Annotated in this window: 53 protein-coding genes, 1 tRNA gene and 2 pseudogenes (1 of these 56 running past the window's edge); 45 read left to right on the top strand and 11 right to left on the bottom strand. The window is 43.0% G+C overall.

Annotated features, from left to right (window positions below; all coding sequences use genetic code 11):
- The 7 genes and pseudogenes from DYP60_RS05650 to DYP60_RS05625 all read left to right on the top strand — a co-directional run.
- On the top strand, nt 1–1,218 hold the 3' portion of the coding sequence (locus tag DYP60_RS05650) for an NADH-dependent [FeFe] hydrogenase, group A6 (protein WP_117329920.1). It extends 564 nt beyond the left edge of the window; only the last 1,218 of its 1,782 coding nucleotides appear in the window; its start codon lies off the left edge, out of view; it ends in the stop codon at nt 1,216–1,218.
- A 97-nt stretch (nt 1,219–1,315) separates the two neighbouring features.
- Entirely contained in the window at nt 1,316–2,533 is a 1,218-nt protein-coding gene (locus DYP60_RS05645) for a DNA repair exonuclease (protein WP_117329919.1), read from the top strand.
- Nucleotides 2,523–5,960 (top strand): ATP-binding protein, encoded by a 3,438-nt coding sequence (locus DYP60_RS05640; protein ID WP_117329918.1) that lies wholly within the window; start codon nt 2,523–2,525, stop codon nt 5,958–5,960. The genes DYP60_RS05645 and DYP60_RS05640 overlap by 11 nt, the downstream gene beginning before the upstream one ends.
- A gap of 163 nt (nt 5,961–6,123) precedes the next feature.
- Nucleotides 6,124–7,581, top strand: a complete 1,458-nt coding sequence (locus tag DYP60_RS05635; RefSeq protein WP_117329917.1) for a hypothetical protein — start codon at nt 6,124–6,126, stop codon at nt 7,579–7,581.
- Nucleotides 7,582–7,675: 94 nt separating this feature from the next.
- Complete coding sequence (gene rhuM / locus DYP60_RS14730) at nt 7,676–7,849, top strand: RhuM family protein (RefSeq protein WP_117329916.1); 174 nt, start codon at nt 7,676–7,678, stop codon at nt 7,847–7,849.
- A gap of 12 nt (nt 7,850–7,861) precedes the next feature.
- Nucleotides 7,862–8,089: pseudogene (locus tag DYP60_RS14540) on the top strand (IS3 family transposase); the annotation flags it as partial.
- A gap of 72 nt (nt 8,090–8,161) precedes the next feature.
- Entirely contained in the window at nt 8,162–9,385 is a 1,224-nt protein-coding gene (locus DYP60_RS05625; RefSeq protein WP_117329915.1) for an MFS transporter, read from the top strand.
- On the opposite strand, the gene DYP60_RS05620 is transcribed toward DYP60_RS05625, so the two are convergent.
- On the bottom strand, nt 9,351–9,863 hold the full coding sequence (locus DYP60_RS05620; protein ID WP_117329914.1) for a cyclic nucleotide-binding domain-containing protein: 513 nt from the start codon (nt 9,861–9,863) through the stop codon (nt 9,351–9,353). The genes DYP60_RS05625 and DYP60_RS05620 overlap by 35 nt on opposite strands.
- A gap of 199 nt (nt 9,864–10,062) precedes the next feature.
- Here DYP60_RS05620 and DYP60_RS05615 point away from each other — a divergent pair, with 199 nt between their 5' ends.
- From DYP60_RS05615 to DYP60_RS05600, 4 genes are read left to right on the top strand one after another with little or no spacing between them, the layout of a single operon-like run.
- Nucleotides 10,063–11,406 carry a TolC family protein gene (locus tag DYP60_RS05615; RefSeq protein ID WP_117329913.1) on the top strand — a complete coding sequence of 448 codons (1,344 nt, stop codon included), beginning with the start codon at nt 10,063–10,065 and terminating at the stop codon, nt 11,404–11,406.
- Nucleotides 11,396–12,331 carry an efflux RND transporter periplasmic adaptor subunit gene (locus DYP60_RS05610; protein WP_117329912.1) on the top strand — a complete coding sequence of 312 codons (936 nt, stop codon included), beginning with the start codon at nt 11,396–11,398 and terminating at the stop codon, nt 12,329–12,331. Before DYP60_RS05615 ends, DYP60_RS05610 begins: the two co-directional genes overlap by 11 nt.
- 12 nt (nt 12,332–12,343) lie before the next feature.
- A complete protein-coding gene (locus DYP60_RS05605) occupies nt 12,344–15,508 on the top strand; it encodes an efflux RND transporter permease subunit (protein WP_117329911.1) in 3,165 nt (1,054 codons plus the stop codon).
- Between the two features lies 1 nt (nt 15,509).
- Nucleotides 15,510–15,782, top strand: coding sequence for a PG0541 family transporter-associated protein (locus DYP60_RS05600; RefSeq protein ID WP_117329910.1), 273 nt, complete (start codon nt 15,510–15,512; stop codon nt 15,780–15,782).
- Here the strand turns inward: DYP60_RS05600 and DYP60_RS05595 are convergent.
- Entirely contained in the window at nt 15,767–16,867 is a 1,101-nt protein-coding gene (locus DYP60_RS05595; RefSeq protein ID WP_117329909.1) for a mechanosensitive ion channel family protein, read from the bottom strand. The genes DYP60_RS05600 and DYP60_RS05595 overlap by 16 nt on opposite strands.
- 109 nt (nt 16,868–16,976) lie before the next feature.
- On the opposite strand from DYP60_RS05595, the gene DYP60_RS05590 reads away from it, so the two are divergent.
- From DYP60_RS05590 to DYP60_RS05580, 3 genes are read left to right on the top strand one after another with little or no spacing between them, the layout of a single operon-like run.
- Complete coding sequence (locus DYP60_RS05590; protein ID WP_117329908.1) at nt 16,977–17,861, top strand: glycoside hydrolase family 43 protein; 885 nt, start codon at nt 16,977–16,979, stop codon at nt 17,859–17,861.
- Entirely contained in the window at nt 17,852–19,891 is a 2,040-nt protein-coding gene (locus DYP60_RS05585; RefSeq protein WP_117329907.1) for a glycoside hydrolase family 65, read from the top strand. Before DYP60_RS05590 ends, DYP60_RS05585 begins: the two co-directional genes overlap by 10 nt.
- A 7-nt stretch (nt 19,892–19,898) precedes the next feature.
- The gene (locus DYP60_RS05580; RefSeq protein WP_117329906.1) at nt 19,899–20,558 is read left to right on the top strand and encodes a YczE/YyaS/YitT family protein; all 660 of its coding nucleotides are present in this window, start codon (nt 19,899–19,901) and stop codon (nt 20,556–20,558) included.
- Here DYP60_RS05580 and DYP60_RS05575 read toward each other — a convergent pair whose 3' ends face one another.
- Nucleotides 20,559–22,019: a pyridoxal phosphate-dependent decarboxylase family protein gene (locus DYP60_RS05575; RefSeq protein ID WP_117329905.1), complete on the bottom strand. Its 1,461-nt coding sequence runs from the start codon at nt 22,017–22,019 to the stop codon at nt 20,559–20,561.
- Nucleotides 22,003–23,355, bottom strand: coding sequence for a diaminobutyrate--2-oxoglutarate transaminase family protein (locus DYP60_RS05570; RefSeq protein ID WP_117329904.1), 1,353 nt, complete (start codon nt 23,353–23,355; stop codon nt 22,003–22,005). The genes DYP60_RS05575 and DYP60_RS05570 overlap by 17 nt, the downstream gene beginning before the upstream one ends.
- Before the next feature lie 325 nt (nt 23,356–23,680).
- On the opposite strand from DYP60_RS05570, the gene DYP60_RS05565 reads away from it, so the two are divergent.
- Genes DYP60_RS05565 through DYP60_RS05555 form a run of 3 tightly spaced genes read left to right on the top strand, consistent with a single transcriptional unit; the run spans nt 23,681 to nt 25,732 of the window.
- A complete protein-coding gene (locus DYP60_RS05565) occupies nt 23,681–24,568 on the top strand; it encodes an ABC transporter ATP-binding protein (RefSeq protein ID WP_240622831.1) in 888 nt (295 codons plus the stop codon).
- Nucleotides 24,565–25,356, top strand: coding sequence for a hypothetical protein (locus DYP60_RS05560; RefSeq protein WP_117329903.1), 792 nt, complete (start codon nt 24,565–24,567; stop codon nt 25,354–25,356). The genes DYP60_RS05565 and DYP60_RS05560 overlap by 4 nt, the downstream gene beginning before the upstream one ends.
- Nucleotides 25,346–25,732: a GntR family transcriptional regulator gene (locus DYP60_RS05555; RefSeq protein WP_117329902.1), complete on the top strand. Its 387-nt coding sequence runs from the start codon at nt 25,346–25,348 to the stop codon at nt 25,730–25,732. The genes DYP60_RS05560 and DYP60_RS05555 overlap by 11 nt, the downstream gene beginning before the upstream one ends.
- Nucleotides 25,733–25,926: 194 nt before the next feature.
- On the opposite strand, the gene DYP60_RS05550 is transcribed toward DYP60_RS05555, so the two are convergent.
- Nucleotides 25,927–26,940 carry a lactonase family protein gene (locus tag DYP60_RS05550; protein WP_117329901.1) on the bottom strand — a complete coding sequence of 338 codons (1,014 nt, stop codon included), beginning with the start codon at nt 26,938–26,940 and terminating at the stop codon, nt 25,927–25,929.
- A gap of 128 nt (nt 26,941–27,068) precedes the next feature.
- Here DYP60_RS05550 and DYP60_RS05545 point away from each other — a divergent pair.
- The 3 genes from DYP60_RS05545 (at nt 27,069) to DYP60_RS05535 (ending at nt 29,292) form a co-directional block, all read left to right on the top strand.
- A tRNA-Val gene (locus DYP60_RS05545) sits at nt 27,069–27,140 on the top strand.
- A gap of 130 nt (nt 27,141–27,270) precedes the next feature.
- On the top strand, nt 27,271–28,566 hold the full coding sequence (locus tag DYP60_RS05540) for a tyrosine-type recombinase/integrase (protein ID WP_117329900.1): 1,296 nt from the start codon (nt 27,271–27,273) through the stop codon (nt 28,564–28,566).
- Nucleotides 28,567–29,091: 525 nt separating this feature from the next.
- Complete coding sequence (locus DYP60_RS05535) at nt 29,092–29,292, top strand: helix-turn-helix domain-containing protein (RefSeq protein WP_165849513.1); 201 nt, start codon at nt 29,092–29,094, stop codon at nt 29,290–29,292.
- A gap of 67 nt (nt 29,293–29,359) precedes the next feature.
- Here the strand turns inward: DYP60_RS05535 and DYP60_RS05530 are convergent, their stop codons facing one another.
- On the bottom strand, nt 29,360–30,460 hold the full coding sequence (locus DYP60_RS05530) for an IS1595 family transposase (protein ID WP_117329898.1): 1,101 nt from the start codon (nt 30,458–30,460) through the stop codon (nt 29,360–29,362).
- 241 nt (nt 30,461–30,701) lie between these two features.
- On the opposite strand from DYP60_RS05530, the gene DYP60_RS05525 reads away from it, so the two are divergent.
- The 8 genes and pseudogenes from DYP60_RS05525 (at nt 30,702) to DYP60_RS05495 (ending at nt 41,744) form a co-directional block, all read left to right on the top strand.
- Nucleotides 30,702–31,559, top strand: coding sequence for a Lin1244/Lin1753 domain-containing protein (locus DYP60_RS05525; protein WP_117329897.1), 858 nt, complete (start codon nt 30,702–30,704; stop codon nt 31,557–31,559).
- Nucleotides 31,556–31,717, top strand: a pseudogene (locus tag DYP60_RS14725) (DnaB-like helicase N-terminal domain-containing protein); the annotation flags it as partial. The gene DYP60_RS05525 and the pseudogene DYP60_RS14725, both read left to right, overlap by 4 nt.
- Before the next feature lie 150 nt (nt 31,718–31,867).
- On the top strand, nt 31,868–32,779 hold the full coding sequence (locus DYP60_RS05520; protein WP_240622830.1) for a DnaB-like helicase C-terminal domain-containing protein: 912 nt from the start codon (nt 31,868–31,870) through the stop codon (nt 32,777–32,779).
- A 117-nt stretch (nt 32,780–32,896) separates the two neighbouring features.
- Entirely contained in the window at nt 32,897–35,431 is a 2,535-nt protein-coding gene (locus DYP60_RS05515) for a DUF262 domain-containing protein (RefSeq protein WP_165849512.1), read from the top strand.
- A gap of 191 nt (nt 35,432–35,622) precedes the next feature.
- A complete protein-coding gene (locus DYP60_RS14535; RefSeq protein ID WP_240622829.1) occupies nt 35,623–35,751 on the top strand; it encodes a type I restriction-modification system subunit M N-terminal domain-containing protein in 129 nt (42 codons plus the stop codon).
- 137 nt (nt 35,752–35,888) lie between these two features.
- Nucleotides 35,889–38,546: a DNA methyltransferase gene (locus tag DYP60_RS05505; RefSeq protein ID WP_117329894.1), complete on the top strand. Its 2,658-nt coding sequence runs from the start codon at nt 35,889–35,891 to the stop codon at nt 38,544–38,546.
- Nucleotides 38,546–40,567, top strand: a complete 2,022-nt coding sequence (locus DYP60_RS05500; protein ID WP_117329893.1) for a DEAD/DEAH box helicase — start codon at nt 38,546–38,548, stop codon at nt 40,565–40,567. Before DYP60_RS05505 ends, DYP60_RS05500 begins: the two co-directional genes overlap by 1 nt.
- The gene (locus DYP60_RS05495) at nt 40,557–41,744 is read left to right on the top strand and encodes a GIY-YIG nuclease family protein (RefSeq protein WP_117329892.1); all 1,188 of its coding nucleotides are present in this window, start codon (nt 40,557–40,559) and stop codon (nt 41,742–41,744) included. The genes DYP60_RS05500 and DYP60_RS05495 overlap by 11 nt, the downstream gene beginning before the upstream one ends.
- A 129-nt stretch (nt 41,745–41,873) precedes the next feature.
- On the opposite strand, the gene DYP60_RS05490 is transcribed toward DYP60_RS05495, so the two are convergent.
- Nucleotides 41,874–42,998 (bottom strand): hypothetical protein, encoded by a 1,125-nt coding sequence (locus DYP60_RS05490; RefSeq protein ID WP_117329891.1) that lies wholly within the window; start codon nt 42,996–42,998, stop codon nt 41,874–41,876.
- 157 nt (nt 42,999–43,155) lie between these two features.
- On the opposite strand from DYP60_RS05490, the gene DYP60_RS05485 reads away from it, so the two are divergent.
- Nucleotides 43,156–43,407: a hypothetical protein gene (locus DYP60_RS05485; RefSeq protein ID WP_117329890.1), complete on the top strand. Its 252-nt coding sequence runs from the start codon at nt 43,156–43,158 to the stop codon at nt 43,405–43,407.
- A 174-nt stretch (nt 43,408–43,581) separates the two neighbouring features.
- Here the strand turns inward: DYP60_RS05485 and DYP60_RS05480 are convergent, their stop codons facing one another.
- Complete coding sequence (locus DYP60_RS05480) at nt 43,582–43,755, bottom strand: terminase small subunit (RefSeq protein WP_165849511.1); 174 nt, start codon at nt 43,753–43,755, stop codon at nt 43,582–43,584.
- A gap of 154 nt (nt 43,756–43,909) precedes the next feature.
- On the opposite strand from DYP60_RS05480, the gene DYP60_RS05475 reads away from it, so the two are divergent.
- Nucleotides 43,910–44,758 (top strand): hypothetical protein, encoded by an 849-nt coding sequence (locus DYP60_RS05475; RefSeq protein WP_133299290.1) that lies wholly within the window; start codon nt 43,910–43,912, stop codon nt 44,756–44,758.
- A gap of 419 nt (nt 44,759–45,177) precedes the next feature.
- On the opposite strand, the gene DYP60_RS05470 is transcribed toward DYP60_RS05475, so the two are convergent.
- Together DYP60_RS05470 and DYP60_RS05465 are read right to left on the bottom strand one after the other, a co-directional pair.
- Nucleotides 45,178–45,375 carry a hypothetical protein gene (locus tag DYP60_RS05470; RefSeq protein ID WP_117329887.1) on the bottom strand — a complete coding sequence of 66 codons (198 nt, stop codon included), beginning with the start codon at nt 45,373–45,375 and terminating at the stop codon, nt 45,178–45,180.
- A 70-nt stretch (nt 45,376–45,445) separates the two neighbouring features.
- Nucleotides 45,446–45,955: a hypothetical protein gene (locus tag DYP60_RS05465; protein ID WP_117329886.1), complete on the bottom strand. Its 510-nt coding sequence runs from the start codon at nt 45,953–45,955 to the stop codon at nt 45,446–45,448.
- A gap of 267 nt (nt 45,956–46,222) precedes the next feature.
- On the opposite strand from DYP60_RS05465, the gene DYP60_RS05460 reads away from it, so the two are divergent.
- Nucleotides 46,223–46,549 (top strand): zinc ribbon domain-containing protein, encoded by a 327-nt coding sequence (locus DYP60_RS05460; protein WP_165849510.1) that lies wholly within the window; start codon nt 46,223–46,225, stop codon nt 46,547–46,549.
- A 473-nt stretch (nt 46,550–47,022) separates the two neighbouring features.
- Here DYP60_RS05460 and DYP60_RS05455 read toward each other — a convergent pair whose 3' ends face one another.
- Nucleotides 47,023–47,229, bottom strand: coding sequence for a hypothetical protein (locus DYP60_RS05455; RefSeq protein ID WP_117329884.1), 207 nt, complete (start codon nt 47,227–47,229; stop codon nt 47,023–47,025).
- Between the two features lie 788 nt (nt 47,230–48,017).
- Between DYP60_RS05455 and DYP60_RS05450 the strand changes: the two genes are divergently transcribed.
- The 14 genes from DYP60_RS05450 to DYP60_RS05385 all read left to right on the top strand — a co-directional run.
- Complete coding sequence (locus DYP60_RS05450) at nt 48,018–48,638, top strand: hypothetical protein (RefSeq protein ID WP_117329883.1); 621 nt, start codon at nt 48,018–48,020, stop codon at nt 48,636–48,638.
- A 101-nt stretch (nt 48,639–48,739) separates the two neighbouring features.
- On the top strand, nt 48,740–48,985 hold the full coding sequence (locus tag DYP60_RS05445; RefSeq protein WP_117329882.1) for a hypothetical protein: 246 nt from the start codon (nt 48,740–48,742) through the stop codon (nt 48,983–48,985).
- On the top strand, nt 48,982–49,227 hold the full coding sequence (locus tag DYP60_RS05440; RefSeq protein ID WP_117329881.1) for a hypothetical protein: 246 nt from the start codon (nt 48,982–48,984) through the stop codon (nt 49,225–49,227). The genes DYP60_RS05445 and DYP60_RS05440 overlap by 4 nt, the downstream gene beginning before the upstream one ends.
- A gap of 11 nt (nt 49,228–49,238) precedes the next feature.
- A complete protein-coding gene (locus tag DYP60_RS05435) occupies nt 49,239–49,469 on the top strand; it encodes a hypothetical protein (protein WP_117329880.1) in 231 nt (76 codons plus the stop codon).
- Nucleotides 49,470–49,646: 177 nt separating this feature from the next.
- Complete coding sequence (locus DYP60_RS05430; RefSeq protein WP_117329879.1) at nt 49,647–50,126, top strand: hypothetical protein; 480 nt, start codon at nt 49,647–49,649, stop codon at nt 50,124–50,126.
- Nucleotides 50,123–50,590: a JAB domain-containing protein gene (locus DYP60_RS05425; protein ID WP_117329878.1), complete on the top strand. Its 468-nt coding sequence runs from the start codon at nt 50,123–50,125 to the stop codon at nt 50,588–50,590. The genes DYP60_RS05430 and DYP60_RS05425 overlap by 4 nt, the downstream gene beginning before the upstream one ends.
- Before the next feature lie 73 nt (nt 50,591–50,663).
- Complete coding sequence (locus DYP60_RS05420; RefSeq protein ID WP_117329877.1) at nt 50,664–50,996, top strand: hypothetical protein; 333 nt, start codon at nt 50,664–50,666, stop codon at nt 50,994–50,996.
- Between the two features lie 74 nt (nt 50,997–51,070).
- Entirely contained in the window at nt 51,071–51,346 is a 276-nt protein-coding gene (locus DYP60_RS05415; protein ID WP_117329876.1) for a hypothetical protein, read from the top strand.
- Complete coding sequence (locus tag DYP60_RS05410) at nt 51,346–52,281, top strand: hypothetical protein (protein WP_117329875.1); 936 nt, start codon at nt 51,346–51,348, stop codon at nt 52,279–52,281. The genes DYP60_RS05415 and DYP60_RS05410 overlap by 1 nt, the downstream gene beginning before the upstream one ends.
- Nucleotides 52,274–52,978: an ERF family protein gene (locus tag DYP60_RS05405; protein WP_117329874.1), complete on the top strand. Its 705-nt coding sequence runs from the start codon at nt 52,274–52,276 to the stop codon at nt 52,976–52,978. Before DYP60_RS05410 ends, DYP60_RS05405 begins: the two co-directional genes overlap by 8 nt.
- A 482-nt stretch (nt 52,979–53,460) precedes the next feature.
- Nucleotides 53,461–54,000, top strand: a complete 540-nt coding sequence (locus DYP60_RS05400; RefSeq protein ID WP_117329873.1) for a helix-turn-helix domain-containing protein — start codon at nt 53,461–53,463, stop codon at nt 53,998–54,000.
- Nucleotides 53,951–54,385 (top strand): transposase, encoded by a 435-nt coding sequence (locus tag DYP60_RS05395; RefSeq protein WP_165849509.1) that lies wholly within the window; start codon nt 53,951–53,953, stop codon nt 54,383–54,385. Before DYP60_RS05400 ends, DYP60_RS05395 begins: the two co-directional genes overlap by 50 nt.
- A 401-nt stretch (nt 54,386–54,786) precedes the next feature.
- Entirely contained in the window at nt 54,787–56,475 is a 1,689-nt protein-coding gene (locus DYP60_RS05390) for a DUF262 domain-containing protein (protein WP_117329871.1), read from the top strand.
- The coding region (locus DYP60_RS05385; RefSeq protein WP_165849508.1) for a DUF262 domain-containing protein at nt 56,468–57,671 on the top strand (1,204 nt) is incomplete at its 3' end. The genes DYP60_RS05390 and DYP60_RS05385, both read left to right, overlap by 8 nt.

Here is a 57,671-nt window from a genome sequence, read left to right as displayed (position 1 = left end):
CTAGCTTCCTCCGTATGCACGAACTGCGGGCAGTGTTCTCTCGTGTGTCCGACCGGTGCCATTACCGAGAAGAGTCATGAGAGCGCAGTCTTTGATGCAATTGCTGACCCAAATCTTGTGGTGCTGGTACAGACAGCCCCTGCAATTAGAGTAGGACTCGGAGAGGCAATGGGTTTGGGTGAGGGATCCCTCGTGACCGGAAAGATGGTCAGCGCGCTCCGGACCCTGGGATTCGACAGAGTATTCGATACCCAGTTCAGTGCAGATCTGACCATCATGGAAGAGTCTCATGAGTTGATTCAACGCTTAACCAACGGTGGGACGCTCCCCATGATCACCAGCTGTTCACCTGGATGGATCAAGTTCATCGAGACCTTCTATCCCGATCAACTGGAACATCTCTCATCTTGCAAGTCTCCACAGCAAATGTTTGGTTCCATTGCCAAGACCTATTATGCGGAGCAGGCAGGAATAGACCCCCGCAACATACGGGTGGTTTCAATCATGCCATGTACAGCAAAGAAGTTTGAAGCAGGAAGAAGTGAGATTGACAGTGCATTCTCCTACTGGAGGGACAAGGGCTCGTTCACCGATGATGAGTACTTCTGTGATGTCGATTATGTGCTGACCACACGGGAACTGGCAAGAATGCTGAAGAGAATCGGGATAGATTTTGCCCATCTGGAAGATGGTAAGTTTGACGATCCTCTAGGGCAGTCCACCGGTTCAGCGGTATTGTTTGGTGCCACTGGAGGAGTTATGGAGGCAGCCCTCAGGACCGCCTATGAGACCATTACCAAAACCAAGCTGGATGCATTGGAGTTTGAACAAATTCGCATAGGAGCAGGTATTAGGGAGGCGACCATCATGATTGGGGAAACCCCGCTGAAGGTTGCCGTAGCCAATACACTGGCGAACGCCCGAGTCCTCTTGGACCAGATTCAGGAAGGCAAGAGTCCCTACGCATTTATAGAAGTAATGACCTGTCCCGACGGATGCCTCGGTGGAGGAGGACAACCTATTCCTACAAACAAGGAAATTAGGAGAAAACGTGCCATGTCGATCTATGAGGAAGACCGTGGTATGCCGATACGCAAATCCCATGAGAATCCGTCCATCCAGGAACTCTATACCTCGTTCCTAAAGCAACCCTTGGGGCATTTGAGCCACCAGCTGTTACATACCACGTATGTAAAGCGTGGTGCCTACCCGGAATGATGTGTAGGTTGTGGCTTCTTTGGAGGTGGGTGTCTGCCCACCTCTTTCTGCGTAAAAACCCTTCAACTATGGTATACTCCACTCAAGGAGAGGCAGAATGAGAATTCTTGCATGTGCAGACATTCATATGGGGCGAAAGCCTGAGCTTGCACAATCCGGTCATGCTGCCTGGGACGCTATCATCCAGAAAGCGATTGAGCTTGCCGTGGATGTAGTGGCACTGTCCGGAGATGTCGTGGAACATGAACGAACGTGGCTTTCCGTCTATGGTCCCCTGCTCTCCGGGCTTGAAAAACTCAAGCGTGCAGGAATCCACGTTGTTGGAGTAGGAGGAAACCATGACTGGTCGGTATTCCCCCGGTTGGCTGAAGACAGTGATGCAATCAAAATTCTCGGTTTGAAAGGAACCTGGGAATCATATAATATACAAGATGTCCGCTTCATTGGTTGGTCCTTTCCCCATTCTCACGTCGATAACTCCCCTTTGGATTCATTTGATTCAAGTCTTGTTGACCCTTCCCACCTCTCTCTGGGGCTTCTGCATGCAGACTTTGGGCAACGCACCTCCTCCTATGCTCCTATCGATGAATATGCTCTTCTGCATACCGGCATTCCCCTCTGGATGCTCGGGCATATCCATAAAGGGGGCAGCGTGAGTGGTTCCACAGCCTACTACTGTGGTTCTCCCTTCGCACTCGATGTGCAGGAAACCGGAGCCCATGGGGTGTATCTCCTGGAAACAGAACAAGGGCGTACTTGGAAAGAACCGCTGTTCATACCAATCTGTCCATATCGCTATGAAATCTGCAAAGTGAATATTACCGGCATACAAGACCTTGAATCATTGCGTAGGGCAGTTACCCAATCCGTACGTGCATACATCGACCAGTTGTCTCCGAGTGGAACAGTTGCAGTAAGCCTGGTCTACACAGGGTATCTACACCCCTCATTGGATCTCCACCAGGTATTTTCTTTCGAGAGTGGTGATAGCGAACTGCTCTTCCAAGAGCAGGACTTGGAAGTATTGCTCCTGAACCGCCAGGAAGATGCGACAGAACTGGAAGTAGACCTTGATCAATTAGCGAAGGGGAACGGGCCTCAAGCGTTGCTTGCCAGGATGCTTGGCGATAGCAAGGCATTGGAGCAACTGGGAGCTACCTATCAAAGATTGGAAGCAGAGAGTTTCAACACTCGTGGGTTCAACCTCCTGCACCGGACTTCTCTTAGTCATGAAGAGGCAGTAAACCGAGGGAAGCGGGCTGCTTTGCAGTTACTCAGGGCAATGGAAATCCAGCGGAGGGAGCATGGAGCATAACACCACCTGTCGATTTACTCGTTTTACCCTTTCCAAGGCTCCTGGATTTGCAGTGCGATCCTTCGGTGAGCTTACCACGCTACATGCAGGGCTCAACATCCTTACCGGGGCAAACGGGGTAGGGAAGACGACCATTATCAAGGCACTTTGGTCACTCCTCTATGCACCAGCCAAGCACCCGTCTCTGGAAGCAGAGGGAGTATTGCAACTGGGAGATGCAGAGTGGTTCCTCTCACTCTCTTCCCGACATTTGGAACAGAAACGGATCTCAGACGGCTTAATTACAGCCCTACCGGGAAGAAACGATGCGTTTGCAGATGCATACTGGTTTCCCTTGCATGAACTCTTGACGAAAGAAGGAGTGGGAGAACCGTTCCTAGAGGCTATACGCAAGGAAATGCAGGGCGGAATTGATCTGGAGCAAGCACTCAGGGATGCAGGAGGTATCGAAACCTTTTCCGGGAAACGCCATGCATTGGCACGAACACTGAAAGAGAAGCAGGGATTGGTCAATGATCAGGAAAAAACAATCCTGGATAATCTTGATCTTCAGAAGAACATAACGAACTTACAGAATGAGCTTGAAAAAAATAAGGACCAAGAAACTGAGAAAGTCCATCTGGAAACCTTGCTTGAGTATCTCTCCACGAAAGAAACAGTAGAAGAGATTTCCTCTCAGCTGAAATCATACCATCCAGTTCTGAATGTCATGACTCCCCATAGCCTTGAGGAAGCTAGGACTCGTGAACATGAGTATAAAGCTGCTGAATCTGCAATGCAGCAAGCAAAAGATGAGCTAAGGGAGACTGAAGAAAACCTTGCTTCATGCAACGTTGAGCAGACAGATATTGATAACCAAAACATGCCAAGACTGATCGAACAGCGTAGCGAAGCACTCAATGCAGCCAAGAGAGCACTTGAGGCAGCGCACAAGGAAGCGTTACGGGCACAAGAGGGAAGAAGAACATGGGAGGAAGCCCACCGTTGGCTTATGGATGGACCACCGGACGAGCAAACCCTGAAGAACATGGTCAAGCGATTACATTCGCTTGCCTATGCTTGTGAACCACTGAGATGCCAGCTTGCAAGCAGTGAGTATGTTGTTCGTGCCTTAGGGGAGGAAGAACCTTTTGATGAAGGGTTGGTTGAACAACTGAGGAGTATAAAACAACAACTCACCTCCTTGGTTTTTGTAGCTGCAAGGAAAGAGTCGTTGCAGCCAACAACCCCGATGAAGCTATCACTCGTGAGTATTCTCTCTCTCATAATCGCATCAACAGGCGCAATCCTAGGGTATACCTTGCATACAGGGTTTTCATTGGCAGCCATCCCTCTCTTGGTACTGCTCTTCATTGTTGCAGGGAGAAAAAGGCCAAATCCACTCTTCAGAGACATTGAAATACAATTGCAGAAGCGCTTTGAACAAGTAAATACACAGCTTGAAAAGAATGGGCAGCCACCGATGGATTCCTCTGATGCAGAGAGTATTACCAACTCACTGGCAGTAGTGACAAGCAAGATCGCCAATCTGGAACATAAGGGTGCTGAGAATGAGAGAAGACGAAGCGCACAGAAAACCTATGATGATGCGTTGAGCCAATGGAATGTTTGGTTGCATCAGTGGGAGGAAGCTGCCGCCGATCTCAATCTTACAGTTGAACCGGCCCTTGAAGGAGCTCAGTTCTTTCACTTTGCTGAACATTTGCAGGAGTGGGTACATCGTAACGCTGCTGAAAAAGAAGCGTTGGCATTACTCAAGGATGCAGAGAAATCGTTCAAGGAAGCCTTGGAAGCACTGCAGAAACTCTGCAATACGACAACCTCTGATGTGGTGGAACTTCTCAGTGCTGCAGCAACCCTCGTCTCCTCGATTAATGACGCCCGCAGGTATACAGAACAACACAAGAAGGATGCTCAACGACTTGAGAGATCCGTCGTTCGATTTGAGAATGCAGAAGCAGCAAGAAGTTCATTGTATACTAGCCTTGGACTCGCAGTCGGCGATATGCATACCTTGGAGAGACTCGATCCCCAGGTAGCGGAGTATCAGGAGATTGTGATGAACCATCAGCTGGCAAAAACCCAATTGGAAAGGTTTTCCCCTCAAATCCGTGAAGAAGCGGAAGCGGGAAGTGCTGGAGTCTTTTCGAACTTGCTGGCAGAGACAAAAACAAAATTGGAAAAGAGCAAGGAACAAGAGAGAACGCTTTGGGAATGGGAGCATACCTATCAGGAGCTTTGTAATGATACCGCCTTGGAGAATGCGGAGCTGGATTACATAAAGGCAGAACACGCTCTGGAGGCTAATCGTCAGGATGAGGTCGACAAACGTATGGTTTACTTCCTCTATGAACAGATCAAGGAGCAGAGCGAACGTACCTACCAACCACAGGTGGTGCAAAAGGCCAGCAAATGGTTGCAGAGGATTACCCAGAATCGCTATCTGCTTACAGTCGGCGATGCTGGTTTTCTTGCGCAGGATAGTGTGACCATGCGTCCCTATGCTTTGGACCAACTCTCCAGTGGCACCCGAATCCAGCTTCTGTTCTCCCTGAGGATGGCATTCCTTGAGATGCTGGAAGGAGCGGGAGCATATCATTTCCCGATCTTTTTTGATGAATTGATGGCAAACAGCGACGATGAACGGTCCCTTGCCATAGCAGAATCAATTGTCGAGATAGCAAAACAGCGGCAGGTATTCTACTGTACTGCCCAGAGAGACGAGGTAAGAAAGCTCGACCAGGTTGCAGAGGGGGAGTACCTTCTCATCGATCTCGAGGATGAGCAGAGAGACTATCGAGTCCTGCAACACCCGTTTGAGGAAGCAGCGCTAAACAAGGAGTCTCTCCCGCCATTTGAAGAGGATTACCTCTCCTATGCAGCAGCATGCAAGGTAGCCAAGGCAGAGCTTTGGGAACCAATTGGGGCTCTGTCCAGCTGGTACCTCTGCACCTCAAGTAAAGAATTGGAAGCTTTGCTTGTTCGTGGATTTGCTTCAGCCGGGCAGGCCAGGGGTGCTTCAGAGGTATATGCAAAACGGTTCTTCTTGCTCTCCTTGGCCCAGAAATTGGCAAGGAGGGGTAGGCCTAAGTTGCTCGTTCCTCAAGATCTGGATGATGAAGGATTAATTTTGAACAAAAAAGCAAATTACTATAAAGCATTGGTTAGGTTCCTGGAGGAACAACCCAAAAGTGGCAATGATGTTCTTGAGGCTATTGCAGGAAAAGTTTTGAAAGGATTTCGGGAACCTACCCTTACAGCGTTTGATGCTTGGCTGCACGAAAAAAAATATGCAAGTGAAGAGACCCCTTACACATATTCTGAAATTCTGGACAGGATTCGCTTGGAAGAGGAAACGCTTACAGTCATCTCAGATGAATATATGATTGTACAACGGTATCTGAAAAGTCTTAGCCTTACACCATAACATCGGGAGAAAACCGGTAGTATACAACTACTTGATAATGATTTCTTGTACAAAAACTAAACAAATTCCTGAAAATGACGGGTGCCACCGTTGAATTGTCATACTAGGTACGCTAAAAAGAAAACAAGTATATCGCTGTAAGTTACGAATCCAAGGAGTCAGTATGAAGAAATCGGTAGTGCTTTTCGTTGTCATACTCATGGTAAGCTTGTTGTTCATGAGTTGTGGTACCGTGTTTACAAAGGGAGGGAGTGATTATCGTAGCGGGGTTTCAGCGTATGAAAAAAAGGAGTACGTTTCTTCCCTCAGGTATCTTAATCAAGCACTTTCCGTCAATCCAGAGTTTGTAGAAGCTGCCCAGCTCTTCCCTGTTGTTTTCAGTGAAGGTACTTCGTACTACAAGGCACAGATTTCCAACAATGCAGCAATGCAGGACCGACAGGCAGCAGATGTGGTGTATCGTTCCTATACTAATCTCCAGGAATTGCATGAAATCGCCAGAATCTCCGGGCGCAGTGGCTTGATGATCGAGGATTTTACCAGCAAGCTTGAAGAAGCACGTCTGAAATCTGGAGATCTCTGGTTCAGCTATGCACAGAGTCTCCAGGCTAAAGGTGACCGTGAAAGCTTGAAGCAGGCAGTTGCAGCCTATGAGACAGCAAGAGATCGAAATCCAAACCTGGAGAATATTGACACAATCATCGCAGCACTTATTGAAGAGGCTACCGTTACCGTAGCGGTTATAGGCCATGGACCTTCGAATGAGAGCTTTTCACAGAAAGTGCTCGCTGATGTAACGAAGATTCTTGGCTCTGATCGTTTCATCGAGGTAATCCAACGCGAAGACTTCAACCCTGGACCAGATTCCATGGTTGGTCCACTTGACATTGCCGTTATGACCGCAATGGGTGAGGGTTGGGATTACGTATTGGAAGTATATGCAAGTACAAGTTTCGAGGAAATAAGTAAGGAGGAACCAGTGTCACTGCCTTCTGGTAATCCTCTCTTTCCTGGAGTAAAACGGTCAATAGGGTATCAGACAAGAACGTACCTCTCCTATCGTTTGTTTAAAATCAAGAACGGCGTATCAGTTGTAGCTGGGGACACCATTAATGAGCTTTCCGGCCCGTATGAATATACGTTCAGCTATGTGCAAGCTGAGGGACTTCGTGAGTTGAATCTTGGAGGGACTGGAAAGAAAAATCTTCGCTACGTCACTAGCAAGGCTGATGATATGACCACAAATAATGCCATCAATGCCCTTCGCATGGATTATGAGTATATTTCCATACCCGCAGAAGTCTCCGACCCTACTGATCAAACGCAATGGATTGCATATTACAAGAATCAATACAATGATTTCGAAGAGTTTGCTGAGCAGGAGAGTGGTCGTGAACTCTTCTATGCCATAGAGGTGGTTCACCATGCTCCGACTGATACCTACTTCACGATTGGTGAAAGCTTGGATGCTGCAATCCAACGTTCCAAGATCAACAGCGCCATCATGAATGCTTTAAGCTATACAGCCCGTACATTGGCTGCTGCAGAAAAAGAGCGAACAGCGTATGCCATTTGGGATGCAGGAGAGATTGCAGCCAAGGGGGTCAAGGACCTGTTATAAGGATTATACTGAATAAAACTGACAAAGGGAGTGCCAAGGTAGGTGCTCTCTTTGTTGGTTCTAGTTTGACTAAGCGCTTTGCCATTGGAGAACTATTCGATATCTCCGAACAGTTGCCACCGATGGAAAGACATACAACGATCCTAGTATCGCTATGGGCTTCAAAGTTAATTCCGAAAGAGCAGTGAGTTTGCGTGCATGGAAGGCAAACATTCTTGCCAACTTCTCGATGAAAGGCTATGTACTCGATAAGGAACGACTGGATTGAGAGAACTGAAAACGCTCAATAATCCGGAAAGACTGCTCATCAGATAATTTGGCATGGAAGGATGCTTTGGAAGGTTGAAGAACGAGATGTTCCTAATCGTTTTTGACAGGGAATATCCATTGTAAAGTTTTGTGTACAACTCGATGATTACATCAATAGATGCACGAAGAACGGATCAACATGTCATTGGTGGGAAGAAGCCCTATTGAGTATCGTAGGAGTCTTGGGTTAGCGTCATAAAAAATCCAACTTTTTGTCTGTACCCCCACTTTTTTATTTCAATTTTTCTGTACCAGTAGTATACTCAGCCACATGTACAAACGCACTATCCGAGCTTGTTATCTGGGTAATTTCATAGGAGCCTTGACCTGCAACTTGGCTCCGCTGTTGTATGTAACGTTCATGAGTGAGCTTGGGCTCTCCTTTGAACAAGTGGGACGTCTTACATTGCTCAATTTCTTTACCCAGATTGTTGCTGATCTTGCCTTCAGCCGACCTGTGGACCGATACGGGGTCAGACCGTTTATCACACTGGGGCATTTCCTTGCATTTGTTGGGTTTCTGTTTCTTGCCTTTGCACCATGCCTCTTTCCTGAAAATCCCTATGTCGGCTTGATGGTTGCAACCATCATCTACTCTCTAGGGGGCGGTCTTTTTGAGTTGCTCCTCAGCGCCATAGTTCAGGCAATTCCTGGAGATGCAAAAGAGAGTGCAATGAGCCTGTTGCACTCGTTTTATGCTTGGGGTTTCATTGTTGTTGTCATTGGAACGACCTTGATGATCAAATACTTTGGCCGTAGTAACTGGGTATTTGTTGTCTTGATCTGGTCAGTCTTCCCCCTGCTGAATTTTATAAATTTCCTATTTGTTCCGCTTGCTCCTGCTGTCCATGAGGACCATCGGACAAAGATTCGTGAGTTGCTCACATCCAGGTACTTCCTCTTTGTGGTGCTGGGTATTGCCGTCGGTGGTGCTACCGAGGTTTCCATGAGCCAGTGGACCAGTACTTTTGCAGAAACTGCACTCGGATTGCCTAAGGAAGTAGGGGATTTGGTGGGACTCTGCTTGTTTGCGTTGCTCCTAGGAACCATACGTGCCGTATACGGTGCCTGGGGTGCACGGTTTCCGTTGTACAAGGCTATGATGATGGGATCAATACTTTGTGTGGTTTGTTATCTGGTGGCGGCGTTGAGTCCGTTGCCAATTATCAGCTTGATAGCCTGTATTTTTGCAGGATTGGGTGCAGGTCTGCTTTGGCCTGGTTCCGTGGTAAACGGTGCAAACCGGTTTCCCCTTGCCGGTTCCTCCCTGTTTGCCTTCCTAGCAGCAGGTGGAGATGCAGGAGCTGCCTTCGGTCCCTGGCTAATCGGTTTGACTGCAGATGTAGTGCCAAATTTGGTAACCAAGGCTCCCTGGCTACGAGGACTCCCTGAATCTGATGCTGCACTGAGAAGTGGAATGCTCGTAGGCACCCTGTTTCCCTTGCTGATGGTACTGTTTCTTATACGGATGCATCGCTTTGAGAAGCAGGAGTAGGCATGGTCGCACGGTTCTTTACCATAGCTAGCATTTCATCAGCTCCACGGAGCCTTCGAGAGATGTCTCTCGCAAGGTTGAGAATAAGCATGGTATAGGTCTTCAGATCAACCAATGAAATCTTGTAGAGATCTTTGTTTGAGAGCGTAATGATACGACTGGGAGCAAGGGTAACCACTGAAGCTGCACAATTCTGTATGTCAATGAGTTCCATCTCTCCAAAACTATCTCCATTATGCAGGGTGGTGATAATTCTGCTCTGCTTCTTATTGGTCTCCGATTGCCTGACTATTGCTACCTCACCCTCGACAATGAAATGCACTCGGTTGTTGGGCTCTCCCTGCTTGAGGATTGTGACATTCTCTTCATAGGTATGTTCCTCAAGATATGGCTTGATCAAGGAAAGAGAAGCATCATTGAGTCCCCCGAACATACTATGCTTGCAGAGAAATTCATTGTCAATCGTGCTTTTGTTCATACTTCATCCTACATTCATATATTCCATAACGCAAGCTTTTACCCCATGCCGTTCAAGGGGAATATGGGACAAAAATACCAGTGATACACCAATTGGGCATTACAGTAATGGTGTGTTATTGTAAAAAAAATCTCGTAGATTGATTGCCGATTTGTATGAGATTGAGTATTGTTTCGGTGTTACAACGTAAGGAAACGCTATGAATAGAAAGTTACTATTACTACTTGTCCTACTTATAGTGGGCATATTCAGTTTGGGTGCAAATCCCCTCACATTGGACGATGCTTTGGAGCGTGCACGTGTGCACAATCTCTCACTCCAGAGTAATGCCATCGATGTCAATGCAGCAAAGCGCGATGTTGACACTTCTTGGAACCTCTTTCTTCCCAGTCTCAACCTCTCGCTTTCCCATTCAGGTTCTGGTCCGGTATTCAATGCTGCAGAACAGACAGTGATGGGTCCTACTGGTAGTTTTATTACTGTTCCTAATTCTTTCAAAGATACCGGTCTTGCCTTGGGACTCTCCATGCAATTCACCTTGAATGCAGCGGTCAAGGAACAGCTTGAGAGCTATAACTTGGGCTACCAGATCCAGAAGGTGACCTATGAACAAGCAAAAGCTGAAGTCCAAAGGAATGTGACCCAACTGTTCTACTACCTTTTGATGGAGAAGCAGAACATTGAGGTGCAGGAAGCGAATCTGGAACTAGCCCGTCAGCAGTGGGAGGACGTGAAGAAGAAATATGAGGAAGGATTTGCCAGTGAAGTTGAATTACTTACCTCTGAGCTTTCCTATGAGCAGATGAAACCTCCTTTGCAACAGTCAAGGAACCAATATGAATCAAATTTGCTCTCCTTGAAGGCACTGCTTGGAATGGACCTTTCTGAACCATTGGAATTAGAAGGAGAAATTCCTTCCCTCATGAAGAACTTGGAAGTCGCAGAGTTGAAGGAGTACCTCGCAAAGAGTTATTCCATAACACTTCTGGACTTGAACCTTGCACAGATAGAGAAGCAGAAAGAGCTGAACAGGAAACAAGCATTTACCCCTTCTCTGAGTCTGCAAGGAAAATATGACGTTTCTGCATGGAATGATTTATACAGCAATTCATTCAGTGACAGTTTTTCTTATTCTGTAAGTGTTGTACTTCCTCTTGATGGATTTATACCTAACTCACGTACCCAGGTAGGACTGGCTTCCATGGAGGACTCTCTGAATAAGCTGGCCCTACAGCGAAAGCAGGCACTAAGGCAGATGGAAGCTCGTGTCATTTCTCAGGTTCAGAACCTGAACATGCTTTCCCTGCAGGCAGACCTTGCTGAGCAAAGTATTGCAGTCAGTGAACGTCTCTATGAAGCGCAAGAAATTCAATATAACAGTGGATACCTTGATTTTGTGACCCTTGAAGGAGCCAGGAACAATCTTATGCGTGCAAAACAGGGATTGCTTGGAGTGCAGTATCAATATATCAGTGCTCTTATCGATCTTTTCTACGACCTGAATATCCAAATGAAGGAGTTGAATTCATCCTATGAATCCTAATACATCGAAAAGCCGTATTATCGAAGTAAGTATTTTAGTTCTCCTAATCCTTGCAGCCGTTGCTGTAATTGTCATTAATCCCTTTGCTTCACTTACCCAGAAGCAGAATGCAAGTGAAGAAACCGCAGTGGTGGAAGATGCAACAGTGTCTGTCGCTGTGCAGAAGCTTGAGCTTACGAACCTCCAAAACGTAATCCAAGGAAATGGTAATGTGATCGATCCCAGTTCGATTAATGTCTATCCTGACGTTGCAGGTACCCTTACCTCACTTCAGGTAAAAGTTGGAGAACAGGTAGAAAAAGACCAAGTATTGGGGACGGTTGATCCTTCCCGTGCGGGTATGGTCTATAAAGAGAGCATTATCAAAGCCCCTGCTTCAGGTACTGTGCTTGCGCTTCCTTTCGTTCAGGGTGCTATGGTTACCCCTCAGGCTCCTGTTGCTCGCATTGGGATGCTTGAGGATTTGGAAGTTGTCATGGCTATTGCTGAGCGACATATAGGATCAGTATCGCTTGGTACGAAAGCCAATCTTTCCTTCAAAGCATTTCCCGGTAAGCTGTTCACAGGTACGGTGACCCGCATCAGTCCTGTGCTTAATCCTGCAAGCAGGACTTTAGAGGTAGGGATAACCGTTGATGACAGCAAAGGGCAGATCAAGAGTGGTATGTTCCCGACTGTGGAACTCTTGACTGAATATCATGAGGGTGTGCTGGCTGTTCCTCGTTCTTCTCTTCTGTATGCTGGAGCACAGAGTTATGTGTATGTTGTTGATGAAGGCAATGTGGCACACAGACGGAATGTGGATATCGGCATGCAGGTAGCAGATATGGTACAGATTGTCTCAGGCTTGGAGCCGGGTGAGCGTTTGGTCGTTCAAGGGCAGAGTCTCCTCGCCGACGGCGCAGCTGTGCGCATTGTCCAATAGGGGAGTATATTCATGAGTCTAACCGATACCGTTGTACGACGGCCGACTACTATCATTGTCATCTTTGTACTGCTGACAGCGCTTGCGTTGTTTATCTTTCCCAATCTTGCAGTAGAATTGTTTCCAGAGATGGACCTTCCCATGGTGATTGTCTACTCCTCATATAGAGGGGCAAGTCCGCAGACGATGGAGAGCAGGGTCACCAAGCCCATCGAAAGTGCTGTTTCCAATGTTGGGGGGATAAAGAACATCAGTTCAACCTCCTCTGAAGGAATAAGCATGATCATGCTTGAGTTTGCTTATGGAACTGACTTGGACAAGGCGAGCCAATCGATCAATGACAACCTCAACTTGGTTGCAGATCTCTTACCGAATGATGCCAGTCAGCCTACGATCTTCAAGCTTAATACCAACATGGTTCCTGTGATGAACATTACACTTCGCAGCAACAGTGGCAAGGATTCCAATGAGTTGCGCGCATTGATGGAGGATGTCATCCAAAACCAGATTGATCGAGTCAATGGAGTTTCCACTACCTCGATCAACGGTGGTCAGGATGACATTGTTCAAGTTGCAGTTGATCAGAATAGGTTGGAAGCTTATGGATTGACCCTTAGTCAGGTTTCCTATGCATTGAATCCACAAAATGTACAGGTTGGTGCCGGTGCCATGGTAGAGGGAAATCTCTCCTATCTGCTCAGGACTGATGCAGAGTTCTCTTCTTTGGAAGAGATTGAGAATGTGATGATTATGAGCATCCCCAGCTATGACAGCTCGGGGAATGTGACTGGAACGAGTGTAATCCGCCTCAAAGATTTGGCAACAGTCTCCTATGCATTCCGTGATGCAACAAGCCAGGTTTACATTAATGGGGAACCTGGGGTGTACCTCTCTGTTTCGAAGGAGTCTGATGCCAATACGGTACAGGTTGCCAAACGGGTACATGAAGTTATTGATCAGTTGAACACTGAGCTTCCCGATGATTTGAGTCTGGAAGTAATTGTGGATACCTCTACAATGGTGGAGTCCACCATTAATGCAGTTTATCAATCGTTGCTCTTTGGTGTGATCCTGGTCATGGTGGTGCTCTTCATATTCCTTAGAAGTATTAAATCAACTCTGATCGTTGGTGTAGCCATACCTGTATCCATGCTTCTGACCGTACTCTCAATGTTCTTTTTTGGATACTCTCTGAACCTGATGACCTTAACCGGTCTTATCCTTGGGTTGGGGATGACTGTAGACGGCTCCATCGTTGTTTTGGAAAACATATTCCGTTACCGAGAAAGAGGAGCAAAACTGGATGCAGCAGCAATCCTTGGAACCAAGGAAATGATTGTTTCCATCACCGCATCTACCTTGACGACGGTGTGTGTATTTGTTCCAATGGTGCTACTCAGAAGCAACCTGGAGATGCTCGGTGAAATGATTACCCCGATGGCGGGTACCATCATCATCTCTTTGCTCGCTTCCTTGATTGTCGCCATTACCTTGGTCCCTGTGCTCACCAGTAGTTATGTAAAAATCTATACTCGTAAACAAAAGCCACTTCGCTGGAAAGTGCTTCGCTTCATCGACGACAAGGCAGAGGATGCATTTGAAGCCTTGGATCGTGGTTACAAACGGGTACTTTCACTTCTAATCGATTATCGGTGGCTTACCCTGCTGTTGGTTGTGTTGATCATGGCCTTGACCTTACAAGCCTACGGGGCGATGCATCAGAGTCTGTATCCCACTATGAGCGAAACTTCAGTAACGGTGAGTGTAACCCTACCTGAAGGGACTACACTGGAAACGACTGAGAACGTTCTTCGTGATCTGGAGGCAAAGGCTAAACAGGATATTGTCGGCTACAAGGATTTGATCGTGACCGCTGGAGGTGGAGGCTTGTTGGGTGGCATGATGGGCAGTGGTACCAATAGTGGCTCCCTGCAGATTGTTCTCAACGATGATGAGGGTGCCGATAGCATGCAGATTGTCCAGGATAAGGTCCGTCAGTATTTCCCCCTCTATCCTTCTGCATCATTCTCATTCAGCCAGATGTCCATGGGCCTAGGAAATCTCAATCCAGTTGATGTTGTGGTGAAAAGCGACAATCTGGAACTAGCAGCCTCTACTGCGGAGCAAATTCGTGACTTGATCAAAGAGAATCTGCCAGGGATAACGGAGGTTCGTACTGACTTTACCCAAGGCTTGCCTGAATTCAGGGTAGTGATAGATCGTGAGCGTGCGTATGCGTACAACCTTACCATGCAAAGCATCGCCAATGAAATCAGTTACAGTGTGAATGGTCTTACCGCAACCCAGTTGAAGCGTAACGGAAGTGAGACAGACGTCGTAGTCATTCTACAGGATGAAGACCGTTCTAGCGAGTTCGACCTTAGACGTATCTTTGTACGGAACCCCATGGGAGAGAAGATCAGTCTTGATAATATTGCCACCATAGAACGAGCTACGGGACCAGTTTCCATCAATCGTGAAAATGAGATGCGTACGGTTCATGTAGTGGGAGGATTGAAAGGCTCCTACGCTGTGAGCCAAGCTGAGACAGACATTAAGGCATTGATAGATGAAAATCTGCAACTTTCAGATGACGTATTCATTGAATATGGTGGTGATTTCGCCGATTTGACGCAGATGTTCAGCCAAGTTTGGTTGATTCTGGCCCTTGCAGTGATATTGGTATTCGGTGTTATGGCATCATTGTTTGAGTCCTTCCGTAATCCATTCATTGTCCTGCTTTCCATGCCGCTCATGCTCATTGGTGTAGTGGGAATGTATCTGATAACCGGCGAGACCTTCAGCTTGATCAGTGCCATAGGTATGGTAATCCTGGCTGGTATCGTGGTAAACAACGGTATTGTCTTGATTCAGTACATCAACCTGCTGAGAAGTCGGGGGCTGGGTATCAAGGAGGCTTGTATTGAGGGAGGTGGTAATCGCCTTAAGCCGATTCTGATGACCAGTTTCACCACTATTTTCGGTATGATCCCCCTTGCCTTTTTTGGAGGACAAGGAGCGGAGCAGATTCAACCGATTGGGCAAACCATCATTGGAGGAATGGCCATCAGTACGTTGATGACGATTTTCTTCACACCGGTACTCTATGCACTCTTCAATCGAGAGAAGCGTAAAAAAGATGTAGAGAGTATTGAAAACTTTGCAGAGGGGGAGTGATATGAGAAGAGTTGAAATCATGGCAGCTCAGGCAATCTTGGAAGATGTCCTTGAGGCACTTGAGCACTATGCAGTACCAATGCATTACACCATTATCCCCACTGCCCATGGAAAAGGAAACACCATCCCCAAACTTGGGGATGATGTGTGGCCGGAAGAAAACTTTGTCTTGATCATCTACTGTGATGATGCAATCCTCGAGAAAATTGAGATGGCCGTGCACCTTGTGAAAAAGAAGTATGACCATGAGGGAATTGGTTACTTTGTAATCTGAGGAGGAGGAGGCACCACCTCTGTTTCTACAGAGCTGGTTGCTCCTGACTTGGTGTAGACCAATTGTGTTGGGTAGGCAAACCCAATACCTTCTTTTTTAAATGCTCTAAAGAGCTTCTGGTAAATTTCTTGTTGCGTGTCCATATAGATGGCATAATCACTGCTTGGTACATAGTAGACAGTTTCAAAGTTGAGTGAGAAGTCCCCGAAAGCAGAGAAGTGTGACCGGTCGCAGATGACGCCTTCAATGGTTTGTACCGAGGCAATGATATCCTTGATGATGGTAGGAATCTTTTCCACCTTGTCTGCAGGTGTTTCGTAGACCACTCCAACCTTGAAGACTACCCTACGTCTGAGCATCTGCTTGTAGTTGTGGACACGGGCAGAGGTTAGGTCGGAGTTGGCCATGATCAGCAATTCACCGGAAAGAACCCTAATGCGGGTTGATTTTATTCCAATCCGTTCAATTACACCCGCCTTATCACCGAAGACGATGAAGTCACCCAACGCAAAAGGTTTGTCAAAGAAAATGACAAAGTAGCTGAAAAGGTCCCCAAGGATTCCTTGAGCGGCTATAGCTACGGCAATACCACCAACGCCAAGCCCTGCAAGAGCGGCTGTGACATCGATGCCAAGGTTTGCCATCAGGAATATGATGCCGATGATCCAGAAGATGAATTTGACCAGCGACAGGAGCGGCTTGAGATTTTTCTCCCGGTCATGGTTTGCCCAATCATGTTCAAAGTACCGTGAAAATGCCAACTCCATAGTTTTATTGAGTGAACGGACAATGATAAAGGTCATGATGATGGAAAGTCCAATCTTCACAATGTTTTGAATCTGCTCATTGAATGCCACCATATCTATAGCGATGGTCAGCAAACCAAGGAAGGCTAAGGGAACGGCAATTCGCTGAAAGAACCGCAAGAAATTCAGATGAGAGATTCTTTTTCCTGCCTGCTCCTGTTTTGCTTCCAGTTTCTTGATGCGTCGTTTCAAGATGAAGTTCACCAACAACAAGATGAGTGAACCAATGACAATTACCAATAGTGCTTTCAGATATTCTGATTCCAATAGTGTTTGCATACTCCCTAGTATAGACAGATTTTTCTTTCCACACAAATGAAAAAAGAAATCTTGCTGTATTGGGGTCTTCTTGTAGGGTATACTTATTAGAAACTAAGGAGTATGTGAGATGAAACTGAACGAGATTCAGATGCGTGACCCTTTTGTGCTTGCAGACAAGAAAACCCTGACATATTACCTCTACGGGACCACTGACAAAGATCCTTGGAAAGCTCCCGGCGTGAGCTTCGGTATGTATCGAAGCAAAGACCTCCATGAATGGGATGGTCCCTCTACAGTGTTTACCCCTGCAGAGGAATTCTGGGGCACCCATAACTTTTGGGCTCCTGAGGTACACACCTATGAAGAGAAGTACTATCTCTTTGCCACCTTTACAGCTGCTAATCACTGTCGAGGCACCCAGATTCTCGTCAGTGATTCTCCCATGGGTCCTTTCCTGCCCGTTTCAGATGAACCGGCTACGCCTCTTGATTGGGAGTGTCTTGACGGTACCTTCTTTCTCGATGAGGATGCACAACCTTGGATTATTTTTTGCCATGAGTGGGTGCAGATCAATGATGGCGAGATATGTGCCAGGAAACTGAGTAAGGATCTCAGTACACCGCTTGGAGATCCAATCTTGCTTTTCAAGGCTTCTGAGGCTTCTTGGCCGAAAGCACTTCCAAGGAGAGACGGAACAGGATTGGTGGACGCTAAGGTTACAGACGGTCCTTTCTTGCACAGGAATAGGGAGGGGACACTGGTGATGCTTTGGTCCAGCGTATCTCCCTCTGGTTATGCAATGGGATATGCGACCAGCGAGAGTGGAGCCATCCTTGGTCCTTGGAAACAGCAAGACCAACCACTGGTACAAAGTGATGGTGGTCATGGTATGATTTTCGAGACATTTGATTGCAAACTCTATCTCACCTACCACAGTCCGAACAAGACCCCTGATGAACGGCCTTTCTTCGTTCCTCTCATAGAGACAGCAGGAGGTCTTGCATGCCGATAGAGAGAAAGCGTCTTGTAAACGAGATGAATCCCAAAGTACATGCTTGGGATCCTGATTCATTTCTCACAGTGGGCAACGGTAATTTTGCCTATACCGTTGACTGTAGCGGAACACAGAGCCAGATTGCCTACACAAAAGGAAAGACTCCGTTATGCACTATGTCCACCTGGGGTATGCACGACTACCCCGGAAAAGAAGAAAAGCACTATGAGCGGCTCACCTTGAGGCAGTATAAGCATGCAGGCAGGTCAATCGGCTACATGAGTGATGATACTGGACAGGAGACGCTCTTTGGTGACCTCAGGGTGAACCCACATCGGTTCAATCTCGCCCATATTGGCTTACAAACAAGAAATCCATATGCTATGAAAAGCATGGAATCCATCAACCAGGAGTTGGACCTATGGAGCGGAACTATCACCAGTTCCTTCTGTATTGATGATGTACCTATTCATGTTGAAACGCTCTGTCATCCGAAGCAGGATCAGCTTTCTTTTCGCATACAGTCATCCCTACTTGAGATGGGAGTATTGCATCTCGCCTTAGACTTTCCCTATCCGTCACATGCTATAACCGCCAGCGATTACGCAAAGCCCGATGCCCACATAAGTGAACTCAATAGCTACGGAAATGGCCGATACTGCATCAAACGAACCATTGATGCGGTGACCTATGATGTACATTTATTGCTCAGTGAACATGCCTGTCTCAAACAAACAGCTGCCCATGAATTCATACTCTCTTCCAGTGAAAAAATCATGGAGGTAAATGTGTTGTTCCTACCCCAAGGGGGAAAACAAGAGAACGTGGTGACGTTCAACCAGGCTCGTACTGCATGTGGGCTCTATTGGAGTTCCTTTTGGCAGGATGGCGCTTTCATAGATGTTTCATCCTCAATTGATCAGCGGGCATGGGAGCTGCAACGGCGTATGATCCTCTCACGGTATCTGCTGGCCATCCAGTGCAGTGGAAACATGCCTCCTCCTGAGACCGGACTTACCTGCAACAGCTGGTACGGAAAGTTCCACCTGGAGATGCACCTCCTGCATGCAGCTCACTTTGCTCTGTTCGGTCAGCCTGAGTTGTTGGAGCGTTCGCTCTCATATTATCTGGATATTCTTCCCGGTGCATATGAGCGTGCTCAAAGTCAAGGGTACCAGGGTGCCCGATGGCCAAAGATGACCGACCCGAGTGGAAATGACAGTCCTTCTGCTATTGGAACCTTGCTCTGCTGGCAACAGCCTCATCCCATTTTCTATGGTTCGCTTGTACGAAAAACACATCCGGATTCTGCATTGTTGCCTGCTTGGATTCCTGTCATTAAGGCAACGGCTAACTTCATGGTGGATTATGTCACCTGGGATCAGAGCCGGAACGCGTATGTACTTGGCCCGCCGGTGGTTCCTGTACAGGAGAACCATGATCCTGAGCATACGCTTAATCCCACCTTCGAGCTCTCATATTGGAGATGGGCCCTCTCTGAAGCAATTGCTTTCCTGGAAAACCTTGGTGAGCCAAGCAACCCAAAATGGAAACAAGTACTGGACAACCTAGCCCCTCTACCAACGAAAGATGGTCTCTACCTTGCCCATGAGAACTGCCCTGATACGTACGGTGCTTATGCCTACGATCATCCTTCGTTTTTATTCAGCCTTGGTTTGCTCGATGGACGAGATGTCGATCAGACAGTCATGGAGCGATCCCTGCAAATGGTCATGGAGAGGTGGCAGCTGAATGAACTTTGGGGTTGGGATTTTCCCTTGATGGCTATGACCGCGGCTAGATTGGGAAAGACTGACCTGGCTATCGACCTCTTGTTGATGGACTCACCGAAAAACACCTATACTCCAAATGGGCACAATGCCCAGAGACCGAAAGAAGACCTTCCTGTGTACCTTCCCGGAAATGGGGCGCTGCTTCTTGCTGTCGCCCTGCTTGCAGGAGGCTGGAAAGGAAGCAATACCCCGTATCCTGGTTTCCCAAAAAACGGGTGGTGTGTGCAGGCAGAGGGGTTGAAACGGTTTTGGTAGGAGTACCATGAAAAGAGAAGTGGGACGCTTGGTGCGTCTGTTCATAGGTTTGTTCACCTATGCAATAGGTATTGTCCTGACGATGCAGGCTCACATTGGGTACAGTCCATGGGATGTGTTTCATGCCGGACTGTCAGCTCTATTCTCTGTGAAGATTGGCAGTATGACGGTTATCGTTGGTCTCCTGGTTGGTCTCATCGTACTCTTGGGTGGCGAGAAGATTGGGGTGGGAACCATTAGCAACATGGTGGTCATTGGTCTTTTCATCAATGTTCTGCTGGACAGTGGACTGTTTCCTGAGCGTGTTCATCCCGTTTCTGGTGCCATACAGATGATTGGTGGTCTCTTTGTTATCTCGTTTGCATCCTATCTCTATATTTCTTCAGGGTATGGGGCTGGTCCCCGCGACTCCTTGATGGTGTTCCTTTCCAGGAAAACCGGATGGTCAGCCGGTACGTGTCGTGGTCTTTTGGAGGTTGCAGTCTCTTTCATCGGATTTCTTTTTGGGGGTATGCTGGGGTGGGGTACCCTTCTCAGTGCAGTCTTGATCGGGTTCTGTATCCAGATTACCTTTCGTGTTATGCGTTTTGACCCAAAGAAAGTCCACCATGAAACTATGGTGGACAGTTATCGGCGACTACGACGCTATTTTACGCGAGTACGTTGACTATTGTTGCAATTCATTCGCCAATGTGTCGATCAACGCAATGAGCTCTGAAAGGTGCTCCTTGGTAATTGTTGGGTTAAGCAACGTGAACTTCAAATAGGTCTGATGTTTGTATACGGTCTGCCCGATAACCACTTGATGATGGTGCAGTAGTTCCTTTCTGATGCGCTTGTTCAGCTCACTAGTGCCGATGTGACGGAATACTACACTGCTGAGCTCTGGTTCAATGGCAAGCGTGAAAGAAGGATGAGCCAGGAGAGCCTTTGCCAGAAAGGTTGCATTCTCTATGCAGGTGTCGACAATCTTTTCATAGCCATCCTTCCCCCTGCACTGGAAGGCCATCCAGACCTTCAAGGCATCAGCGCGCCGAGTAGTCTGTAGGCTCTTTCCTACCAGATTGGTATAACCTTCCTCTTCATCTTCCTCTCTGTTCAGATAGTCTGCATGAAGGGTGAAAACAGAAAAGTGTTCTTTGTTCTTCACGAGGATTGCTCCACAGCTGATGGGGAGGAGAAACATCTTATGGAAATCGACGGTAATGGAGTCACAGAGAGAGAGGTCTCCAAGTCTGGTTCGATAGGTAGGGGAGAGTTGCAGTCCGCTTCCGTATGCGGCATCTGCGTGAAGGAACATACCTTCCTCGTCACAAACCGTTCGTATTGCTTCTACCCGGTCGATAGAGCCATAGTCTGTGGTTCCTATGGTCGCTACCACGCAGAAGGGAAGAAGGCCCGCTTGCTTGTCCGATTCGATCATCCCACGAAGTTCCTGTACATCCATCCTACACAGGTCATCCACTGGTACTTTGCGTACTGCATCATAACCCAGTCCAAGGAGATGGGCACTTTTTTCCATAGAGAAATGGGAGACTTCACTCGTATAGAGCCTCAGCTTGTGATAAGAAGCTGGGAGGCCTTCCTTCTTTACATCATGGTTGAGCTTGCTGGAGCAGTACCAGTCACGGGCCATGGTGATTGCACTTAGGTTTGACTGGCTCCCCCCGGAGGTGAAGACACCGTCACTCTCCTTTCCGTAGCCATACAGGTTACACAGCTGCTGAACCACTGCTACTTCCACCTCAGTTGCAATAGGACTCTGATCCCAGCTGTCCATCGACTGATTAAAGGTTGCGATGATCAGCTCACTGGCAATCGATTCCAAGAGAGCCGGGCTATGCAGGTGAGCCATGTAGTTTGGTGACCAGGTCCTAAGAAAGTGAGGAAGAATTGTCTGTTTAACTTCTTCCAAAAGCGCTTCCCAACCAATACCATGGGAAGGAAGAAGGGAAAACTGTGAAAGCGTTTGTTGTAAAGCTTCAACCGAAGCTCCTTGGTAGGCTCCCTCATCCTTCACCGAGGCTGTGATCGCCTCAATGGTCTCAGTCAACACTCGCTTGTATTCATCCTTCTGTTCCTTCTCTGGCCCGAGAAAGTAGGGAAGGGCCTTAGTTGGCTTTGACATCTGCATCTACCTTGCGTATAGCTTGTTCAGTAATTTGAAGCATGGTCTCAATTTCTTCATAGGTTACGTTGAGTGCACAGAGACAGCGCATGACCGATCCATGTCTGCCTCCTTTTTCCATGATAAGATAATTCTTGAAGCATTCCTGCTGGACGAGACTTGCAATGTCTCCACTACTGGGAAGAGAGCCTAGTCGGTCTTTCTCACCATTTGGGTCAACGAACTCGATTCCAAGCATCAAGCCTTTTGCACGAATATCTCCAATGATTGATACTTCTCCTTTCAGCTTCAGAAGCTCTGCTTCTATGCGTGCTCCCTTCTCCTGCACCTCAGTGAGGAAGGCAGGGTCACTGACTCGGTTCATGACTACCGTACCGGCTACCATTGCAATCTGGTTTCCCCTGAAGGTGCCTGCATGGGCCCCTGGTTGCCAGGCATCAAGCTTTTCGTGGTAGATGACCACAGCCAGTGGCTGACTTCCGCCAATTGCCTTGGAGGTGAGAATGACATCAGGGGTAATGTCAGCGTGCTCGAATGCGAAGAACTTACCGGAACGCCCGACTCCACACTGGATTTCATCGACGATCATAGGAATATTGAGTTCCTCAGTAACCCTCCTGATAGTCTGAAGGAATTTTATTGGAGCAGGGATAACACCCCCCTCTCCCTGGATGGGTTCGATGATAACCGCAGCTGGTTTGGTGATTCCACTCTCTGGGTCCTTGAGGGTGTGTTCAAAGTATGCACATGCTGCATCCACACCGGCTTCTCCCCCAAGACCAAATGGGCATCGGTAGGAGTATGGGTATGGGAAGAAGTGTACGTCACTCATGAGTCCGTTGACGTTGGTTTTTGCGTTGAGGTTTCCCGTCAACGCAAGTGCTCCGTGTCCCATTCCGTGGTAGCCGCCACTGAAGGCAATGACCGAAGAGCGACCGGTGGCTGTTTTGCAAAGCTTGATTGCGGCGTCGACTGCGTCAGTACCACTTGGGCTGCAAAACTGGAGTTTTCCATGTTCCTTTAGTACTTCAGGAAGCAAGGAAAGAAGGGTGTGAACGAAGGTATCCTTGACCGGTGTGGTAAGATCGAGTGAATGTAGTGGTGCTCCACTTTGCAGAAGCTCGATCATGGCTTGATTGATTTCTGGATCGTTGTGACCTAGGGCTAGGGTTCCAGCTCCGCAGAGGAAATCAAGATAGGTGTTTCCTTCTACATCGGTTATTACAGAACCTTTTGCCTTTTTGATGGCAATGGGGAATTTTCTGGGGTAGGTGCGTGCGTTTGATTCTGTTTGATTTTGGCGGTCAAGATAGAATTGGTTGGTATTTTCAGTCATTACCGGATTCCTTCTATTTCATGATTGGGTATGTACTAAATGTAGTATTTAGTCCTTTCCTATGAAGTGTGGTTCATCCCTTCTCAAGAAGGGGAAGTGTGAAATGTCCGCGTTGTATATGCATAGAACGCGCAAGAATGGATAGTATCAATTTCCAGTGTATTTTGCTAGTAATTGGGTAGTATTTGCACGGAATTTTGGAAGATATTTCTCTGTTGCATTGCACTATTTAAAAAAAGTAAGGAAATGTTTGGGAAAGGGGCTTTACAATGCTAGAATATTGGTGTATTAGTTAGCTAGTACAGTAAGAAACTAGGAGGCATGCATGGAACAAGCAATGCAAGAGAATGCGCTTGCCGTTCAGGACGGGCAAGAGGTGGTAGTGCACATGCAGGATATCGGGTTCTCATATACTGAGAATCGTCTATTCAATCATCTTGACCTTGAGATCAGGAGAGGGAACATCTATGGGTTGCTGGGCAAGAATGGAGCAGGGAAGACTACGTTGCTGAAGATTCTCAGCGGGCAACTCTTCATTGAAGAGGGAGAGACTAAGGTATTGGGGGAGAACCCTCAGAAAAGGTCTCCGTCTCTGCTGAGTGAGATTTTCTATCTTCCCGAGGAGTTTCCTTTGCCGAAGATGAAGGCTAGTGAATATCTTGCAATGCGCTCTCCATTTTATCCGAGGTTCGACCATGGAATGTTTGCCCAGTATTGCAGAGAGTTTGATATTGATCTGAATCAGCGACTCGACCAGATGTCGCTGGGACAGAAGAAAAAGGTATTGCTCTCCTTTGGGCTTGCTTCCAATACTGCGCTCTTGATCCTTGATGAACCGACCAATGGATTGGATATTCCTAGCAAGAAGCAATTCAGGCAGACTGTGGCTTCTGCAATGACCGAACAGAGAACATTCATTATCTCGACACACCAAGTTCGGGATATGGAGAATCTGATCGACCCGATCATCATCCTGCATGATGGCAAGGTGATATTCAATGACACGGTCGAATCGGTCAATGAGAAGTATGTACTCACCCTTACTACAGAACAGCCAAAGGCTGATGAGGTGATGTACACGGAGAAGGTCCTTGGGGGTTGGATGGTGCTCAGTGAACGCACTGACGATAGTGAAGGAAAGCCCTTGGACCTGGAGACATTGTTCAATGTGATCATCGAGCAATCGAAGGGTAGTGCAGGAGGTGTGAGATGAATCGATTTTCAGCTTTGGTGAAGCGAGAGGTGAAGACCAGTCAGAAGGACTTATTTACCTATGGATTGGTAATCGTTCTCTTGCTGTTTGTATCTGAGACACTGCGGAGTGTATATGCTCGATATGCCGGGGTTTCGTTCCCTGCTGAATCATACAACGAGATGTTCCCTTCATTCCTGTTGCTTGGGGGGTTTATCATGAGCAGTCTGATATTCAGTGAGGATATGTTCGGAAAAGATACCCAGCATGATTGGCTGATGCTTCCTGCAACGAACCTTGAGAAGTTCCTCTCCAAGGCGCTGCTGATGATAGTGGCATACCCAATTGTTCTCATTGTGTTGTTCTTCCTTACCAGTGTGGTAACTGAGCCAATCCAGCTGATTATCTTCGGGAATCCGATGGCTATGTTCAATCCATTCAGGAATGGTAATTTTGGCTTTCTGCTTGCGCAGTACTGGGTTTGGACTTCAGTGTTCCTCCTTGGTGGCACGTACTTTAGAAAAGCACATTTCATCAAGACAGTGTTGGCCATCGGGATAATTTCCTTAGTGCTTGGAGCCCTCGGTCTGTTGTTTGCCAGGATTGTGTTCGCGATTAGATTTGGTTCTTCCTTGCAGGTATTTGATGCAATGTTCTATCTCAGTCCAGTAAATTTAAACAGGGCGTTGAGTCCACTGAAAGTCTTTAGTGTCATTGGCCAGATTTTCTACTACGTTGTGTTGCCGATCTTCTGCTTGGTAACAGCGTACTTCAGGGTTGAGGAGGTCCAAGCCACCGATGCAGTTTAATACATATTCTCCAATCTATATGCAAATTGCCGAGTATATTCATGACTTGATCCTCAGCAAAGTCTGGGAGGATGGTCAGAGAATTCCCTCGGTACGCGATATGGCAATGGAACTGGAGGTGAATCCCAATACTGTTATCAGAACATACTCCCTTCTTCAGGAAGAGGGGACGCTTGAGAACCAACGCGGGATTGGGTACTTCACCGCTAAGGATGCACGGACGTTGGTCCTGCAAAAACGACGTGAGCACTTCATCAAACGAGAGCTTCCTGCTCTCTTTGAAACCATGAATCGCTTGGGTCTGACTATGAAAGATTTGCAACAATACGCTGAAAAGAAGGAGAAGGACGATGAAATCGAGCCACAAGAAGAGTAATAGAATGTTGATAGGGGCAGGGATCTTTTTGGTTGTCTATCTCCTTGCCAGTGTAATTTTTGGGTCATTTCTCATTGACCGGTTCTCAACGCAAACTACACCCAATAGGTCTGTCACGCATGTGACGGTTTGGCGGAATTGGTAAGCGTTGTGTATACGTACATCTTTGGAGGGTCGGAGTTTCCGGCCCTCCTTCACTGGTATCCAAGAAAGTTCAAACAGACTGGCTGTTCTATGGCGATTCGATGATTGGAAGGGACACATAGCCCTGTCCTGCGATCGATAGGGTAGCTGGTTACTGAGTTGCTGCTACCGTTTGCAACCACGAGATGAGCTCCGGATGGCGAGAAGATGAAGTTGCGGGGTTCCTTCTCAGTCATGCAATGCCCCTGGAAACTGAGGGTTCCGTTGTGTTTATCGCATCGGAAGATGGCAATACTGTCATGTCCACGGTTGGAACAGTAGAGAAAGCGGTACTCAGAGTCAAAATGAAGGTCGGCAACCGTATTTTCTCCCTTAAATCCTGCTTCAAGCGTGCTGATTCGTTGAATCAAAATAGGTTCACTGGAAAGTTTGTAGACCAATACTTCTGATGAGAGTTCAGTAGCTACATAGAGAAACGTTTCGTCTTTGGATAGTTCAAGATGTCTGGGCCCACTGCCGGGTGGAGTTTTGATGATTGTCTTCTCACTCAGGTCACTGTTGTACCAAAGTACGCTGTCCAATCCAAGATCGGCTACGAAGAATGAGCTGCCATCCTTGGTGAATCGGCTGCTATGGATATGGGACCGTTCTTGCCGGGTAGGGTGGATACTCTTACCTAAAAAGGATTTCTGAAAAAGTAGTGAAGGGGTTTCCCAAACAGAATAGACAGTAAGTACTCCATCTGCATAATTGGAAATGACAAGCATAGTATGATCGGGGCTTAGTGAGAGATGGCAAGGAGAGCCGCCACCTGTTGGAAGGATGTAGAGCAGTTTACAGCTGTGGTCAGGGTAGACTTGTATGGCGTATACGTGTCCGTCTGTTTCGGTTTCGCTGACGCTGTAGAGAATATGTCGCTCATCATCAAAACACTGGAAGGTAGGTTGTTCAATTTTCATTGAACCTGAGTGATAGGTCATAATTCCCATTCGTTCATCAAAGAGAAAGCAGTTCAGTCCATCAACATCTGCAGATACTCTACTACCAATTACCAGTGTTTCCATGGTTATTCCCTCAATCTATACAGAGTATAGAATATATATAAAAAATTATCTACAATACCAACCCAGAGAAACCCAAAATACCCTCTGGACAGCAAGAGGATATTTCCGTATTATAGTCAGAGTAATTCGGGCGCGTAACTCAGTGGGAGAGTGCTACCTTCACACGGTAGAAGTCGTTGGTTCAAACCCAATCGCGCCCATAAAGCAACTGGTTCTAGAATATAGAATTAGTTGCTTTTTTTATGGTCTTATGATATACTCTAAATGTCTATTGTGAAGAGAATTGTGAAGAAATCCGTGCACTCCCGATGATTATTTTTGAGGAATCGTTTGAAAAAATCTTATGCATTCTACCTCCACAAACGTGTGGTTACAAAGGGTAGTTATTGGTACGTATATTATCTTGATCCGATTACAGGAAAACAAAAAACAGCAATCAGTATAAATACATTAAGGAAAAAACTTGGTATTTATGATCGTAGCTCCATTACAAGAAGAAGGGAAGTTGAGTATATTGCTCAAAAAGCTCTTGACGATGGGATTATCACCTTTGGGAAAAAGGACCCAAATTTCATTGAGTATGTGATGGAGTTCTGGGACTTCGAACATAGTGATTACATCAGGAGAAGGAATCTCAAAAATCCGAATTCCCTGGGGCATGACTATACGAGGAATATGCGTAACTATTTCAAGAAGCATGCTCTCCCATTACTTCCTTCAAACTTGAAGCTGAGTTGTGTCACTACAAATCACGTTGAGCTCATTGTGAATACCCTGTTCGATGATGGGCTATTGGCAAATGCAACAATACTGAAAGTAGTGCAATCGATGTCCGTACCTCTGAATGAAGCGAAACGTTTGAGGATGATATCACACAATCCCGTTGAGAATCTTGAATCTATATCAACCAAGCCAAAGAGAAGAGGAATCCTTACGAGTTCAGAACTGCATCAAATAATTCTGATAATGAGAAGGAAATCGAGAGAGAATGCTTTTGATCCACGTGTATATCTTGCCACAGTTCTGTCTGCATTTACTGGCATGAGGCAAGGGGAGATTCGAGCATTGAAGGCTGGAGCAATCACTCTCATTAACAGTGAGCAGGGTATCATTACAGTAAGCCAGTCAATTGCTGTATACGCAGGAATGAAGTCTACAAAAGGAAAAAGAGAACGATTTGTTCCCTGCCCACGCTGGCTCTGTGAGGACTTGCTACAACTTGCTTCACGCAACCCATATGGTACAGAGCTTGTGTTCTGGTCCGATACTACACAAAAGAACCCAATTTCATCGTCTTTTATTACATTGGATTTCAATAAGACCGTTGCAGACCTACTGGAAGAACAGAATAATTGTGTAGGAGAGATGGTCGAAGTTAGCACAAGGAAGCTTGGTGAGAAGAAGTCTATCACCAAAGGGGAATTCTTAAGAAGGGAAAGAAACATCGTTTTTCACAGTTTGCGCCACTACTATGTCACGTTCATGCGTGGAAAAGTAGGAGACAATCTTTTGCAAAGTGTGGTAGGTCATCAGAGTACTGCAATGACAAACAACTATACACACGAAACAGAAGAGAGGCTACTTGAGGTTGGTAGGGTAAGCTGCAATATTCTGCCATCTCCGTGAACGTATGATTCAAGCAACCTGAAAAGATTACAATCCCTGAAGGCAATAATTGCATTTCCTTCAGGGTCTTCATATCTTTGAAGAATTATCCTCTGACCACAAGAAACATCTCTTAAATAATGCGTATCTCATGATCCTGTTGGAGTTGTTGTTTTAAAGTAGATTTTAATGACTTAAAACAGTATTATAAAGATATCAAAGGAATTCAGTGTTCTCGATTTGGAAACGTGTTAAAAATTTCCGGAATGTAGTTCTGAGTTCGTAAAAAAGAGAACCTAAAATTGCCCATCACCAATTATCGTATTGGTTTCTATTAAAATAAGGGCACCAGCAAAATCTCTCCTACAAAAAAACATAGGTAACTTATGTCAAGTCCTTAGGGAATTTACATGGTATTAGCGTGTCAAAAGTATATATTTATATACTTGTAATGTAACACTATATATCTCGTTACCTCCCCACAACATCATGATGGAATTAGGCGGTAATGTATGTGTAAGAACAATATATTTGAGGAGAGAAGCAATGATTAACAAACGATTCATCAAGATTGATGAGGCATCGGAACTTACGAGACTTAAACCTAAGACAATTCGTGAGTATTGTTCAAGAAGATTAATACCCCACATCAAATTGCGCGGTGCTGTCCTTTTTGATACTGAAGATCTGGAAGCTTGGCTGGAAGATTCAAAGGTGAAGCCTATCCGTCAATTGTCCAAAAAGTAAGGAGAGTTGACAGAATGAGAGTAGTCCCCCAATTTTTAAGGCTCTGTTTTCGGAGTGTATTGAATCTCTACCCCGCAGCAGGAAATGGCAATGGTGGCTTATGGAATACCTCCAGATAGGTGGAGCATCTTCCGATTGCTTGCATCCTGTCCAGTAACATTTCCTTCAGATCAAGACGGCCCACACCCGGGTTCTCAGCCTCAAAGCCATTCCATGCGAGATAGTTGTCGAGGTATTTCGTCGAGACACCCCTGAAGGGAGCCAGCAACCCCTTCAGGCGGCTGTGCAGGTTGTTGATCTTCTGCAGGTTGTACCGTCCCCGCACTTCACATCCCTTGATGCCTGCCTTGAGCTGCACCACAGGCAGGCTGTTCAGGTCACAGAATTCCTGGCTTGCACGGCTCTTGTCCGTCACCATCACCACATCATCATCCAGATGCGAGGATAAGGCGAATGAAAGATGGGCGGGTTGTACCATCCCCCTGCCGGCAGCCTTTGACAGCGTTCTGCCCTGCTCGTCGATGGCGCAGGGAATGCAGATCTTCTGTTTGCTCAACCCCCTTGTATGGGTGGCTTTCCCCCTCTTGTGGCGATGACCCGTCACCCTATGGGTCTTGTATGCCGGGCTTCGCTCCTGTTTTTGTCTGGTGGCCAAGTTGTTTTCAGCATTGCAATTGCCCTTGAAGTTGTCCTGGATGTATGTCTCGTCTTCCTGTACCTGCCCGCTGAGCAGCAATCCATTCTTCCCGTTGGAGAGGGCATCCAGTATCTTGTGCCTCCAGAAGAATGCAGTGCTCAGTGCTATGCCGCACCTGCCGGCGGCATCCCGCAAGGGAAGTCGCAATGCAAATGCCTCCAGGTAGGTTTCCCAGGTCTCCTTGCTGTGTTTGCTCTTGTATCTCACCGACCCGGTGGTCTGTCCGAACGTGCGTCCGCACTCCTGGCAGAGGTACCGTTGCTTGCCCCTGACGAAGCCGTTGCGATGGACATGGTTGCTGGAACAATGCGGGCAACAGGGTGTTCCCTCATCGATCTGTGGGTCCTCATTGAGGGGTACTGGTGATTGCTCAACAAGTTCCATGACCAGTTGGAAATCCTCTTGTGTAAGATTCCTGAGCATTTCCGCCATTGCCTCAAGATTGCTGGATTTTTGTTTGTTGCTTAACATATATTAAGTATACAGCAAGCTTCTCTCCACTTCAAGGTGTTTATCCCTACACTCCAAAAACAGAGCCATTTTTAATGTTTCAAAGAAAAGCAATTGTATTCGCAAATGGTTATGTAAGGAAACCCAGAGAATATATTGGCTCTCAATATTTCGCGACATCGCTAGGATTGAGATGCCCTCGAACGCTAGAAGCTTTAACAAATAATGAACAAGAAATTTAGTCAACAAGGAGAGACTGATAATGAAAACGAGCACTAATAATCCGGTTGTATTTTACTTTAGGCATGATATTTCAGAGTCCCAAAGAGCCGAAGTCATGCAAATGAGAGTCGATTACAAGGCGAAGGGATATGGATATTACAATTTGATTCGTGAGTTTCTTGCAAGTCGTGGAGGAATCGCAGAATACAACCCAAAACTAGTGGCCAAAGCAATTAGTGAAGATCCACGAAGTATTGCAAAGTTTCTTGATGATTGTATCAATATGTATGAGATTTTTAAGAGCGATGGTTTGAATTTCTGGTCAGAGGAGCTAATGGAACATGCGAATTTTGTAAGAGACAAATCAAAGAAAAATAGCGATAATGCCAAGAAAAGATCAAATAAAGATGGAAGTAAAACTATAACAGAAAAGGATAAAGTAATATATGAGAAGGAGAATAGACTCAGCGATTGCTCAACGAACGCTGAACGAAAATCGAGCGATAGCATAGCGGTTGCTGAGCAAACGTTAAGCGATAGTTCAACCATATTAAATGAAAAATATAAAGACAAAGAAATTAATATATGTTCAACACTTGCTTGTGATAGTGAGAAAAATGCATATGGTGAGTATCGCAATGTTTTTCTTTCAGGTAATGAATTCAAGGTCTTGCTCAACTTGCTCGGAGAAACGAAGTTGCTTGATTTGATAATCAGAGTATCTGTGTACAAGCATTCGAATAATAAATCATATGACTCTGATTTTCTAACAATTAAGCACTGGGCTGAAAATGACAAGAAGAATGTGAAGAGAAATTATCAGGAACTAAGGATTGAACAAGAATTCAAACCGAAACTGGCTGTAAGCATTTGGGATGACGAAGAGGTGACCGCATGAGTGTAGACGCAGAAAAATACTTCTTGGGTCAATGCCTGTGGAGTCCTTCGATAATTCTTGATGCCAAATGTAGCCCATCAGATTTTGAAATGGACTTACACCAACGCCTTTTCCAAGCAATGGTTGAATTAACCAATGAGGGCCAGATTTTTGATGAGAGGATGTTGTCAGTACATACTGGTTTGCCTTTGGAGGTAATTTGTCCATTCAAGGCAACCAACATCATGTTTACGAACTGGCCTTTCTATGACTCTCAGATTCGAAGAGCTTGCAAGATTCGGAAGTTCAAGAAAGTTGCACAGGAGATTATGGATAGTGTTGGAGAAAAACCAGAGGAGCTATCTGCAAGAATGCAGAAGGTAATTGATGATACTATAAATCAAGTTGATGGTTTTGAAATATCTACTGTTCAAGAAACAGTGAATGCATCTGTAAGTCGAATCGATGAGAGAAGGAAGAATGGTCTGAAATGCATAGGTATACCTAGTGGAATACAGGGACTTGATCGCCAATGTTTAGGATTTCAACCACGACAGTTGTACTATTTGGGGGCACGCCCTAGTCAAGGGAAAACCGCACTCATGCTTAACTGTGCACAAAACTGCAAAGAGGCTGTCGGTATACTGTCTGCTGAGAGTGCAAAGGAAGAGCTGACTAATAGGATGCTCTCAAGCAGTTCTAAAATTAATAACCAAAGATTGGTAATGGGAATTTTTAAGGAAGGCGAGATGGAACGACTTACACAAGCAGCATCTGACATATATTCAAGGGGAATTTTTATCTACGATGAACCGAATATGAGCATCGATACAGCTGTGATGATGGCTCGTCAGATGAAGCGTAGATTTGATATTAAGATTCTCTTCGTTGACTATCTACAATGCTTGAATCCTTCAAGAGCCGTAATTAAGCAGGAACGCAGAGAGCAGGTAGCATATGCATCAAAGCAATTGAAACAATTGGCAAGGACCCTTGAGATACCTGTTGTAGTGACAGCCCAGTTACGTCGTGATGCTGAAGGAAACCGACCCAAGCTCAACGATTTCTCTGATTCAACACAAATTGAACGAGATGCTGATGTGGCGGTCATGATACACAATATTTACAATGAAGGAATGTTACAAGAAAGCTGGTTACTAGTGGAAAAGAACAGAGAGGGCAGAACAGGAGATATCCCTGTTGTTTTCAACCAGGAATATCTGAAATTCACAGACAAGTGAACACCTAAAAAACAGCCATTAGTTTATATTCTTCTGCGATTGGCTTTATTTGATTTGAGTTTTGTATCAAATAGTCGTAAAGTGAGATAATTAACAATTATTCCAATGGAGTGTGTTATGCATGCACAAGCAAAGCAACTGATTGAGATTATCTCAAGCCAAACTCAGTTCTTGATACCGATATATCAGAGAACCTATAGCTGGACTGAAAAAGAGTGTAAGTGTTTATGGGATGATATCCTCCGAGCAGGGAGGAGCTCCCATATTCCTTCGCATTTCATCGGTTCAGTGGTGTATGTGTTGGATGAGTCCAATGGATTAGGGTCGATACATAAGGCAGTTGTGATAGATGGTCAGCAGCGGATAACAACCATCTTGCTCATGCTTAAGGCAATTTCTGATCAGATGGGAGACATAGGTTATGGAGAGTTCTCATCAGCGATGATTCGTGATGTGTATTTATCTAATCGATATGGGAAACCTGAGTATAGGTCAAAACTTGTACTGACCCAGTCTGATAAAGAGACATTTGAGGCAATCGTTGAAAATAAACCCTTTCCCTCAGTTGTGAGTTCTTCAGTTCTAGCAATGTATCAGTACATACGTCGTTTGGTGACAACGCTGAGCAATCCAAAAGATTTCTTTCATGGGTTGGTTAAACTCCGATTGGTTGATATCAGCTTGGGAACCCAAGATAATCCTCAGTTGATTTTTGAGAGTCTCAATTCTACCGGGAAACCTCTTGGACAGGCTGATCTTATCAGGAATTTCCTTTTGATGGGGCTACCAAAGGAGTTGCAAGACGAACTCTATACTGGTTATTGGAGAAAACTTGAGCAACTGTTCGCAGACACCAGGCAGAAAGATTTTGATGTCTTTATGCGCCACTACCTCCTCTATAAAACAAAACAACCATTAAAGATTGGGAATATATATGCAAGATTCAAAAACCATGTTTATGCAACAGATGATGGTAGTGAAAACATTCATCGAACAATAGTCTCTGATATTTATCGGTTTGCAAAATTCTACTGCAATATGGCCTATAGCATGGAGCCAGAGAAGCAGCTTAGGGATGCTTTCGATGATCTGATGACATTACGAGTGGAAACGGCATTTCCTTTACTATTGGAGATGTATCAAGACTATAGTGAAGGTCTGTTATCGACCGACGAGTTTGTCAAATTGGTCCGATTAATAGAATCATATGTGTATAGACGCTATGCCTGTGATCTTCCTACGAATAGTCTCGATAAGACATTCCTGACATTTACTAAGTCATTACGCAAGAGAGACTATGTACGAAGCTTCAATAAGATTATGGCTTCATTTGATTCTTATAGGCGTTTCCCTTCAGATAATGAGTTTCTTGATAAGATCCAGATAAAAGAGCTTTATAGCAGCAACCAAATAGCCAGATGTAAATATGGATTGAGCAAGCTGGAAAAATATGGTTGGAAAGAGCATGTAAACCTAGACAATCTTACGATTGAACATGTGATGCCCCAAACTCTGGACGAGCAATGGAAATCGTATCTTGGAGAATCATACGATGAAATCTATCGTACCTGGCTCAACAGGTTGGGCAACCTTACACTTTCTGGATATAACTCTGAATACCAGAACTACAGCTTCCTCACGAAGAGAGACATGGATGGTGGGTACAAGGATAGCGCAGTTCATTTGAATCAAAGTTTGGCAAGAGAGGATGAATGGACTGAGTCAACAATGGCAGCACGAGGGAAAATTCTTGCTGCAAAGGCAATCCAGGTATGGCCTAATCATGAGATATCTCCTCTAGAAATTGAAGCACTGAGAATTGAATTGAATAGCCCAAAAGTCTTTACTTTGGATGATTATCCAAATTTTGCAGAAGGAAGTCTTTCTAGGCAATTATTTGATGCTTTACATGCAGCATTATCCTACGCAACTGTAACCTGTTTGAAGTATTATATTGCCTTGAAGTATAAAGGTACTAATCTTGTTTCGATCACTCCCTCTGGAAATGGATTAAAATGTTGGTTATCTCTTGAATATTCGGAACTACACGATAGCTCTGGGTTTAAGGATGTAAAGAGTATTGGTCATTGGGGTACAGGTAATGTTGAATTCAATCTTATTAGCCAAACCCAGATTGAATCCTTATTGAAAGAAATTACCCAGGTTAAGGCAAAGATTGAACAACAGGTAAGTGAGAGCAAGGAACTCACTCCATACAAGATTTGGCAACGAAATTACTGGGATGAGTTTAGGAATTATTGTTTAGAGAAGCAATTTTCAATGAACCCTTCAGCTACATTACGCCCAGCGAAGCCCAATTCCGATTATCGATTGCTTACAGAGGTTGCACATACAGTATCGTATGTGGCCAAGTTACATGACAAGAAGAGTCTAGCATGTGGTCTTATCTTCAAGACGAAAACTCATGATCTCTATGAAATTGCGCTTCGCCATAAAACAGAGGTTGAGCAAATATTCGAGGATCAGATACTGTTTCAAAGCTATGACAAATCGGATTATCTCTATATCTATGGTCAATCACATGGGCAGTTGCCTGATAGTGACAAAATAAAAGAATTTGAGTGGTACATTTCTTCATTGGCCAAGTTCAAGGAAGTATTGAACAAGATTAAAGCTAAAGAATGGGTATGATTGAAATGTTGAGTAGCAGAGCAATGGTTATTGAGAAGTATATACAACACGCAATGATTTAGGTTCAGTAACATGGAGATTTAATTGGAGAGTTAGCCCTGCTAGGTTTGAACGATTTAAAAGCACAGTCTTCTAGTGAATTGAAGAAGATGCTATTAGGAAAATGATGAGCATATAAGGAAAGAGAGTACGTGAATAACAACAAGAAAGAACAGGAACGATCTGAATTACATCGAACCATCTGGGCAATAGCTAATGATCTCAGAGGTAGTGTAGATGGTTGGGATTTTAAGCAATATGTATTGGGAATGCTGTTCTAGCGTTATTTCTTTTAGAACTTTGCCCAGTATATCAATATTGGTGAGCATGAACCGGTAATCATAGATTTTAGTTTTGCATGTCTGGAAGAGGGCCAAGCAGAATTGATTAGAGAAGAATTTGAAGAGGGAGTTCCATTATGGTCAGAAGGGCAAGTAATATCGATAGAGATAGAATCTATGAGGACTTGAGGAATATTGTAGCTCGGGGTAATAGTGGTCATTTCCTTGAAGATTTTATGGGTGCGTACTACTATTCCTCGGCAGCTCTAGCAAAGATGAATAAATCTTCCTTAAACCCTACCTCATATGGCTGCTATATCCAAAAAGGTGATTTTCTTTTCCAAGAGGTGCCATATGAGCAATCTGTCGAAGAAGTATTTGTTGAGACTATAAACAAGGCATCTACAAAAGAGCGATTCTTTATCGTCACAAATTTCAAGCAATTTATGGCCAGAGATAATAAAAACAAGATGAGTATTGATATTCCATTTTCTAAGCTTTCTGACCATTATGATTTTTTCCTCCCTTTAATTGGTATTGAGAGACATCAAGCCGTAGTTGAGAATGTAGCTGATGTAAAGGCTGCTCAGAAAATGGCTATGCTCTTTGATGAAATCAAGAGAGATAATCTCGACGATGAGCGTTTTACCCCTCATGTTTACTCTTCTTTTCTGACTAGGCTTCTTTTCTGTATGTTTGCTGATGATACCAAGATCTTCGAAGATAATCAGTTTGAGAATTCGATTGAAATCCAGACCGATGAAGATGGAAAAAACCTAGCTTCTTGGTTAGAAGGTTTGTTTGAAGTATTGGATCTGACGCAGAACAAGCGATTGGGCGTAGGTCCTAGCTACCGGAAGTTCCCATATGTAAATGGCGCGCTGTTCAAAGATAAATTATCAGTACCGAGATTTACCTACAAGTCAAGACAGCGGCTTCTTGAATGTTGCACAAGTGACTGGTCAAAAATTAATCCAGATATTTTCGGTTCTATGTTCCAAGGTGCGATAGATGAAAAAACCAGAAGCGAGCTTGGTCAGCACTATACATCAATTTCAAACATCATGAAGGTGATTAAGCCGCTGTTTCTTGATGACCTTTATGATGAATTAAACTCAATAAAGGGCTATGACAAGAAGCTTGATGCTTTCAGATTGAAGCTTTCCAAGATAAAGATTTTTGATCCAGCATGTGGTAGCGGAAACTTCTTGATTATTGCTTATAAGGAAATGTGTAGATTGGAGATGGAAGCCTGGGATTTATATGTGAATACACCACTTCCTTTTTTAAGTATCCAGCTTGAGAACTTCTATGGTGTCGAAATTGACGACTTCCCTTGTGAAATTGCCAGATTATCACTCTGGTTGGCTCAGCACCAGATCAACAGTGAGTGTTATGAAAAGTATGGGAATAGTAATCCTACTCTTCCGCTGAGTCCTACTGGAAATATTGTTTGTGGAAATGCTTGTAGACTTGATTGGGAGAAAGTCTGCCCTTGCAATGAAGGGGATATTGTTTACATCTGTGGTAATCCTCCATATGCTGGGGGTGGAGGTGATACGATTACACCATTGCAGAAAGAGGACAGCTTAATAGTCTTTAATAGTAATTTGGTGAATGGGAGAATTGATTACATCTCAAATTGGTTTGTGCTCGCCTCACGTTACATAAAAAACAATCAACAATCTATGGCAGCATTTGTTACTACTAACTCGATTTGTCAAGGTATTCAAGTCCCTGTATGGGAGAATATCTTAGATAATACAGTTGACATCTTTTTTGGATACGAATCTTTCAAATGGCGAAATAATGCTGTAAAAAATGCTGGCGTTACAGTCACCATCATTGGAATAAAGCATTTTAATAATTCTCATCTCAAGTATCTTTTCTCTGAATCATCGAAAAAGCTTGTTTCAAATATCAGTCCTTATCTCACGGAAGGTGATAATATAATAGTCCATCCCTCAAATAAAATTCCATCCTATAAAATGGCATACGGTAATAAATTTGTAGATGGTGGATTTCTTATATTAGATGAGCAGGAAAAGAACACTTTTATAGAAGCATATCCTGAGGATAGCTCATTTATTCATACTTACATTGGTTCTGAAGAATTCATCAACGGTAAAAAGAGATACTGTATTTGGATTACTGAAAGTACTAAAGAAACTGCACTAAAGAACCCCGAAATTGCGAGGAGAGTTGATCAAGTCAGATTATTGAGATTAAGCAGTAAAGCTTCATCAACAAGAGATTATGCTGCAGTTTCATGGAGAAGTGCACAAGTTTGTTATAAAGATGGTCCAGCAATCATTGTTCCAAGGGTATCGTCTGAAAAAAGAGAATATACTCCTATTGGATATCTCGAGAAAGGTACTGTAATCAATGATAGCGCTTTTGTAATCTATAATGCTCCACTTTGGCTATTTGCAATGCTTACTTCAAAAATGCATATGGTATGGTTGCGAGCAGTATGCGGTAGGTTGAAAACTGATTTTAGGTATTCTGCAACTTTATGCTACAACACCTTTCCATTTCCAAACTTAACAGAATCACAAAAATCGCAACTTGATACAACAGCAATGGGAATCCTTATGGCAAGAGAAAAATATTACGATATGACTCTAGCGCAGCAATATGATCCAGATAATATGCCTGAGGAATTGAGAGAGGCCCATAATGCCAATGATCTTCTTGTTGATAGCCTCTACAGGAAAAGCGGCTTCGAGAGTGATAAAGAACGTCTTGCAGAGCTCTTCAAGCGATACAAGAAATTGCTAAAGGAGGCAAAATAATGGGTGAGATTGCCAAGATAACTTATGCACAGACCAAACAAAGCGTCATTGTTGATGAGCTTGGAATGAGACAGATGCAGAAAAGAGTCTATGAGAGACGAGATTCCCAGTACCTCCTACTTAAAGCACCACCAGCATCAGGCAAATCAAGAGCCTTCATGTTTATTGCCCTCGATAAGCTTTATAAGCAGGGATTGGACAAGGTAATCATTGCTGTTCCCGAAATGAGTATTGGGGGTTCTTTCAAGAAGACAAACCTCATGGTTAACGGTTTCTTTTCGAACTGGGATCCTTCCGACCAATACAACCTATGTACGCCCGGGTCCGATATTAATCAGGGAAAAGTGGATGCTTTTATCAGGTTCCTCAAGCAAGAGAATCAGGACCGGATTCTCATCTGCACTCATGCTACTCTTCGTTTTGCATATGACAAACTTATAGACAAAGACTTTGATGGAATATTTCTTGGCATTGATGAGTTCCACCATGCTTCTGCTAATACAGATGAAAATAGACTCGGTGAACTAGTTAAGGGTATCACGGAGAAGTCATCTGCTCATATTATGGCCCTTACAGGTTCCTATTTCCGAGGAGATGGTATTGCTGTCCTTGACCCGGAAGTAGAGAACAAGTTTGACAGTGTAACCTTTTCCTACTATGATCAGCTCTCAGGCTACAAATATCTCCACTCTATTACTCTATCCTATGAGTTCTATTCTGGGGTCTACTATGAATCACTCGAAAAATCCTTACACCTTGATAGAAAAACTATCATTCATATTCCTAATGTTAATTCTCAGGAAAGCACAGGCAACAAGTATGAGGAAGTAAACCACATAATAGACATCATCGGCACAATCGACCATGAAGATACTATTACAGGTGTTCTATACGTCAAAGCAAAAAATAGTCGCATGATGAAGATAATTGACCTTGTTGATGATAGATACCCTGAGGATAGAGTCAAACGCCAGCAATACCTCAAGGAGCATTCTGAAGATAAAAATGCCGTAGATATTATCATAGCGCTTAATTTGGCTCGGGAAGGTTTCGATTGGCCACCTTGTGAACAGATGCTTACCATTGGATATCGTGGATCGCTTACCGAAGTTGTTCAGATTATTGGAAGAGCTACTAGAGACTATGAGGGTAAATCTGATGCTTTCTTTACTAACATCATCGTAGAGCCAGATGCAACCAGAGGAGAAGTCATCACCGCAGTAAACAATCTCCTCAAGGCCATCACAGCTTCTCTGCTTATGGAACAGGTTCTGACACCTAAGTGGGATTTCAAGGCAAAAGCTCCTAAATTACAAATACTTGATCCAGAAAGTGATGAAGGGAAACTAATTATTTCAGATGAGAATACGTATGAGGCCTTGTTGGACTCAATTCGCACTGATGTAGATGTCATTAAGGCAAACCTGCATAAAAACAATGCTCAGCTGATTAACAAGTATCTTATACCAAGCATCATCATGGACAAGCATCCTGAGTTGAGTACCCATGATGTTGAGGCAATCAGACAGCATATGGTTACTGACTTAGTTCTTGGGAGTGCAAAGCCTAGTGATGATAACAAGGAGAAGGGTGACAATGGTTCCCAGGATAACGACTCTGGATTGGACCTTGGCGGAGAAGACTCTGGTGATGGCACCTCTAATCATGGTACTGGTACAAAGTTCCTCAAGTTTGCCAATGGGATTGTTCTGGACATTAAGGAACTCGAGATCAATCTAATCGACAAAATAAACCCATTTGAGAAGGCTTACCAAATTCTATCCAAGGACATTGATAAGCCTACGCTAAGAGCTATCAAAGATGCCATAGACAAAAAGAAAGGTAGAATGAAAATTTATACAGATAAGGAATGCCTATTCTACTGGCCGAACATCAAGACATTTGTAAAAGTCCATCAAAGGAACCCTGATAGATTCTCAGAGGATGAGTATGAAGCTGTTCTTGGGGCAATTCTTTATAACATAAAGATAAAACAAGAGGCTAGAAAGAATGAAAGATGAATTCGATTACCTTGAAGTTATCCTTGAAGACGAAGCAGCTGAATCTATTTTGAGGAGTATTGAGATCAAGAAACCTTCTCCTAAAACTATCTATGACTTTAAAGATGCAAAGGAGAAGGAGATTCAGTACTTCATTGATAAGAATGGACGGGAACCTTCATTAGACTCCAAGGAAACTTTCGAGAAAACCCTGGCTATGAGAGCAAAGGTAATAAAGGATAGACAAGCCAAAGTCCAACAGGATAGAAGCATTTCGGAAGAGGAAGAATTGCCTTGGAATACACCAGAAGGTATGGATATCCTTGACAGTGTTGATTTGGGGAACACTTCTATCAATGACTTCTCTGACTCAGAAATCATTAAAAAACCTCAGAAGGAGAGAGAAGAAGCTGAATTTGTTGCCTCAGCAACACCATGTAAGGAGTTTAATGAGAGGTTTCAGCCTCTTTTCAATGAAGCGGAAAAAGCAATTCAGTCAGGTCGGAGGAAATTGGTTCCTTATCAGAGAGGAGAGCTTCGTGTCGGGCAGTTTTATGTAAGGCGTGGTCTTTTATTCTATATCAATGAAATCTATGAGACCCAAAGAAACCCTAGAACTGGAGACTTTGATGGAAGAACCCATTGTGTTTTTGCTAATGGCACCGAAAGTTATCTTCTTTCCCAGTCAATCAGACGTTCTATGTATCATGGATATGTCGTAACAGAGGATGACAAGGTTTCTCCTGAAGGATTGAAACTTGAAAAGGAAAAGAATGTTCCAAAGTTTGATGTTGGCTATATATATATTCTCAAGACCCTGTCTGCAGAGCCAGAGGTAAAAAAGTTTCGAGATCTCCACAAGATAGGGTTCACAAGAGGTACTGTTGAAGAGCGTATCAAGAATGCCAGCAAGGAAAAGACCTATCTCTGTACTGAGGTGGAAGTTATCGATAGGTGGGCGTGTCAGAACCTGAATATCTCCAAGCTTGAAACACTTGTCCATCATTTTTTCTCAGCTGCAAAGGTAAGTATACGAGTCAGAGATGACAAAGGTCATCTTGCTGTTTCCAATGAGTGGTATGACGTTCCTTTGGCTGAAATCAGGAAGATTGTACCTCTTATCCTTAATGGTACTTTAAGTAAGTACAGGTATGATAAGAAACTAAGAAGAGTTCTACCAATCAGTCCTCAGGATTAGTTATTCGAGGAATCCATTTCAGATTTCTCTCTATTAATGCCATTCGATTGTTAACGCTCAAATCAATCTTAAGTTATTTCATATACACTAATTACCCCAATCTTCTACCTTGCCTAATATGTGATATTTTTATCCTGTCTTTAATACAGTATCGACTTTAGGCAAGGAAATGGACTGATCACTGCATGTTTGGATAAGTGCATGACCGACGAGGTATATACCATCAGGATCTTGGATACGTATGGCATTGGTAGGTACGGTCTCTTGTTCCTCAACTGATTGTACATACCAGTTTTTACTCTGTTTCTGACTCTTGAGCTTCTTGATGTTGTCGATTTTTCGTTGTACGCGGAAAGGAACCAAATCTATCGAAGATATTGAGAATGAGATATAGTGAGCAAGTTTCGTTTTACAAATGCCAGCTCTGAATCCTAATGAATTGGCAAGTGCAAGAACATCTAGAGACAATCGTTCGCCTTTTTGTACGAATGTGGCCCCATTCCCATATGTCTTGGACATATTGCCATCAGTGTCCATTAATCCTTGCAGTAAAGCCAACCGTTGCTTAACAGATGAAGTGAAATAAATCGGTGGGATATGCTTGTTATGGAGAAGATTTTGCTTTCTTAGGTCCTTGACCAAATTGTAGACTGTTCTTGTCTGAAACGGTGCCCGAGAAGGGCAATGGCTATCAGATAATTCGTAACCATCTTTTCTGATTGATTCAAATACTTCATTATCAGGACCACATACACGACCACAACTATTATCACCATCACCAAGCCATGCTCCGAGAGTATAGGGTTCAATAGGTAGATCAACCATTGGCATTTCTGAAAAGCCTGTAACAGGGATATATGGATTCTTATAACTAGACATCAAATCAGATGTTTTGGATATCTTACTTTCCCATCCGATACGCTTTTCTCCTTTCAACCTTGCTGAGTTCCATTTCAGAGCTCTCCATAAATGTCCGGAACTACAGACAATTTCTTGATTGCCCCTGAACACTACTTTCATACATTGAGAATCAGAATAGTGTTTTGTTGCTATGACTCTGGATAATCCTTTTGGAGTGTACACAGAATCTCCAACCTGTAGAGCACCATGCTTTTTCCATCCATCTTGTGTGAGTACAGGAGTGTCACAAGCCAACGCATTGTTCCTTCTGGTTGGCATTGGTCCAATGTGCGCTTCAAGAGCCTTTACTGCAGGTTTTTCTGCTATCTGATTTTTTAGATTATTGCTTTCCATCTCAATCCCCTTTCCCTAACCATAAAGAAAATTCCCTCATGAAAAGGGGATGGAGGTAACGAGATATTATGTGGACGTATACAGCAAATGGAGTTAGAATGTAGCGGTGAGTGATTATGCAACCGAGTCACTTAATCAATCTTGAAAGGGGCTTAATATGAAGGGATTGGCAATAATTGGGATGATCATCAGCTTGTTGTTCGTTATGTATGTAGTCGTACTGAATATAGATGCCTATGCATATACATATTCACTTTCAGGTCTGACCATCATAGGGATTACTGAATCTCTATCAGGTGGGCTTATTGTATTTTTCCTCTCTGCAATATTGTGGTCGTTATGTACATTGAAAGATTCAATTGATAGCCTCAATCCGTACAACGATAACAAGAGAAGCGAACAGGATTAGAACCTATTTAATTGGTCAATCATGGTTAATTACAGCCCCTATACCGAATATTTTAGCAATGTATGGAGGTAGAGGCAGTATCAAACGTGCGGTTACCCTTTCATCCACAGTCTCTACCTCGATGAGATTCACTTTTACAAGCTTCCTATGCCTTTTCTAAATCTCTTCATGTAACTAAGGTACGTTGAGCTTGGCTACGCTGCTGGTCACTGTGGAGCGTTTACCCTTGCCCTTGTAACCGGCATTGAGCATCGCCTGACGCTTGTTTCCACACTTCATGTATTCATCGATGAACCTCAACTGGTATGCAGTCAGCTCAGTCAGATTTACATCTTCATGGTCTTCCATCTTGCCCTCCTGGATAAACCATACTAGGTTTCCACTCATGAGAAGGGCTGTGAGGTAACGAGCAGGATACTGAAACTTCATTGTGTTGTTTATGTTTTTAATTCATACTAAAAATAGCTATTATGAATTATTTTTTTTTGGGGGGGGTATATTAATGAATATTAGTGATTTGCAAACTATTCAAAGAATTCGTTTCGATTATTCAAATATTGACAAGCTCGATTTTCCTCGCCTGTACCGTTTTTTCTCAAAAAATGAATATGCAGAATCTTTCTTTAAAGGCAAAATACTTCTATCAAATATTAACAAATACAAAGAAATTGAAGGGGTAAGAAAAGACAAGTCAGAAGGTTTAGCTGAATACAAACAAAAGGTTCTAAATAGACAAGGAATTAAAATAACTGGCGATGGAAAATTCGGAGAATCTGTATTTAATTCTGGAACTATAGATTGTAGTAGTTTTATTTTGAATCAGTACTATATTCTTTGTTTTTCTCAAGCTGAAACAGAAGAAGAAATAGCTTACCTCCATAAAAAGTTCTCCTGCCAATCTAAATATATAGCAATTACAGACGTCAAGTTGTTTACGCAAAAGGTATTGGATGCCCTCGAGGAGGCTCATTTTGAGAGCTGTATATCAAGTGGAAAATGGTATAGAGTGGAATACACAAAAGGGAATGAATTAGATTATGAAAGTCCTCCGTTTGAATTGAGTATTTTCCAAAAGGATCAATCCTACAGTGATGAGAAGGAATGGAGACTTGGATTCTGTATGAAGGATAGAGACTGTATAAATTCTCATGATAGTTTAGTTATTGACAATAATGAATATGCAGTTTTCAAAAAGATTGCAGAAAAATTTCAATTAACAAAGCACTATTTCCAGGACAAGCCAAATCATAGGGATGAATTTAAAAACGAGTTCTGGGAAGCTGAATGGAAAACAGACCTATCAATTTCACTGAAAGGCATGGAAGAATGTTGTGAACTTCTTTTTAAATAAATTCAATCTTTCATATCCCCAAACAAATCATTGAATAGCTAATCCTCAATTCAACCAGAAATAGATTTCTCAACAATCATACTAATTTTCTCTGGAATAACATGGTCCTCTTTTTTGGCAAGCTTCTGATATCTCTTTGCTATGATAACTTTTGTTCGACCCCTAGCAAGCTTCTGTGAGAAGTATCTTTCAAGTATCTCAATTTCAGCTGCTGAGTTTTTTGTTTTTGGCTCATTTCGTGTAGTAAAGTGTTTTTAGTATTTTCACTATTGATTAGAAAAGGAAGTGTTTTCCGAAATCACTAAATCCGAAAAGTGTTTAGAATAGCTGTTTTTTGCATTCAGATTGCGTTCTAAGTGCATTGTTTTTGGGTTCATCCACCCGAAGAGTACACTACTTTCGCATATGCTCGAATTGAGCTAATCACTTATATTGACAAAAAAAGCCTTGTTTTTTAAGTATAACTTCGCTAATTCTAAATATGGGGCTGGCGATACACCCCATTTTTCTCTTCTAGATTCCTCCTCCGCTTCTTCGATAAGTGTCATTTCTATTGAAATAGCCTTATCATACCTTTTTGCTTTTTTGAGTTCTTTGAGTTCTTCATATGTATTCATATACTTACCTTTTTCTTAAATCCCTTAGAGTTATACTTCTGTATATTGCCGATTGCTTAATATTCGACTTTTACCTATTGAGGAATGCTTTAATATTGCTTATTGCTTCAGCATCCATCGTGAATGGATCAACATAATATTGCAGGATCAGAGTCGAACAGTTTTTTAGCTTCTCAACTATTTCAGCACTCAGTGTAAATCCGGCCCTTTCCTCAACGCCTCCATTGAGCACAAGGCGTGAAGGATCTTTATCAGTCAGAGTAAAGAACTCATCGTCGATTTTAAGTTGTAATTTTTCAATGAATTTCCAGTAGCCGCCAGTATAGTCTACATACAGTACGAAAGTCTCTTCACCTACCATTTCGAGGTATGTAAGAATTACAAAATTGCTGCCTATGCCCATTCCAACATCTTTATGTATGATCATTTCCTCAACATTTATGTCACCCTTGATATTTGGAACTACATGGCTTTTTACCTTGTATAAAGGAGTCAGCTCCAACTTATCGGCTGTTGTACATGAACTTGCAAGAAGAATAACAACTACCGATATGATAACAAACAATCTTTTCTTTATCATAACAATCCTCTCTTTTTATATGTGTTAATATTGTCACCTATGGTTATATCGTTTGCAAGGAAAATCACCGGGGGAAAGCCTGATTATAAAAACAACATGCTAATGTAATGTAAAAGCCATCTTGTCGCCATTAGTCAATAATGGTTTATTATACCCCTATTCCAAAACTTTTGAGCAATGTATTGAGGTAGAGGAGGGGATGGGGTAATAATTATGAACAGGATTGTTTTTATAGACTGTCAATCTTTGGAGTGGTATAGTTTATTCATGGTTATTTATACGATAATTACTATAGCCGTGATTCTTTGTATAGCCTTTATAGTGTATGTTGCTAAACTCGATAATAAGCAGGAATCAGCTAAGCCGAAGCAGAAATCAGCTAAGCCCGAGTATCTTCCCCCTGAAACTATTTATTGTCCTGCTTGCGGAAAAGAAGTTAGTAAAACAGCAAAGAGGTGTCCCAATTGTGGACATGATCTCGTCCCAGTCTCTACGAAAATACTGACTGTGCTTGCAATCATTAGTGTCGTGTTGGTTGTAATAAAGAAAATCCTGCCATTGTTTACACTCAGTTTCACCGTCAGCGTTCAATAGTCCATATCCCGAAACTTTCAAGCAATATACAGAGGTAGAGGAGAGATTCCCCACCCCCTTTAGCTTCCATCCGCCGCCCCCCCTGCCTTAATTTTGACCCCTCCCCCCTCATTGCTGTGAATATGCACCAAATATGCAATTTAGAACTGTTTATGCAGTCAGTATGCAATTATGATGGTGTTTTGTCGGGGATTTAGGATACCTTAATTGCATAAAAATACTATAACTATCGCGCGTGAGAGGGCCCAGTGAGGTGGTTTGGTATGTTTTGAGTCGTATAGAATATTATCTATGTTCTTATTCTGTAGCTAATTGAATTGATTTCCTCTGTCTTCTACATAATTAAGTTGTGCTGGGGTGTTTTGGTGAAATCTCGTGTTAGCTGCTAGTTCACTTGTATAGGTGCAGGGGTAAAGAATAGGCAGGATATACCCCCCGATTGGGGTTGCCCTATGCCAATCCTGTTAGCACTGTTAGTTATTATAATCCTGTATGTCTATACCAGCTTGTTCTTGTTCCATTAATAACCTTAAGCCCCTTTTTAAAACCGTTCCCTTTGGTATTCCTTGTTTCTGTTTTTTCTCTAAGTAATCAATCAAATCAGCTTCAGTATTTTTCATGAAGTTAATAGAGAATCGGCTTTTATTTTCCTTCTCCCATATCTTTCTTGCTTCTGTCATTTAACCACCTCAAAATATTTTTTTTATATCTAATTCATTATACCATAAAGTGGTACACACCCACAATACCTAATGATGTGAAATTTTGTATAAAAACAGCTTGACAAGTGGTACACACCCCTTGTAGTATGCCAAGTGTCAAGTGGGACACACCCACTGATAGCAACCACGTTCTGGTGGGTATCGCAAGGTACAGAGAACCTTCTCTGGTTCGAATGCCTACTGATTTTTAACAGGATGGTAGCCAACCTACCTTGAAGCTCAATTCTCTTTCCCTACCTTGCGGGGTAGCAAGAAAGAAGCACCTGCATTCCATAATCCTCGAGGGGAGCATGGGCAGCAGAGAGTGGATAGACAAGGCACAACATAGAGAGGTGATACACCACCAAACTATGACAGTTTTTTGACATCAGACTTGTGTATAAGCGTACCAGTACGAACGGTTTAGGCTTGTCGTATATGGAATTGAAAGGGATATACCGTAACACTTTGGGACTAACTGCTGTGCATTAGAGGCCGAGGACATACAGAGTAGGTATAATCCGATAGCGAAGCCAATACTAGGGACAAAACACCAACATGTCTAGTTTCCTAGGGGACATGCCCGAAAGGGTTACAGGGTGGGACTGAAAGCGTAGGCATACGCAAGTAAACCAGCTGGCTAAAACCAGCCCATAGCATAAATTTATTCGTTCGAACATTGCATTATTGCGTACCAGGTAGGCAATAGTGGAACGCTTGAGCGTCCATAAAATCAATAACGGGTAAAAATACCCTAGGAGTCAATCATGTCAAAGAAAAACGCAACCACCAAGACCACAGAGAACGTAGCAGCTGCAGCACCCGAGAAGACCGAGAAAGAGTTGGCCGCAGAAAAGAGAAAGGCCATTGCCGATGCTCTTGCTCTTATCCAGAAAGAGGCAAACAGCGATATCATGTTGGTAGCAGGTCAAGCCGGTCATTTACTTGCTGAGCTTGACAAAACCCTTGCTAAAATTGCTTCCGATGTAGCCGAAACCGACAAAGAGTCCGAGCTTTGGAAGCTGGAGTTGCACCCTGTAACCATCATCAAGGACAAGAAAACCTTCAAATGGGTAGAGGTATCCGGTCTTGATAGAAACGCTCGTGTCCAGATTGTAGACAACAATGGCAAGGCTGAAGTGCTGGTTTCCCCAACCAATTGCAAGAGCATGGAGCAACAGGCCTATATCAACGCTCTTGTTGAGGCAGGAAAGGACTTGACCAAGGCAGTAGCTTTGAGAAAAGCGGTAGCAGGGAAGACCTTCAGACAGGTATTTGCAATAGCTGAAGCCCAAGAATGTAAAAGAGTTGAAAAGAAGTATTCCAAGATTATTCCCCCGATGGCGGAAGAAAAGTCTGAAGTAAGAATCATTAAGAAATCAGCATGAAAGCTTTTGGCCTAAACGTTGATTCATTGCGTGAAATTGTTCTTCGAAATCCAAGACTTCCTATCCGTATGGATGGGTATTTTTTTACAGGAGTCATATAGATGCTAAACAGTGTTCTTCTTGAAGGAGTGGTAGAGGGTACACCGATACGAACCAATCATGATGCCGTGAATTTTAATATCAGGCATACTGAGGATTTTTCACTGCCAGTGATTGCAACAGGAGTGCTTGGATCAGAATCTCTTATGTATCTGAGGAATGGAATGTTTATACGTATCGTTGGGAAGCTGGGAATGACAGGTTTGGAACTACAACATCTGGAATTCAAGGGTAGGGGGCTCTCATGAAAACAGGAACTATGTATATCGTTGACGGAAAATTCACAGACCAATATGCATTGGGTAAAATAGATAGTACCCATGTTTTTTTGAAAAGGTACAAAGGGGAAAGACCAAGTGAAAATGATATATCCAATGGCCATGTGTTCCATATAGCGCAGCTCAAAGGTATGGCTGATGGGTTATATGAAATCGTAGCAGAATGGTTGTCGGGAGGCAGGCAGATGATAAACATAGGCTTTGAAGCCTGAAGGAAACAGTAATGGAGAATCAGAGATTAATAGAAAGTGGGATGCTTCATGTCACACTACCCATGCATGTTTCTGCAAGACACGGTGACTGGGCTTTGTGTCAGTATCTCAATGATCCTTGGACACAATCATTCATATACAACACACGGCGTGATGAAGTGTATTCAGGGTATCCAAGCCTTGATGACGACGACTTGATTGATGACTGGTATGCGCTGACAGGAGAAGGAGGTGATTCATGAACTATCAGTATTGGCAAGAAGAGGAAGATGTCCTGCAGACAGTTAGAAGTACAGGCTCTATCGGAGGAACAAGACTATAAAAACGGTGACTATCAAAGACAGCCACCGTCATGCAAAAATTCTGAGGAAGGCTCATCACTGATACTGGTGAGTCTTCTGTGGTTAAGGATAACAATGATGATAAAGAAAGACAAGGATAATAAAAAATCTGCTCTCGATTTTGGAGGAGATGTGCGCTCATTAATTCTCACGCTGGTGAATGCAGCCATAAACGAAGAGGTCAATAGATGGAATAAAGATAGACATGTATTCAGAACGCCAATCGATCAGTTTGCTCTGATTCAATCCATGATGAGGCAAGTGACAGCATACATTGATGCCCCTGAGGAATGTGTTGAAACACAAGTATGTTCCAATTGTGGTAGCCCAATGGCCAAAGGATTTGTCATCAATGATGGAGAAGAGAATTACTGTTCAGAAGAATGCCTTCATAAGAGATATTCGAAATTGGAGTACCTGGCGCTGTATGCAGGGCTTGACCACACTGATGAAAATGTCCTTATGAGCGTAGAACAATTGACAGACAAGGAACTTGATGCATTGAGCGAGATAAACGATTCTGGGACGTTTATGACTGAATGGGAGGTGATTATATGACTCAACATGAGGCGTACAGCCAATTCGCAAAATATACAAAACAACAGCTAATTCATATGTTGGCAAGCGAGACCGCAATTCAGATTCGTACAGCATCTGATGTATATTCGCCAATCATGGATAGACTGGAAAAATATCGTTACAAGGAACAAGAGCATTTTTTCTGTATAACTTTGAACAGTGCACATGAAGTCATTAACATCCATCTCGTCTCTTTGGGCCTATTGAATAGAACGCTGGTTCATCCAAGGGAAGTTTTCAAACATGCAATCAAGGATAATTCTGCAGCAATAATTATCGGTCACAACCACCCAAGCGGAAGTCTTGATCCAAGTGCAGAAGATAAAGATATAACACGCAGAATGAAAATTGCTGGCGGAATTCTTGGAATTAAGGTATTGGACCATATCATAGTTTCTCCCACTAAGGGGTACTTAAGCATGCTAGAAATGAATTTACTATGAATACCTATGGTACAGAGATTTAGAGCTGTATTTACAGCAATAATATTAATTATGTTAGAAGGAGATGCTAGAAATGGGAAAGATTGATGGTTACATAATCCCAGCGGTGGAGTATGACAGGTTCAAAGAGATAGAGGTGAAATATAAGGAATTGACAAACCTCCTTGAGTTCAATGATCCAGTCTTTGTTACTGTTAACATGATTGGAAACACATTTGGGATGACTAGACAAGAAGTGATCAACAAACCTTGGTTGATGCCAAATTTCGGTCATCGAGACAATCCTGCCCAGAAGGGGAAAAAGCGATTCTGGCATTATGGAGAATACCTAGATTGGGTAGCTATCCCTATAGATGAAAGAATGAAGATGTATAGGGACTATAGCCGTAAGCAGAATAGAGAATGAAAATATTAGCCTGCAAAAATGTGCCTCTCGAGAGAGAGGTTTTTTCATGTCTAATATTGTGTAAGGAGTGAATTATGTTAACGAATTATGAGCAGCATCTATACGAAATCATGGACAAGACTCAGAACGAACTAAAACAAGTTGTTGATGAAAACAATAGTCTGAAAACAAGGAACCAGGAGCTCCAAGAAGAACGTGATAAATTCCGTGACTACTGGTTTGAATACTCTGCAAAGGCCAGCAAATTGGAGAAGCAAATACAGGATTTATTGGAAAAAGGAGAGGAGCAAGGCGTTGCAGCACCAAGCTCCTCTAATGATCTCACCGACACCCTTAAGGAGGTAATCTAATGAGAATCACAAACAAATTTAATCTACCTGAACCTTACTATAGAAGTTGTCTGATAAACAATCATCCTCGATTTGATTGGGATACCTTTTCGGTCACAGAACTCATGAAAGGTACGAAAGAAATAATCCTTACAAGAAGGCATTGGGAGGAGCTTGAACAAGATTGTTCTTCGATGATTTGGGCTGTATTTGGTTCAGCTGTGCATTCCATTATGGAAGGCTATGAGGAAGAACATGAGTTGGCTGAAGAACGGATCTCTATCGACGTACCATGTGGAGAGTATGGAAATCGAAAGGTATCGGGTGGATTTGATCTCTATAACGCTGAGACACAATTGATTACTGATTACAAGACCACAGGAGTATATTCGTATCAAATGAAAGTAAGGGAAGGTGCTACAAGTGATTGGGCAAAACAATTAAGGATTTATTGGCTCTTGCTCAGTAAGGCAGGTTTTCCAGTCAGAGATGTGCGTAATACGGTGTTCTTGAAAGATTGGAGCAAGACGCAGGCAAGAAGAGACAGTTCTTATCCACAACGGCCGATTGTCAATATTGATTATCACTTCAAAGGCAAGTTCAATAGTGAAGAAGCAGCTTATATGCAAGCTGATCTTTCTGAGAAAATCATGGAGGTTCTAAGGTACAAGGATCTACCAGAGAATCAGATCCCTGATTGTACCAGTGAAGAACGGTGGGAGAGAGATGAGTGTTGGGCTGTTATGAAACATGGTCGAAAGAATGCTGTGAAAAGGCACTATTCTGAATTCAATGCAGAACGGCACCTTGCTGAATTGGGTAAAGGACATTACTTGGAACATCGCCTTGGGACACCAGTAAAATGCATCGATTATTGCACGTGTGCTTCCAAATGTTCTTTTTATCAGAAGTTTGGTTTTCTTGGTAATTCACAGAAGGAGGTGGTTAATGGCTAATATATATGAAGCTATGTCAGCCATACTCGTTGATGTTGATGCCATTGGCAAAAACCAGAAGAACCAACAACAGGGTTTCCGTTTTCGAGGAATCGATGATGTGTACAATACCGTACATCCTATCTTTGCGAGGCATGGTGTATTCACTGTGCCAACAGTGATAGCAGAGAGGAGTGAAGAGCGTACGACAAATAGGGGCTCGAATTTGATTTATAGGATTCTTACCATCAAATATACTTTCTATGCGACAGATGGATCCTGTTTCGAATCCGTGGTAATAGGCGAGGGTATGGATAGTGGTGACAAGGCAGCCAATAAGGCAATGGCAGTTGCTCACAAATATGCTTTGTTACAAGCATTATGCATACCCACAATTGATATGGTTGACCCAGATAGTGAATCGCATCAGGTCAGGAAGAAACAAGGACCTCAAGAGCCAAATTCGAGTGATAAGGCTAGACCAGGAGTGACAACAAAGGTCGAATCTGTCCCGATACTATCAGTCGGGAATTTCAATGTTAGGTTAGCATGGAATGAGATTCTTGAGCTTTGTGATGGTCATACTGAAAACACTAAAAAGGTCTTTGAGAGGTTTGGTGCTACTTCATCAAGGGATATCACATACTCGGTATATAAGAAGGTCCATGATTTCCTGGTAGACCAGAAGAGTTCAATGAAGAATATTGATATTGCGTAAGGGGTAGAGCCTACGTATTATTATGAAATGGGGCACAGGTGAGGTTAGTCCTTGGTGTGCCTCATTCGTTAGGAGGAAAGGTGGTGATAAGGAGGCGTTAAGATACAAAATTTGTCATTGGAATAACTCCAATTTTTGTGAAGAAAATTGTGAAGAATTCTTGATAGAACTAGACAGGATGAGCCGGTGCTTAGTGGATAGAATATTAGTGTAATTTACTGAGCAATAGAACCCTACGGAAGTGTGCGTATCTCTATGTATTGTAACAAAACACCTTCACACGGTAGAAGTCGTTGGTTCAAACCCAATCGCGCCCATAAAAGACCAGTCTTCGGACTGGGTTTTGGTTTTTCTGGGTGCTGGTATGTGTGTTCAAGTGTTACCGTGTGACGGTAGAGTTCGAATATATATAACGACAAAAACAATTGTACTTTAAATTATTGAAGGGAGGTAGTATACTGTTCTTGTAGGAGTATACCGCCATGCACACAAGAGTAATTGACAACAAAGCATCTTTGATTATCGAAGGGAAAATGATTGTCCATTCCACAGACGATGCAAAATACCAGCATAAAGTGGAACTTGTCCTTCTGGTCCTTGCAGGCCTTACTCCGTCATTTCTCAGCGAGTACTGCTCAGAGAGCAAGAACACGATAACAAGCTGGGTCAAGGCGGTTACCGAAAAAGGCTACGAGTCCCTTGCAATAAGGAAACCCACAGGGCGTCCCCCGAAATTGAGCCACGCACAGCTTGAAGCGTTGAAATCCATGCTAGAGGGTGACCCTTCGGCCTATGGCTACGATGTCTGGGAGGGGAAAAGCGTAAGCCATCTTGTGGAAACTAAATTTGGTGTAAAGATGAGCGTCCGCCAATGCCAAAGGCTCTTTCACACACTCGGGTTCTCCCTGCAGCGCCCGCAGACTCTGCCTAGCAAGGGCGATGGCCAGGCTTTGCGCGAAGACTTTAAAAAAAATGATGGAGAGGGGAAAGGATCCCAATCTGGAGATCATCTACCAGGATGAGGTCCATTTCCAGGTCACCACCTCCGTCACCAGGAAATGGGCACCCATAGGGAAGCAGCCCAAGATAAAGTCCAAACCTGGCAAGTCGAATATCTCTTACAGTGGGTACCTCAGCCCTCGTACGGGCAGGTTGGTCGTCACAGAAGTCAACTGGTTCAATTTCGAAACCGTAATCGGCTCAATCCGTGACTATATCAAAGAGATAGATGATTCGTTCGAAAGGCATCTCCTTATCCTTGACAATGCCCCATGGCACCGGAAAGCAGCAAGGCTCATCCGCGAATCGGATGAGTACCAGGACATCAGGGATGTCCTGGAAATTGAATTCCTTCCTCCCTATTCCCCTGACCTGAATCCAATCGAAAGGGTCTGGAGAATCACATGAAGGGAAAAAACGCACAACAAATACTTCTCTTCCAAGGAAGACCTCAAGGCCACTCTCGATGATTTCTTTGCAGGTTTCTCTGTGCCAAACCAAAAGCTTAGTTCCTTGTGTCAATCAAAGCACAAATGATATTGACGTTCCATATAAATGCGTCTAGAAGTGAGATCGGAGGACTAGAAAAGTGTCTCCAAAGCGCGCGCCATCACTTACATAAGTGTAAACTAGAGAGTAACCATATCAACGCTTTCAGGGGGCCTAAAATCCCGGTTTCTGTGGAAAATATGCAACAATTGTACTTTCTACTGATAATAAAGTAGAAAGTAAGTGAAATATATGAAGTAATCATCTATAATTTTCCTTAATGATATTATTTGAATGGTTTATTTTAAAAGGAGTATACATTGAACAATGTTTTAGAACTAAAGATAGTAAATGAGCTCAATCCATATTCATTTTTTATACCATCATATCAACGAGGTTATAAATGGACACCAAAAGAAGTTATTGATTTACTGAATGATATAAATGAATTTACTCCTAGAATGATAGATTCTACGAATGAAAAAACATGGTATTGCTTACAACCTATTGTAATTAAAAATAGGAATGGAGCTGATTATGAAGTAATAGATGGTCAACAGAGATTAACAACCATCTACTTAATCCTATATTATCTAAATCAGGATTTTGTAGAAAATAAACGTGATAGGTTATTTTCCCTTGATTATGAAACAAGAACAAATACCAAAATATTTCTAGAAAAAATTGAAGACGAAAAAAATTATGAAAATATAGATTTTTATCATATTAATGAAGCGTTTAAAGCTATTTCAGAATGGTTTGATAAACAAGATAGTCGATTTGATAAAGGCGAATTCAGATCAAAATTAAAATATAATTCAAAAATCATCTGGTATGAAAGCACAGAGGAAGATTCAATTTCAATTTTTACTCGTATAAATATTGGAAAAATTCCCTTAACAAATGCAGAACTTATTAAGGCCTTATTTCTAAATAGTTCTAATTTTGACAAAGAACAAATTGATAAATTAAGATTAAAGCAATTAGAGATTGCATCTGAATGGGATAACATTGAAAATAGTCTTCAAGATGATCGGTTTTGGTATTTCTTAACGGGTAATGAAGTTTCAACTAACCGGATAGAGTTTATATTTAATATAATGAATGAAGAAAATGATGAAACAGATACTTATTCTACATTTAGATATTTTAATAATAAATTTAAAATTAAAAGCCAAAGTAATATAGAAAAGAATTGGAAAGAAGTCAAGGATTATTTTCAAAGGTTCAATGAATGGTTTTCTGAGAGAGATCTGTACCATAAAATTGGTTATTTGATCTGTACAGAACAAACTACAATAAAAGAACTATATATAACATCTAATAAATCATCTAAATCAAGTTTTAAAAATTATCTTGACGTACTCATTAAAAATGGGGTTTCTGGAGTTCAGTTAGATAATCTACAATATGGCGATAAACATGTAAGGAATATTTTACTCTTATATAATATTCTTACAATGTTAAACAATGAAAAGGATAACTCCCGCTTCCCATTTGATCTCTATAAAAACGAAAGCTGGGATATTGAGCATATAACCTCAGTAAAAGATAGTCTTCCAGATAAAAATAGAGATGCGTGGTTGAAAGATGCCATTGTCTTTATTGATTCAGAAAAAGAAGATGCAGAACAATTAATAAAGAGGGCAAAAGAATGTGATACGTCTAATGACACTCAATTCAAATCGGTTTTTGAGGACATTGTATTACATTTTAATTCAGAAATTGATGATGAAGATATAAATGATATTTCGAATCTATCCCTATTAGACTCTGAAACAAATAGGGGTTATAAAAATGCGATTTTCCCTATTAAGAGAAAAACAATTATTAATCGAGATAAAGCAGGTACTTTCATCCCGTTATGTACAAAAAATGTTTTTCTAAAGTATTTTAGTGAGTATCCACCGAAAATATCTTTCTGGACTCAAGATGACAGAAATAAGTACGAAGAAGATTTATACAATGTATTACACAATTTCATTTCTTCAGGAGACTCAAATGGATAATATATGCTACTCCGGTGAGGTTTTTACTTTCTTAGATTTAATTAAAAGGTATGAAGTTGAAATTCCAATTATTCAAAGGGATTATGCTCAAGGGAGGATTGACAAAAAAGAATTAAGAAGAAATTTCTTAGAGGCATTGAGAGACTCACTAGTTAGTGGCAAAAAAATTAGACTTGATTTTATTTATGGTAGCTTCGTGAATAGTTCATTCCAGCCTCTTGATGGACAACAACGATTAACAACTTTGTTTTTATTGCATTGGTATGCTTTGATTAAAATAGTAAAAGATAATAAAGAAAGAAGAAAATTATTAAATAAGTTCACCTATGAGACGCGAATATCTTCAAGAGAGTTTTGTCAGAGCCTTGTTAATAATTTTTTTCACATTCCAATGAAGGATATGACTTTAAGTGAAGTCATTATTGATTCAAATTGGTTTTTCTTATCTTGGAAAAGAGATCCAACAATTGATTCTATGTTAAGAACAATTGATGATATTCATGAACTATTTTTCGATATAGAAGGATTGTGGGATCTATTGGAAAAAGAGAACTTAATATCATTCTATTTTGTTGAATTAGAGAATATCGGTTTAACTGACGATTTATATATTAAGATGAATGCAAGAGGCATGCTATTGACTGCCTTTGAAAATTTTAAAGCCAGTCTTTTAAAACTATCTATAGAGAATGACTTCGAACCAGGTATAGATCCAAGAGATTCTTTTTTTACAAGAGTAGACACTGTTTGGACCGATTATTTCTGGACCAATTTTCGAAGAGATAATAGTATCGATAAAGCTTTTCTTAGATTTATATCTACAATAATCATGATAAGATTAGCAATAGAGAGAGATAAATATAAAGCAGAAGAGCGAAACCCTTTAATACAAGAGCTGCAAGACAAACCCGACTCAATAAAGTCAAAATATTTTTCTCAGGAAGGGTTTAAATATTTATATGATTGTTTTCATTTATATAGTAATCTATCAGATGATATAGACCTGACATTAGATTTCCCTTTATGGAGACATCAGCCAGTAGATTCGATAATTTCTGAAGTTGTATATGAAGAAGGTCAGTATTCTACTGCTCAATTTTATCGATCATCATATAGCATGGCCTTTCGCTGTTCATGGTGGGTAAGGGCCAATAGAATATTCAAAACAGAGGGGTTATCTGCTATGGTGTCTGCAA

It is taken from the genome of Sphaerochaeta halotolerans (assembly GCF_003429665.1).
GTDB lineage: Bacteria > Spirochaetota > Spirochaetia > Sphaerochaetales > Sphaerochaetaceae > Sphaerochaeta > Sphaerochaeta halotolerans.
This window is presented reverse-complemented; position numbering and strand designations above follow the sequence as displayed.

Excerpts from the sequence above, each read along its gene's own strand:
- DYP60_RS05645 (WP_117329919.1), top strand. The coding sequence starts at position 1,316 with ATGAGAATTCTTGCATGTGCAGACATTCATATGGGGCGAAAGCCTGAG.
- DYP60_RS05640 (WP_117329918.1), top strand. The coding sequence starts at position 2,523 with ATGGAGCATAACACCACCTGTCGATTTACTCGTTTTACCCTTTCCAAG.
- DYP60_RS05635 (WP_117329917.1), top strand. The coding sequence starts at position 6,124 with ATGAAGAAATCGGTAGTGCTTTTCGTTGTCATACTCATGGTAAGCTTG.
- DYP60_RS05625 (WP_117329915.1), top strand. The coding sequence starts at position 8,162 with ATGTACAAACGCACTATCCGAGCTTGTTATCTGGGTAATTTCATAGGA.
- DYP60_RS05620 (WP_117329914.1), bottom strand. The coding sequence starts at position 9,863 with ATGAACAAAAGCACGATTGACAATGAATTTCTCTGCAAGCATAGTATG.
- DYP60_RS05615 (WP_117329913.1), top strand. The coding sequence starts at position 10,063 with ATGAATAGAAAGTTACTATTACTACTTGTCCTACTTATAGTGGGCATA.
- DYP60_RS05610 (WP_117329912.1), top strand. The coding sequence starts at position 11,396 with ATGAATCCTAATACATCGAAAAGCCGTATTATCGAAGTAAGTATTTTA.
- DYP60_RS05605 (WP_117329911.1), top strand. The coding sequence starts at position 12,344 with ATGAGTCTAACCGATACCGTTGTACGACGGCCGACTACTATCATTGTC.
- DYP60_RS05600 (WP_117329910.1), top strand. The coding sequence starts at position 15,510 with ATGAGAAGAGTTGAAATCATGGCAGCTCAGGCAATCTTGGAAGATGTC.
- DYP60_RS05595 (WP_117329909.1), bottom strand. The coding sequence starts at position 16,867 with ATGCAAACACTATTGGAATCAGAATATCTGAAAGCACTATTGGTAATT.
- DYP60_RS05590 (WP_117329908.1), top strand. The coding sequence starts at position 16,977 with ATGAAACTGAACGAGATTCAGATGCGTGACCCTTTTGTGCTTGCAGAC.
- DYP60_RS05585 (WP_117329907.1), top strand. The coding sequence starts at position 17,852 with ATGCCGATAGAGAGAAAGCGTCTTGTAAACGAGATGAATCCCAAAGTA.
- DYP60_RS05580 (WP_117329906.1), top strand. The coding sequence starts at position 19,899 with ATGAAAAGAGAAGTGGGACGCTTGGTGCGTCTGTTCATAGGTTTGTTC.
- DYP60_RS05575 (WP_117329905.1), bottom strand. The coding sequence starts at position 22,019 with ATGTCAAAGCCAACTAAGGCCCTTCCCTACTTTCTCGGGCCAGAGAAG.
- DYP60_RS05570 (WP_117329904.1), bottom strand. The coding sequence starts at position 23,355 with ATGACTGAAAATACCAACCAATTCTATCTTGACCGCCAAAATCAAACA.
- DYP60_RS05565 (WP_240622831.1), top strand. The coding sequence starts at position 23,681 with ATGGAACAAGCAATGCAAGAGAATGCGCTTGCCGTTCAGGACGGGCAA.
- DYP60_RS05560 (WP_117329903.1), top strand. The coding sequence starts at position 24,565 with ATGAATCGATTTTCAGCTTTGGTGAAGCGAGAGGTGAAGACCAGTCAG.
- DYP60_RS05555 (WP_117329902.1), top strand. The coding sequence starts at position 25,346 with ATGCAGTTTAATACATATTCTCCAATCTATATGCAAATTGCCGAGTAT.
- DYP60_RS05550 (WP_117329901.1), bottom strand. The coding sequence starts at position 26,940 with ATGGAAACACTGGTAATTGGTAGTAGAGTATCTGCAGATGTTGATGGA.
- DYP60_RS05535 (WP_165849513.1), top strand. The coding sequence starts at position 29,092 with ATGATTAACAAACGATTCATCAAGATTGATGAGGCATCGGAACTTACG.
- DYP60_RS05530 (WP_117329898.1), bottom strand. The coding sequence starts at position 30,460 with ATGTTAAGCAACAAACAAAAATCCAGCAATCTTGAGGCAATGGCGGAA.
- DYP60_RS05525 (WP_117329897.1), top strand. The coding sequence starts at position 30,702 with ATGAAAACGAGCACTAATAATCCGGTTGTATTTTACTTTAGGCATGAT.
- DYP60_RS05520 (WP_240622830.1), top strand. The coding sequence starts at position 31,868 with ATGGATAGTGTTGGAGAAAAACCAGAGGAGCTATCTGCAAGAATGCAG.
- DYP60_RS05515 (WP_165849512.1), top strand. The coding sequence starts at position 32,897 with ATGCATGCACAAGCAAAGCAACTGATTGAGATTATCTCAAGCCAAACT.
- DYP60_RS05505 (WP_117329894.1), top strand. The coding sequence starts at position 35,889 with ATGGTCAGAAGGGCAAGTAATATCGATAGAGATAGAATCTATGAGGAC.
- DYP60_RS05500 (WP_117329893.1), top strand. The coding sequence starts at position 38,546 with ATGGGTGAGATTGCCAAGATAACTTATGCACAGACCAAACAAAGCGTC.
- DYP60_RS05495 (WP_117329892.1), top strand. The coding sequence starts at position 40,557 with ATGAAAGATGAATTCGATTACCTTGAAGTTATCCTTGAAGACGAAGCA.
- DYP60_RS05490 (WP_117329891.1), bottom strand. The coding sequence starts at position 42,998 with ATGGAAAGCAATAATCTAAAAAATCAGATAGCAGAAAAACCTGCAGTA.
- DYP60_RS05485 (WP_117329890.1), top strand. The coding sequence starts at position 43,156 with ATGAAGGGATTGGCAATAATTGGGATGATCATCAGCTTGTTGTTCGTT.
- DYP60_RS05480 (WP_165849511.1), bottom strand. The coding sequence starts at position 43,755 with ATGGAAGACCATGAAGATGTAAATCTGACTGAGCTGACTGCATACCAG.
- DYP60_RS05475 (WP_133299290.1), top strand. The coding sequence starts at position 43,910 with ATGAATATTAGTGATTTGCAAACTATTCAAAGAATTCGTTTCGATTAT.
- DYP60_RS05470 (WP_117329887.1), bottom strand. The coding sequence starts at position 45,375 with ATGAATACATATGAAGAACTCAAAGAACTCAAAAAAGCAAAAAGGTAT.
- DYP60_RS05465 (WP_117329886.1), bottom strand. The coding sequence starts at position 45,955 with ATGATAAAGAAAAGATTGTTTGTTATCATATCGGTAGTTGTTATTCTT.
- DYP60_RS05460 (WP_165849510.1), top strand. The coding sequence starts at position 46,223 with ATGGTTATTTATACGATAATTACTATAGCCGTGATTCTTTGTATAGCC.
- DYP60_RS05455 (WP_117329884.1), bottom strand. The coding sequence starts at position 47,229 with ATGACAGAAGCAAGAAAGATATGGGAGAAGGAAAATAAAAGCCGATTC.
- DYP60_RS05450 (WP_117329883.1), top strand. The coding sequence starts at position 48,018 with ATGTCAAAGAAAAACGCAACCACCAAGACCACAGAGAACGTAGCAGCT.
- DYP60_RS05445 (WP_117329882.1), top strand. The coding sequence starts at position 48,740 with ATGCTAAACAGTGTTCTTCTTGAAGGAGTGGTAGAGGGTACACCGATA.
- DYP60_RS05440 (WP_117329881.1), top strand. The coding sequence starts at position 48,982 with ATGAAAACAGGAACTATGTATATCGTTGACGGAAAATTCACAGACCAA.
- DYP60_RS05435 (WP_117329880.1), top strand. The coding sequence starts at position 49,239 with ATGGAGAATCAGAGATTAATAGAAAGTGGGATGCTTCATGTCACACTA.
- DYP60_RS05430 (WP_117329879.1), top strand. The coding sequence starts at position 49,647 with ATGATAAAGAAAGACAAGGATAATAAAAAATCTGCTCTCGATTTTGGA.
- DYP60_RS05425 (WP_117329878.1), top strand. The coding sequence starts at position 50,123 with ATGACTCAACATGAGGCGTACAGCCAATTCGCAAAATATACAAAACAA.
- DYP60_RS05420 (WP_117329877.1), top strand. The coding sequence starts at position 50,664 with ATGGGAAAGATTGATGGTTACATAATCCCAGCGGTGGAGTATGACAGG.
- DYP60_RS05415 (WP_117329876.1), top strand. The coding sequence starts at position 51,071 with ATGTTAACGAATTATGAGCAGCATCTATACGAAATCATGGACAAGACT.
- DYP60_RS05410 (WP_117329875.1), top strand. The coding sequence starts at position 51,346 with ATGAGAATCACAAACAAATTTAATCTACCTGAACCTTACTATAGAAGT.
- DYP60_RS05405 (WP_117329874.1), top strand. The coding sequence starts at position 52,274 with ATGGCTAATATATATGAAGCTATGTCAGCCATACTCGTTGATGTTGAT.
- DYP60_RS05400 (WP_117329873.1), top strand. The coding sequence starts at position 53,461 with ATGCACACAAGAGTAATTGACAACAAAGCATCTTTGATTATCGAAGGG.
- DYP60_RS05395 (WP_165849509.1), top strand. The coding sequence starts at position 53,951 with ATGATGGAGAGGGGAAAGGATCCCAATCTGGAGATCATCTACCAGGAT.